This is a genomic window from Gottschalkia purinilytica (assembly GCF_001190785.1).
In the GTDB taxonomy this organism is placed as follows: Bacteria; Bacillota; Clostridia; order Tissierellales; family Gottschalkiaceae; genus Gottschalkia_A; species Gottschalkia_A purinilytica.
On sequence record NZ_LGSS01000002.1, the window covers coordinates 173,015 to 230,685 of the forward strand.

At 29.9% G+C, this 57,671-nt stretch carries 61 protein-coding genes (2 of these 61 running past the window's edge); 7 read left to right on the top strand and 54 right to left on the bottom strand.

Going from position 1 to position 57,671, the window contains the following annotated elements; translation table 11 throughout:
* The 3 genes from CLPU_RS02590 to CLPU_RS02600 all read left to right on the top strand — a co-directional run.
* On the top strand, positions 1-380 hold the 3' portion of the coding sequence (locus CLPU_RS02590; RefSeq protein ID WP_097677526.1) for a response regulator transcription factor. The gene continues 316 nt to the left of window position 1, outside the view; the window shows 380 of its 696 coding nt (coding positions 317-696); its start codon lies beyond the left edge, outside the window; the stop codon is at positions 378-380.
* Complete coding sequence (locus CLPU_RS02595) at positions 381-1,859, top strand: sensor histidine kinase (RefSeq protein WP_050354085.1); 1,479 nt, start codon at positions 381-383, stop codon at positions 1,857-1,859. It begins immediately after the preceding gene.
* Between the two features lie 158 nt (positions 1,860-2,017).
* Positions 2,018-3,010: a class I SAM-dependent methyltransferase gene (locus CLPU_RS02600; RefSeq protein ID WP_200898452.1), complete on the top strand. Its 993-nt coding sequence runs from the start codon at positions 2,018-2,020 to the stop codon at positions 3,008-3,010.
* A 669-nt stretch (positions 3,011-3,679) separates the two neighbouring features.
* On the opposite strand, the gene CLPU_RS02605 is transcribed toward CLPU_RS02600, so the two are convergent.
* The 7 genes from CLPU_RS02605 to spoIID all read right to left on the bottom strand — a co-directional run bounded on the left by CLPU_RS02605 (position 3,680) and on the right by spoIID (position 9,586).
* Positions 3,680-4,024, bottom strand: a complete 345-nt coding sequence (locus CLPU_RS02605; protein WP_050354086.1) for a rod-binding protein — start codon at positions 4,022-4,024, stop codon at positions 3,680-3,682.
* 11 nt (positions 4,025-4,035) lie between these two features.
* Entirely contained in the window at positions 4,036-4,836 is an 801-nt protein-coding gene (flgG, locus tag CLPU_RS02610; protein ID WP_050354087.1) for a flagellar basal-body rod protein FlgG, read from the bottom strand.
* A gap of 41 nt (positions 4,837-4,877) precedes the next feature.
* Complete coding sequence (locus CLPU_RS02615) at positions 4,878-5,966, bottom strand: flagellar hook-basal body complex protein (RefSeq protein ID WP_235436088.1); 1,089 nt, start codon at positions 5,964-5,966, stop codon at positions 4,878-4,880.
* A gap of 91 nt (positions 5,967-6,057) precedes the next feature.
* On the bottom strand, positions 6,058-7,062 hold the full coding sequence (gene mreB / locus CLPU_RS02620) for a rod shape-determining protein (RefSeq protein ID WP_050354088.1): 1,005 nt from the start codon (positions 7,060-7,062) through the stop codon (positions 6,058-6,060).
* Positions 7,063-7,227: 165 nt separating this feature from the next.
* Positions 7,228-7,485, bottom strand: a complete 258-nt coding sequence (spoIIID, locus tag CLPU_RS02625; RefSeq protein WP_050354089.1) for a sporulation transcriptional regulator SpoIIID — start codon at positions 7,483-7,485, stop codon at positions 7,228-7,230.
* Positions 7,486-7,607: 122 nt separating this feature from the next.
* Positions 7,608-8,465, bottom strand: coding sequence for a M23 family metallopeptidase (locus tag CLPU_RS02630; protein WP_050354090.1), 858 nt, complete (start codon positions 8,463-8,465; stop codon positions 7,608-7,610).
* A 95-nt stretch (positions 8,466-8,560) separates the two neighbouring features.
* The gene (spoIID, locus tag CLPU_RS02635; RefSeq protein ID WP_050354091.1) at positions 8,561-9,586 is read right to left on the bottom strand and encodes a stage II sporulation protein D; all 1,026 of its coding nucleotides are present in this window, start codon (positions 9,584-9,586) and stop codon (positions 8,561-8,563) included.
* Positions 9,587-9,797: 211 nt separating this feature from the next.
* Between spoIID and CLPU_RS02640 the strand changes: the two genes are divergently transcribed.
* A complete protein-coding gene (locus tag CLPU_RS02640) occupies positions 9,798-10,703 on the top strand; it encodes a polysaccharide deacetylase family protein (protein ID WP_050354092.1) in 906 nt (301 codons plus the stop codon).
* A 305-nt stretch (positions 10,704-11,008) separates the two neighbouring features.
* Entirely contained in the window at positions 11,009-11,872 is an 864-nt protein-coding gene (locus CLPU_RS02645) for a polysaccharide deacetylase family protein (protein ID WP_050354093.1), read from the top strand.
* 117 nt (positions 11,873-11,989) lie between these two features.
* On the opposite strand, the gene CLPU_RS02650 is transcribed toward CLPU_RS02645, so the two are convergent.
* The 4 genes from CLPU_RS02650 to CLPU_RS02665 all read right to left on the bottom strand — a co-directional run bounded on the left by CLPU_RS02650 (position 11,990) and on the right by CLPU_RS02665 (position 17,632).
* A complete protein-coding gene (locus tag CLPU_RS02650) occupies positions 11,990-13,774 on the bottom strand; it encodes a 5'-nucleotidase C-terminal domain-containing protein (protein WP_050354094.1) in 1,785 nt (594 codons plus the stop codon).
* A 306-nt stretch (positions 13,775-14,080) separates the two neighbouring features.
* The gene (gene murA / locus CLPU_RS02655) at positions 14,081-15,337 is read right to left on the bottom strand and encodes a UDP-N-acetylglucosamine 1-carboxyvinyltransferase (protein ID WP_050354095.1); all 1,257 of its coding nucleotides are present in this window, start codon (positions 15,335-15,337) and stop codon (positions 14,081-14,083) included.
* A 17-nt stretch (positions 15,338-15,354) separates the two neighbouring features.
* Positions 15,355-16,104 carry a YwmB family TATA-box binding protein gene (locus tag CLPU_RS02660; RefSeq protein WP_050354096.1) on the bottom strand — a complete coding sequence of 250 codons (750 nt, stop codon included), beginning with the start codon at positions 16,102-16,104 and terminating at the stop codon, positions 15,355-15,357.
* A gap of 475 nt (positions 16,105-16,579) precedes the next feature.
* The gene (locus CLPU_RS02665; RefSeq protein ID WP_050354097.1) at positions 16,580-17,632 is read right to left on the bottom strand and encodes a copper amine oxidase N-terminal domain-containing protein; all 1,053 of its coding nucleotides are present in this window, start codon (positions 17,630-17,632) and stop codon (positions 16,580-16,582) included.
* Between the two features lie 506 nt (positions 17,633-18,138).
* Between CLPU_RS02665 and CLPU_RS02670 the strand changes: the two genes are divergently transcribed.
* Positions 18,139-18,408, top strand: a complete 270-nt coding sequence (locus tag CLPU_RS02670; RefSeq protein ID WP_050354098.1) for a hypothetical protein — start codon at positions 18,139-18,141, stop codon at positions 18,406-18,408.
* Positions 18,409-18,529: 121 nt separating this feature from the next.
* On the opposite strand, the gene CLPU_RS02675 is transcribed toward CLPU_RS02670, so the two are convergent.
* The 17 genes from CLPU_RS02675 to CLPU_RS02755 form a co-directional block, all read right to left on the bottom strand.
* Positions 18,530-18,937 carry a F0F1 ATP synthase subunit epsilon gene (locus CLPU_RS02675; RefSeq protein WP_050354099.1) on the bottom strand — a complete coding sequence of 136 codons (408 nt, stop codon included), beginning with the start codon at positions 18,935-18,937 and terminating at the stop codon, positions 18,530-18,532.
* Between the two features lie 38 nt (positions 18,938-18,975).
* A complete protein-coding gene (gene atpD / locus CLPU_RS02680; protein WP_050354100.1) occupies positions 18,976-20,373 on the bottom strand; it encodes a F0F1 ATP synthase subunit beta in 1,398 nt (465 codons plus the stop codon).
* Positions 20,374-20,397: 24 nt separating this feature from the next.
* Entirely contained in the window at positions 20,398-21,258 is an 861-nt protein-coding gene (gene atpG, locus CLPU_RS02685; RefSeq protein ID WP_050354101.1) for an ATP synthase F1 subunit gamma, read from the bottom strand.
* Between the two features lie 43 nt (positions 21,259-21,301).
* Positions 21,302-22,807 carry a F0F1 ATP synthase subunit alpha gene (atpA, locus tag CLPU_RS02690; protein ID WP_050354102.1) on the bottom strand — a complete coding sequence of 502 codons (1,506 nt, stop codon included), beginning with the start codon at positions 22,805-22,807 and terminating at the stop codon, positions 21,302-21,304.
* Between the two features lie 13 nt (positions 22,808-22,820).
* The gene (locus tag CLPU_RS02695) at positions 22,821-23,372 is read right to left on the bottom strand and encodes a F0F1 ATP synthase subunit delta (RefSeq protein WP_050354103.1); all 552 of its coding nucleotides are present in this window, start codon (positions 23,370-23,372) and stop codon (positions 22,821-22,823) included.
* On the bottom strand, positions 23,360-23,872 hold the full coding sequence (locus tag CLPU_RS02700) for a F0F1 ATP synthase subunit B (RefSeq protein ID WP_050354104.1): 513 nt from the start codon (positions 23,870-23,872) through the stop codon (positions 23,360-23,362). The genes CLPU_RS02695 and CLPU_RS02700 overlap by 13 nt, the downstream gene beginning before the upstream one ends.
* Positions 23,873-23,972: 100 nt before the next feature.
* Positions 23,973-24,242 (bottom strand): ATP synthase F0 subunit C, encoded by a 270-nt coding sequence (atpE, locus tag CLPU_RS02705; RefSeq protein WP_050354105.1) that lies wholly within the window; start codon positions 24,240-24,242, stop codon positions 23,973-23,975.
* Between the two features lie 88 nt (positions 24,243-24,330).
* Complete coding sequence (gene atpB, locus CLPU_RS02710; RefSeq protein WP_050354106.1) at positions 24,331-25,017, bottom strand: F0F1 ATP synthase subunit A; 687 nt, start codon at positions 25,015-25,017, stop codon at positions 24,331-24,333.
* Between the two features lie 197 nt (positions 25,018-25,214).
* Positions 25,215-25,619, bottom strand: a complete 405-nt coding sequence (locus tag CLPU_RS02715) for an ATP synthase subunit I (RefSeq protein ID WP_050354107.1) — start codon at positions 25,617-25,619, stop codon at positions 25,215-25,217.
* A gap of 4 nt (positions 25,620-25,623) precedes the next feature.
* Positions 25,624-25,863, bottom strand: a complete 240-nt coding sequence (locus CLPU_RS02720) for an AtpZ/AtpI family protein (protein WP_050354224.1) — start codon at positions 25,861-25,863, stop codon at positions 25,624-25,626.
* Positions 25,864-26,168: 305 nt separating this feature from the next.
* Positions 26,169-27,278, bottom strand: a complete 1,110-nt coding sequence (gene wecB / locus CLPU_RS02725; RefSeq protein WP_050354225.1) for a non-hydrolyzing UDP-N-acetylglucosamine 2-epimerase — start codon at positions 27,276-27,278, stop codon at positions 26,169-26,171.
* Between the two features lie 27 nt (positions 27,279-27,305).
* Entirely contained in the window at positions 27,306-28,352 is a 1,047-nt protein-coding gene (locus tag CLPU_RS02730) for a glycosyltransferase family 4 protein (protein WP_050354108.1), read from the bottom strand.
* A 204-nt stretch (positions 28,353-28,556) separates the two neighbouring features.
* Positions 28,557-29,006, bottom strand: coding sequence for a deoxycytidylate deaminase (locus CLPU_RS02735; protein WP_050354109.1), 450 nt, complete (start codon positions 29,004-29,006; stop codon positions 28,557-28,559).
* Between the two features lie 559 nt (positions 29,007-29,565).
* Positions 29,566-30,195 carry a uracil phosphoribosyltransferase gene (gene upp / locus CLPU_RS02740; RefSeq protein WP_050354110.1) on the bottom strand — a complete coding sequence of 210 codons (630 nt, stop codon included), beginning with the start codon at positions 30,193-30,195 and terminating at the stop codon, positions 29,566-29,568.
* Positions 30,196-30,246: 51 nt separating this feature from the next.
* Positions 30,247-30,696 carry a ribose 5-phosphate isomerase B gene (gene rpiB / locus CLPU_RS02745; RefSeq protein WP_050354111.1) on the bottom strand — a complete coding sequence of 150 codons (450 nt, stop codon included), beginning with the start codon at positions 30,694-30,696 and terminating at the stop codon, positions 30,247-30,249.
* Between the two features lie 14 nt (positions 30,697-30,710).
* A complete protein-coding gene (locus CLPU_RS02750; protein ID WP_082154037.1) occupies positions 30,711-31,163 on the bottom strand; it encodes a low molecular weight protein arginine phosphatase in 453 nt (150 codons plus the stop codon).
* 11 nt (positions 31,164-31,174) lie between these two features.
* Positions 31,175-32,236: an L-threonylcarbamoyladenylate synthase gene (locus CLPU_RS02755; protein ID WP_200898463.1), complete on the bottom strand. Its 1,062-nt coding sequence runs from the start codon at positions 32,234-32,236 to the stop codon at positions 31,175-31,177.
* Between the two features lie 242 nt (positions 32,237-32,478).
* Here CLPU_RS02755 and CLPU_RS02760 point away from each other — a divergent pair, with 242 nt between their 5' ends.
* Positions 32,479-33,222, top strand: coding sequence for a ZIP family metal transporter (locus CLPU_RS02760; protein WP_050354113.1), 744 nt, complete (start codon positions 32,479-32,481; stop codon positions 33,220-33,222).
* A 22-nt stretch (positions 33,223-33,244) separates the two neighbouring features.
* On the opposite strand, the gene prfA is transcribed toward CLPU_RS02760, so the two are convergent.
* The 26 genes from prfA to CLPU_RS02890 form a co-directional block, all read right to left on the bottom strand.
* A complete protein-coding gene (prfA, locus tag CLPU_RS02765) occupies positions 33,245-34,315 on the bottom strand; it encodes a peptide chain release factor 1 (RefSeq protein ID WP_050354114.1) in 1,071 nt (356 codons plus the stop codon).
* 77 nt (positions 34,316-34,392) lie between these two features.
* Positions 34,393-34,908, bottom strand: a complete 516-nt coding sequence (locus tag CLPU_RS02770) for a chromate transporter (RefSeq protein ID WP_200898454.1) — start codon at positions 34,906-34,908, stop codon at positions 34,393-34,395.
* Positions 34,908-35,450 carry a chromate transporter gene (locus tag CLPU_RS02775; RefSeq protein ID WP_050354116.1) on the bottom strand — a complete coding sequence of 181 codons (543 nt, stop codon included), beginning with the start codon at positions 35,448-35,450 and terminating at the stop codon, positions 34,908-34,910. Before CLPU_RS02775 ends, CLPU_RS02770 begins: the two co-directional genes overlap by 1 nt.
* A 23-nt stretch (positions 35,451-35,473) precedes the next feature.
* Positions 35,474-36,361, bottom strand: a complete 888-nt coding sequence (gene prmC / locus CLPU_RS17585) for a peptide chain release factor N(5)-glutamine methyltransferase (RefSeq protein ID WP_050354117.1) — start codon at positions 36,359-36,361, stop codon at positions 35,474-35,476.
* Positions 36,355-37,320 carry a DUF1385 domain-containing protein gene (locus CLPU_RS17590; RefSeq protein WP_235436089.1) on the bottom strand — a complete coding sequence of 322 codons (966 nt, stop codon included), beginning with the start codon at positions 37,318-37,320 and terminating at the stop codon, positions 36,355-36,357. The genes prmC and CLPU_RS17590 overlap by 7 nt, the downstream gene beginning before the upstream one ends.
* 87 nt (positions 37,321-37,407) lie before the next feature.
* Positions 37,408-37,608 (bottom strand): 50S ribosomal protein L31, encoded by a 201-nt coding sequence (gene rpmE, locus CLPU_RS02790; RefSeq protein ID WP_050354119.1) that lies wholly within the window; start codon positions 37,606-37,608, stop codon positions 37,408-37,410.
* Positions 37,609-37,814: 206 nt separating this feature from the next.
* Positions 37,815-39,278, bottom strand: a complete 1,464-nt coding sequence (gene rho / locus CLPU_RS02795; protein ID WP_050354120.1) for a transcription termination factor Rho — start codon at positions 39,276-39,278, stop codon at positions 37,815-37,817.
* Positions 39,279-39,531: 253 nt separating this feature from the next.
* Positions 39,532-40,503 carry a class II fructose-bisphosphatase gene (gene glpX, locus CLPU_RS02800; protein WP_050354121.1) on the bottom strand — a complete coding sequence of 324 codons (972 nt, stop codon included), beginning with the start codon at positions 40,501-40,503 and terminating at the stop codon, positions 39,532-39,534.
* A gap of 288 nt (positions 40,504-40,791) precedes the next feature.
* Complete coding sequence (gene rbsK, locus CLPU_RS02805; RefSeq protein WP_050354122.1) at positions 40,792-41,706, bottom strand: ribokinase; 915 nt, start codon at positions 41,704-41,706, stop codon at positions 40,792-40,794.
* A complete protein-coding gene (locus CLPU_RS02810; RefSeq protein WP_050354123.1) occupies positions 41,699-42,535 on the bottom strand; it encodes an energy-coupling factor ABC transporter ATP-binding protein in 837 nt (278 codons plus the stop codon). The genes rbsK and CLPU_RS02810 overlap by 8 nt, the downstream gene beginning before the upstream one ends.
* Complete coding sequence (locus CLPU_RS02815; RefSeq protein ID WP_050354124.1) at positions 42,532-43,398, bottom strand: energy-coupling factor ABC transporter ATP-binding protein; 867 nt, start codon at positions 43,396-43,398, stop codon at positions 42,532-42,534. The genes CLPU_RS02810 and CLPU_RS02815 overlap by 4 nt, the downstream gene beginning before the upstream one ends.
* Positions 43,386-44,147 carry an energy-coupling factor transporter transmembrane component T gene (locus CLPU_RS02820; protein WP_200898455.1) on the bottom strand — a complete coding sequence of 254 codons (762 nt, stop codon included), beginning with the start codon at positions 44,145-44,147 and terminating at the stop codon, positions 43,386-43,388. Before CLPU_RS02820 ends, CLPU_RS02815 begins: the two co-directional genes overlap by 13 nt.
* 35 nt (positions 44,148-44,182) lie before the next feature.
* Positions 44,183-44,779, bottom strand: coding sequence for an ECF transporter S component (locus tag CLPU_RS02825; RefSeq protein ID WP_200898456.1), 597 nt, complete (start codon positions 44,777-44,779; stop codon positions 44,183-44,185).
* A gap of 25 nt (positions 44,780-44,804) precedes the next feature.
* Positions 44,805-45,755, bottom strand: coding sequence for a nucleoside hydrolase (locus CLPU_RS02830; RefSeq protein ID WP_050354126.1), 951 nt, complete (start codon positions 45,753-45,755; stop codon positions 44,805-44,807).
* Positions 45,748-46,782, bottom strand: a complete 1,035-nt coding sequence (locus tag CLPU_RS02835) for a LacI family DNA-binding transcriptional regulator (protein ID WP_050354127.1) — start codon at positions 46,780-46,782, stop codon at positions 45,748-45,750. Before CLPU_RS02835 ends, CLPU_RS02830 begins: the two co-directional genes overlap by 8 nt.
* A gap of 137 nt (positions 46,783-46,919) precedes the next feature.
* Positions 46,920-47,834, bottom strand: a complete 915-nt coding sequence (locus CLPU_RS02840) for a DMT family transporter (protein ID WP_050354128.1) — start codon at positions 47,832-47,834, stop codon at positions 46,920-46,922.
* Positions 47,835-48,070: 236 nt separating this feature from the next.
* Entirely contained in the window at positions 48,071-48,715 is a 645-nt protein-coding gene (gene fsa, locus CLPU_RS02845; RefSeq protein ID WP_050354129.1) for a fructose-6-phosphate aldolase, read from the bottom strand.
* Positions 48,716-48,734: 19 nt separating this feature from the next.
* Entirely contained in the window at positions 48,735-49,586 is an 852-nt protein-coding gene (locus CLPU_RS02850; RefSeq protein ID WP_050354130.1) for a class II fructose-1,6-bisphosphate aldolase, read from the bottom strand.
* Positions 49,587-49,613: 27 nt separating this feature from the next.
* Positions 49,614-50,267 carry a hypothetical protein gene (locus tag CLPU_RS02855; RefSeq protein ID WP_050354131.1) on the bottom strand — a complete coding sequence of 218 codons (654 nt, stop codon included), beginning with the start codon at positions 50,265-50,267 and terminating at the stop codon, positions 49,614-49,616.
* Between the two features lie 118 nt (positions 50,268-50,385).
* Positions 50,386-50,766, bottom strand: coding sequence for a response regulator (locus tag CLPU_RS02860; protein ID WP_050354132.1), 381 nt, complete (start codon positions 50,764-50,766; stop codon positions 50,386-50,388).
* A 153-nt stretch (positions 50,767-50,919) separates the two neighbouring features.
* Positions 50,920-52,770 (bottom strand): S-layer homology domain-containing protein, encoded by a 1,851-nt coding sequence (locus CLPU_RS02865; RefSeq protein ID WP_050354133.1) that lies wholly within the window; start codon positions 52,768-52,770, stop codon positions 50,920-50,922.
* A gap of 125 nt (positions 52,771-52,895) precedes the next feature.
* Positions 52,896-53,804 carry a copper amine oxidase N-terminal domain-containing protein gene (locus tag CLPU_RS17090; protein WP_050354134.1) on the bottom strand — a complete coding sequence of 303 codons (909 nt, stop codon included), beginning with the start codon at positions 53,802-53,804 and terminating at the stop codon, positions 52,896-52,898.
* A gap of 143 nt (positions 53,805-53,947) precedes the next feature.
* Positions 53,948-54,619: a DUF6042 family protein gene (locus tag CLPU_RS02875; protein ID WP_050354135.1), complete on the bottom strand. Its 672-nt coding sequence runs from the start codon at positions 54,617-54,619 to the stop codon at positions 53,948-53,950.
* 384 nt (positions 54,620-55,003) lie between these two features.
* Positions 55,004-55,357, bottom strand: coding sequence for a hypothetical protein (locus CLPU_RS02880; RefSeq protein WP_050354136.1), 354 nt, complete (start codon positions 55,355-55,357; stop codon positions 55,004-55,006).
* A 37-nt stretch (positions 55,358-55,394) separates the two neighbouring features.
* Positions 55,395-56,699 (bottom strand): hypothetical protein, encoded by a 1,305-nt coding sequence (locus tag CLPU_RS02885; RefSeq protein WP_050354137.1) that lies wholly within the window; start codon positions 56,697-56,699, stop codon positions 55,395-55,397.
* A gap of 91 nt (positions 56,700-56,790) precedes the next feature.
* Positions 56,791-57,671: the 3' portion of an S-layer homology domain-containing protein gene (locus tag CLPU_RS02890; protein ID WP_050354138.1), read on the bottom strand. It continues 100 nt past the right edge of the window; 881 of the gene's 981 nt are visible here — the last part of the coding sequence; its start codon lies beyond the right edge, outside the window — the gene reads right to left on this strand; the stop codon is at positions 56,791-56,793.

A 57,671-nucleotide genomic window follows, 5' to 3' on the forward strand; every position in this document is an offset into this window, starting at 1 on the left:
GCCCAAAAGAATTAATAGCAAGAATAAAAGCTATTTTAAATCGAGTAAATAATTTTAATAATAAAGTAGAAAATACAAATGATACATTAATATGTATTAAAAATCTTAAGATAAATACTCTTTCCAATGAGGTATATTTAGATGATAACGAAATAAAGTTAACTCCAAAAGAATATGACTTACTAGTCTTTTTATGTGAAAATAAAGACATTACATTTTCAAGAGAACAATTGTTAGATCGTGTGTGGGGCTATGACTTTTATGGAGACTTAAGAACAGTAGACACACATATTAAACAACTAAGAGAGAAGCTATGTAAGAAGAATAAGTTTATTCACACTATTTGGGGGAAAGGATATAAGCTTAAAGCTGGTGATTAAATGACAAGTATAAAGAAAAAGCTCTGGATGATTATAACATCATTAGTTATAATCATACTACTAACTTTTTTTATATTTAATATATTTTTCTTAGATAGATTCTATATAAACGAAAAAATAGACTCTTATTATAAGAGTGGCGCTAATTTAAATACTCTAATATCACAGAAGTATTTCGAAGATAAAGAGCTGTATGAAAATTCTCTTGGATTTATAACAGACTCATCAAATGTATATTCTGTGGATCTAAGTAAAGATGAGTCTTTTATATTTATAAAAAGAAGTGAAATAAGAAATGGGAAGCTTACATTTAATATAGCTAATAATGCTATTATAGATGGCTTATCTATACAAGATTTAGTTTTTATTAATAGAAAATTAAACAGTAATAGAAAGTTTAACTATCTTGCAAATATAAAAGATAAAAGTACAAATGACTCTTTTACAGCAATAATAGTAGGTGTTCCTTATAAAGAAAAAGGAGTAGCATTAGGATATTCTATTTTTTTCACTAATACTAAGAGTATTTCTAATACTACTTATATACTAAAAAATCAATTTGGAATAATTGCTATAATATCTCTTGTATTATCTTCTGGACTTGCATTTATTCTTGCAAGATCTTTTACTAATCCTATATTAAAAATAAAGAAAGCTACAGAATTAATATCTAAAGGTAAGTACGATCATAAAATAAATATAAAAAGCCAGGATGAAATAGGACTACTTGCAGAGTCCATAAATAAGATGAGTGAAGAATTATCTCAAATTGAAAATTTGCGAAAAGAGCTTATAGCAAATATATCTCATGAATTGAAAACTCCTTTGAGTTTAGTAAGAGCATATTCAGAAGCAATAAGAGATATTGACTATAAAGATGAACAAGCCCTTAAAGAAGATCTAGATATAATACTTGAAGAAGTAAACACATTGAATTTAATGGTAGAAGATATACTTTATCTGTCAAAAATTCAGTCTAATAATTCTAAACTTGATGTAAGTGATATAAACATATTAGATATTTTCAAATGTATAGATCATAAGCTAAGTTATTTTTTAAATGAAAAAAATTTAACTTTAAATATTCAAGCAGATGATAACATTTATATTAAAGGAGACTATGAAAAGATATTTCAATCTATTTTAAATCTTGTAGTAAATAGTATCAATCATACTGAAGATAATAAAAATATATATTTAAGGGCATCGGAATCAAAAAGCAAAGTAAGAATAGAAGTAGAAGATGAAGGTATAGGCATAAAAAAAGAAGAACTCGAAAATATCTGGGATAGATTCTATAAAGTAGATAAATCAAGAAAGAGAAATAATAATGGTACAGGACTTGGAATGTCTATTGTAAAAAGTATATTTGAAATGCATGGATTTGAATATGGTATAGAAAGTGAGTTAAATAAGGGTACAAAAATATATTTTGAATACAATAAAAAAAGAAAATCTAATCAAATAAAGGATCAATGAAGGGATAAAGCTACCTAAGAACGAAGAATATATGACACTAATAAACGTATATACTTTATTGTTCAAAGGTAGCTTAAGTAATTTATTTAAACTTTTAAAATAGGTATAATTAATTGTCCACTAGTTTTATAGACTCAACAAGAGAAAAGGAGGAGATTATGTTTACATTAGTAGACTTTTATCATATAACTGATCAACAGTTAATCTACAATCAGAACAAAAGTCTTTTTTATACTCTATCCAATGGAAGACTTGTATTGAGTCCTTCTAGAGAAACATCTGATTTGTTAAAACAAAAAACTAAAATAATCGCAGACTTCATAAAATTTGCAAAGTTAAATGGCACTCATCAACAACTACTAGCGCATATTTCAAGTAATGTTATCAAACTATTTATGAAAGTTAATCAATATTTGAATTTCAGCTATGAGGATTATCTTAATCTTCAAAAAATCTATAGTGAGGCATACGATAGAGCTTATGATCTATTTAGTCATAACAAACAAATATCTGATAAAGAAATTGATGATCTATTTAGTTCTCATTATAAAAATTTACAAACCTTCTTACTAGATTCAAATGGTACTGAAATATTTGAAAAATACAAAGAAAGTCCACATTTGTTCACAATAAAATGTGCTGAATATTCTCCTGAATTCCAAATGAAATTACTAAACATTAATTTAAATACAATTCGTCAGCCTGTCTTAGATATTGGATGTGGTTCAAATGCAAATTTAGTCAGTTTTCTTAGAAAAAACGGAATTGAAGCATTTGGAATAGATAGAAATGTAGATAAAACTAGTTACCTATATAAAGCTAATTGGCTTAAATGTAATTTCAAACCAAATACTTGGGGAACTGTAATCTCCCATATGGCTTTTTCAAATCATTTTATTCATCATCATTTAAGAGCTAATAGTCAGTTTGAATTATATGCTAAAAAATATATGGAACTACTGAAATCATTGAAGCTTGAAGGAAGCTTCATTTATGCACCGGGTCTTCCTTTTATAGAAGAATTGCTATCATCAAATGATTCATATGTCGTAGATATTAAAAATATAAATCCACAAAATCTATCAATTAATCAAGATTCACCATTTAATCTAAAAAGCTATCATACTACTAAGATAGTACGTATAAAATAAGTGTATGACTTCTTGTATAAAACTATTAAGTTAGAAAAAAGAAGGCACATATTAGATATATCTAATGTGTGCCTTCTTTTTGTAGGTATCTTTTCTTTGTTGACTTTTGGCTTTCATTGTCTTCATTTTTTTCAATTCGGAAAATATCTTAACTTTTTCTCAAATAAAATATTTACAGAAATAAGAGTATTACATAAGTTTACTTTTAAAATAGTGGGAGTAAATCGTAAATTTAACAAATAACAAGTTAGTCACATACTAATTTATTAACAGTACATTAAATTAAAAATATTTTTTTGCTATTCTTTCAAATTTTTCATAAGTATCTTATAATTTTCTTTTTCTTTAGAATTTAAACATAAAACTATGCCAACTAAGTTTATGTTTTATTTTTTATCTACCACCTCCGTATACTTCTATTTCTCAATTTTTAAATGCTTAAAACATAGTCTTTTAGTCTTTGAGTGTCCCTCTTATATTAACATTGTAGTTTTTAATTGTGATAATTTTGTGATTAATTATAGATAAAGTTTAGAACTTTGAAATTAATATTAATTTAAGCCTAATAAAAAATAAAGGAAGATGAATTGCATCTTCCTTTATTTAGTGATTATATAATTATAAGTTTTAAAACTATGAATAACTTTTCATATATGTTAGTTAGTAATATCATAAATTTTGTTTATATGCTAGTGAACTTTTCATTTGATCATACAACATTTGAGCTATTCCAAATCCATTTCCATTATTAGCTATTGCACTAGCCATTTCTTGATCATGCATATCTTCAAACATTTCAGTAGCTGTACTCTTTGGAATTAATCCATTATCTGGTACAGTAGCTCTCATACTTTTTAGCATCATATGAATAAATAAAGATTCAAAGTCCTTACAAACTTTCATTAAAGACTCATCTTTCATATTTTCAGAACTTTCATTTGCTCTCTTGATACTATTTTCTTTTGAGTTTCCAGATGGTATTATTGTTTTAGAAAAACCATTTACAACAGTCATCTAATCACCCACTATCTTCTCAAGTTATTTGCTATTTGTAACATATCATCAGCTGTTTGTATTGATTTTGAACTTATTTCATAAGCTCTTTGAGCTGTTATCATATTTACCATTTCATCTACTACTTGAACATTTGAGCCTTCAAGAAACTTATGCCTTATTTTGCTTTTCATATCTTCAGCTTCTATATCTACTGGTTGTCCAGAAGCATCTGATACATTATATAAGTTCGATCCTTCACTTAAAAGACCTTGAGGATTTACAAAATCAACAAATCTAAATCTTCCTATATCAATTATCTCTCCATCTTCATCTCTAGCTGTTATGTAACCTTGTTCATCAATATTTATGTCTGTTGCTCCTTCTGGTATAGTTAATACATCATCATCTTCACTTAATACATAGTATCCATCTGATGTAACTAATGTAGATTCTCCATCCTCAACACTTATTTTAAAACTACCGTCTCTTGTATATCTAACTTCTCCATTTGGTAGTCTTACAGCAAAAAATCCTCTACCATCTATAGCCACATCAAAATCATTTTCTGTAGATATAGTTGGTCCATTTACAAAGTCTTTAGTAGTTCCTGATACTCTAACTCCATGTCCTACTTCAATATTTACAGGTTGTCCACCTCTATCATCATTTTTATTTGCTCTTTTTATAGAGACATATAATAAATCTTTAAACTCAGCTCTTTGTTTTTTATATGATGTAGTATTTACATTAGCTAAGTTATTAGATATTACATCTATATTTAATTGTTGTGATTTCATACCACTTGCAGCTGACCATAATCCCCTAATCATAATTTTTTCCCCTTTCTTAATATCTCATTTTAATATAATTACTATACTCTTCCAAGCTCATTAACTACTTTCTCAAGAAGTTCATCTTGAGATTTAATTACTTTTTGACTAGATTCATAGTTTCTAAGTGCAGCTATCATTTGAACCATTTCTTTTATTGTATTTACATTTGAACCTTCTATATATCCATTTACTACTTCTCCATTAAAAGCCCCTTCTTCAGCTTGAGTATTTTCTGCCATCCTATACATATTGTCTCCGTGTTTTCTTAGATATTCTTTATTATTTATTTGAACTACATCTAGTCTATTAACTATATTCCCATTTACAATTATATCACCGTTAGGAGCAACACTAAAAGGGTCACCTTGTAGTACTATGGGACCATTTTGCCCTAAAACTTGTAATCCATCCTTAGTTACAAGTTGTCCATTTCGATTTAAAGTAAATGAACCGTCTCTTGTATAATATACATTTCCATCTCGTCCTTGTACTTTGAAAAAGCCTTCACCTTTTATTGCAAAATCTAAATCATTTCCTGTATTTATGTAAGAACCATCTGTAAAGTCAGTAGCTATTCTATCAAATCTCACTCCACCACTAGTAGTACCTATTACATTTGGTGCTGGGAAAGTAACTAGATTTCCAATTACTTGTCCATTTGATGAAATATTTCCATTTGCGGCTATTTGAAAGTTATTTCTGTTCGGAACTCTTATAGCTCTTCCATCTCTACCTAGTACATAGTTTTCTCCATCTGATTTTGGATTTCCATCTAAATCTCTATAATATGTTTTCAAATATCCATCCTGATCTATTATAAACTTCAGTTCTCTATTATGGCTTATTCCTGCTGGTGTTCCTACTCTAAAATATCCAGAGTTTATTGATATAGAATATACCCCATCAGCTGTAACTTCTTCTTGTCTTACACCTGTAAAGGGTTGGTGATTTTCAAAGTCGTATCTATCGTTAATTTTACTTAAGAGTATTTCTGGGAAAGACTCAGCTAATCCTATGTCTCTTTTAAATCCAGTAGTATTTACATTAGCTAAGTTATTAGATATTATGTCTGATAATTTTTCATTTAAAAGCATAGAAGTTGCTGCAGTATATAAAGAAACATTCAAACTTTTCACTCCCCTTTTTTCTTCGAATGTATAATCTTTAATATACTATCGGCATGAATATTGTAATTATTAAGTCTTTTTTGTAAAAGTATCAACCAGTTAATACACTTTTTTCTAAAAATTCAATACTAGCTAAAGACTTCCCCGTTCCTACAGCTACACATGATATAGGATCATCAGCTATTGTAACTGAAATTCCTGTTCTTTCTTCTATAAGCTTATCTAATCCATGTAGTAATGATCCCCCTCCAGTCATAACCATTCCTTTGTTTCCTATATCTGCTGCTAATTCTGGTGGAGTTTTTTCAAGTACAGAATGAACTACATCAGCTATAGCCGTTACAGGCTCTTGTAGTGCTTCTAACATTTCATCCGAAGTAACTTGAATAACCTTAGGAAGTCCTGACATTAGGTATCTTCCTCTTATTTCTCCTACAACTGTTTCCTTTCTTTTATATGCAGTACCTACATTTATTTTTAAATCCTCGGCACTTCTTTCTCCTATCATTACATTATGTTTTTTTCTTACATATCTAGCTATAGCTTCATCAAACATATTTCCTGCTATCTTTATAGAATTACTTATAACTATTCCTCCAAGGGATATAACAGCTACATCTGTAGTTCCTCCACCAATATCTATTATCATATTTCCACTTGGCTCCGTTATATCTATTCCAGCTCCTATTGCAGATGCTATAGGTTCTTCTATAAGATAAGTTTTTCTCGCTCCAGCTTGATTACTCGCTTGTATTACAGCTCTCTTTTCTACCTCTGTTACTCCACTTGGAACACATACTACTATCCTTGGTCTTATAATAGACTTTCCTGATGACTTTTCTATAAAATATTTAAGCATTCTTTGAGTAACTTCATAATCTGATATAACTCCATCTTTAAGTGGTCTTATTGCTATAATGTTACCAGGAGTTCTACCTAACATTCTTCTTGCGTCTTCTCCTACTGCAAGAAGTTTATTAGTATTTTTATCTATAGCAACTACTGATGGCTCTTGTAGAACAATACCTTTATCTTTAATATAGACTAGTACACTTGCTGTACCTAAGTCTATACCTATATCTGTTCTAAAAAACAATTCACTCAACCTCTCTTTCTACATAATATTCAATCATAGTATACCCTTTTTTAGTTCTATAATTTATGCTAAATTCCTTTTTTTATATATTAAAACAAAAAATATTATTTCTCGTCAACGAGAAATAATATTTTGTCGTAATTTTTATATTAATCATCTTTAAGTTTATTTATGAGTAGTTGTTTTGTATTTTAATTTTGTAGCTTTTCCGCCTCTTATATGTCTTTCTGCTTTATTCATATCCAGCACTGACTTTACCTTGCCTGCCATAAGAGGGTTTATTTTAGGAAGGCGTTCAGTTACATCTTTATGTACTGTGCTTTTACTTACACCAAAAATATTGGCAGTTTGTCGTACTGTAGCTTTCTCATTTATTATATACTTTGCAATTTCTAGTGCTCTCTCTTCTATATAATCTTTCACGCATTTAGCCCCCTTTGACGGTGTTTTAATAAGTATTAATGTCTTTTTTTATATTTATGCAGGTATTTACCTAAGTAGAACTGTTACAGATAAATTACACTACTTAAACTTAAGTAAGTATTTTATTTTAAAACTGGAACATATGATTTAGGGTCTACATTCTTTCCATTCTTTATAACTTCGAAATGTAAATGTGGCCCTTCTGCTACTTCAAATCCTGATCCTTCACCTATTCCGCTTATTACATCTCCCTTTTTAACACTTTGTCCTACTTTAACCATTTCATCTGTTGATAAGTTCCCGTATTTAGTCATAAGACCATTTCCATGATCTATTGTGATTACTATTCCAAGTCCATCATCCTTCTTAACTTCTTTAATAACTCCATCTAATGATGCCTTTACAGGTGTATCAACTTTTCCTTCTATGTCTATCCCTTTGTGAGTTGTCCATTGTTCTAATGTTTTAGAGTAAATAAGCTTATCAATAGCATAGTTTTTTATAACTTTTCCCATTAAAGGTGTATTCATAACTACGTTATTATTGTTATTTTCTAAGTTTGATGCCTCTACTGAACTATCTTTATGATCCGTACTATTATTTTTTGTTTGCTGATTAGATATTCCATTTTGTTGTGTATTCTTAGCTACATTATTTTTTTCTTGTGTTTTTGGATTGTTTTGAATCTCATTTTTCTTTTGTATTTCATTTTTTTTAATATTTTCTTCTGTACCTTTTAAATTCTCTTGTTGGCCTTCTTTAGATTCTTGTAAATTCAAGTCTATCTCTTCTGTTTTTTCTTCTTTAGTATTTTCAATACTTTTTCCTATTTCTAAATTGTTCTGAGAAACCCAAGCTGCTGATGCTGCTACAAAACATATACAAATAAACAACACCATATAAAATCCATCTTTTTGTATAGTCCTTTTTATTTTCTGTATTGTCTTGTTGTCTCTCAATTTTCTTCTATCGTTATCCAAACCCCTCACCTCCATAATAGTTATTATTATTATTGACACTAATAACGTTTTAATACCTGTCCATTACCAAAAAATAAAAAAATACCAAGATAATCTCAGTATTTTTTTATATCTACACCTGTATAATAGTGTTTTAGTATTTCTTTATAGTTTTTACCATTTTTGCCCATTCCATTTGCTCCCCATTGACTCATCCCAACTCCATGTCCATATCCTAATGTTTGTATTTTTATATTATCTTTTGATAGATTTATTTTAAAATTAGTAGAATTCAAGCCAAATAAATTTCTAAAAACAGTTCCATCTATTGTATTACCATCTATAACAAGCTTTTTTATTCTTCCTGTTGAAGTTTTTTCCGATACTTTTATTTTTTCTGTCACATTTTCTTTTGTTATATTTACTTTTGGATATTTTCCCTTTATTTTTTTGATAAATTCTTCAAAAGTCATTGTTATCACTGATTTAAACTTTGGAGCTTCCTCTTCATAAGGACTTGTAACTGATTTTAAGTATGGATGAGCTGCTGCAAACACTTCTTCTGATGCTTCAGTTTTTCCTCCACTAGTAGAATGAAAAAGTGGCTCACTTATAAGTTGACCATTATATGTAATAAGTTCTCCTTTAGTATCATTTACTGCTGCTTGTAATTTACCCCAATATTCCTCCATCCACTTATCTCCATGTACTTGCTTTAATTCTTCCTTTGACATCCATGCTTGACAATGTACTCCTGTACATAGTGGAGCTTGAGGATGATCAGGATGTCCATTTTTGAACTTTTCTACTCTACTTATTGCATAAGTTCTGGCTGCTACTGCCTGAGCCTTTAAAGCTTCTTCATGAAAAGCAGCAGGCATTTCCGAAGAAACCACTCCTACTACATATTCTTCAAGTCCTATTTCTTCTACTTTTTTAGTTTTTTCATTGTACACCTTAATTTTAGTAGTGTCTTTAAAATCTATATCTTTTGCTATGAAACTTCTATTCTTATTCTTACCCTTTTCTTTTTCATTAATATTAGTATCATTCTTTGCTATTTTATATCCTTGTACTAAAATCATAGGCATAAATACTGTAATAAATATTATAAAAAAAATATATATCCCTATTTTTTTCATCGCTTCCCCCTGTTACTTCTTTATCTAGTCACCATAATCTTTATAAATTATATGAGTATTTTTTAAAGTATATGACTCTAATATTGTTCGATGTAACATAAATGTCATAAAATGTACATTCAATCTTAAAACAATAAGAAATAAAAAAATATATAATATAATTATAAAAGTTGTCTACTCTCTAAATCTTTAGCTAACAAGGAGGTAACAAATGAAAAAATTCATACTAGCTTTATCACTAATAATTATTTTTTTTCAGATTAACATAACTTCTTATGCTAATGGTGAAGAAAATTTTCATAAAAAAATTTCAAAGGGTGTAACAAATAAAGTACCGGTTTTAATGTATCATCACATAATGAACTCTAAAGATATTAAAGAAATGAAATGTACTCAAAATGCTACTATAATATCTGACTCTCAATTTAAAAAAGAAATGAAGTTTTTACACGACAATGGATATTATACTGCGACTTTAGACGAATTAAGAAAATTCATAAAAGGTCAACTTAAGCTTCCCAAAAAAACAGTTGTTATTACTTTTGATGATGGATATTTAAGTAATTTAGTATATGCATATCCTATATTGAAAAAATATCATTTTAATGCAGCTATATTTATGATTGGTAATCTAATGTCTAAATCACCGATGGCCTTTGACAGAACTAAGTTACAATATATAAGCTCTGAAGAATTAGACAAATACAAAGATGTTTTTTACTATGGTAGCCACACATATGGCCTACACGATATAAAAGATGGTAAGGGGTATTTAGTAACTTCACCTAAGGCAAAGGTTATAGAAGATTTAAATAAGAGTAAAAATTTACTTAACACTGATTATTTAGCTTATCCATATGGTCAGTATAATTCTAGTATTATAGAGTGTTTAAAAGAAAAAGGATATAAAATGGCATTTACTATCCAGCAGAGATATGCTGTTAGAAATTCAAAGTTATATGAAGTACCACGATTTGCTATACTTCCAAATACTAGTATGTCTGAATTTAAAGATATTGTTTCTGGAAGAAAGGTTGTTATAAATGGAAAGTTACATACTTTACTTAGATTAACAAAACATAAATTGTCTCAAGTTGTACACTTTTTTACAAACTAATATGGTAGTTAATGACTTATCTCAAAAAGTAAAGTTAGAGGTCTTTATAGTTATGGCTCTAAATAATATGAGATTCTTTAAACTTTACTTTTTTATATTTATGTACTTAATTTTAAAAGATTCTTCAATATTATCTATAAAGCATAATTATTTTATGATTTAATAATATCTTATATGTGATTAATTGCTAAATATAGTCATATATATTATTATTTTTCTTTTAATTGATATATATGGTATTTTATTTTATAATAAATAGGTGTTATGCCCATTTATTATAAAATAAGAAAGGATTTAGTTATAAAATGAAAACAAATTTTAAGACCAAAATATTTATTCTATTAATATTATGTTTTTTAATCTTTTTTCCCCAATTAAAATCTGTTATTAAAGGAGATAAATACGTTAAATCAAAACAACTTAATGCCAATGCATCTCAATCTAAAGACTTCTCAGATAAAATACCTGTATTACTTTATCATCATATAATGGAACCTAACCATATTGAAGAAATGGGATTAACTCAGAACGGCTCTATAATATCTGATGTTCAGTTTAAAAAAGAGATGAAGTTTTTACATGATAATGGTTATTATACTGCGACTTTAGATGAATTAAGGGATTTTATAAAAGGTAAAATTGAGCTTCCTAGTAAAACAGTAGTTATAACTTTTGATGATGGATATTTAAGTAATGCTGTTTATGCTTATCCAGTTCTAAAGGAATATAATTTTAATGCTACTATATTCATGGTAGGTGCAAATTTATTTGAAGAATCACAAGAATATGACTATAAAAAATCACAACATATAAATATTAAAAATTTCAAAAAATATAGTGATGTATTTTCTTATGAAAGTCATACTTATGATTTACATAAATTAGATAATGAAAAGGGTAAATTAATAACTCTTCCTAAAGAAGATGTCTTAAATGATCTAATGAAGAATAAGCAACTTATAAATGCAAAATATTTAGCTTATCCCTATGGTCACTATAATAATGAAACTATAAATATGCTAAAAGAAACTAATCATGAAATGGCTTTTACTGTATCCCCAGGGTATGTAAACAAAGATACGAATATATATGAAGCACCTAGATTCATTATATTTCCTAATACTAGTTTTCAAGAATTCAAGGAAATAGTATCTGGCTCTAAAAAATAATTAAATTATCTTAAAATATAGATTATCTTTATCATGAAGCTTATTGTCAAAGCTATTTAGTTCACTACTATCTAAATAACTTTGACAATATAAAGATGAATTAATATTTATGTTATTTTAAGGTATCAATATTTTTTGTCCTGGAATTATCTTATTTGGATCTATAAGATTATTGTATTCTAAGAGGTTTTGCCATGTTGTTCTAAACATTTTAGCGATTTGATATAATGCATCTCCTGACTTAACTGTATACGTATCTTTATAATCTTGCTCACCAATTTTCTCTTGAGTTTTTTCAAATTTCTTTTCTTCATGTTTCATCTTAATTTTCTTTATCTTATTAATTACTTTAATTCTATTTTGAAAATCTCCAGTTACTATCTCCAATTGCTGTATATATTCTATAACTATTTCATCAAGTGCTGGAAGTTCTAATAACAATTTTTCGTCTTCAAGCATTGTATATCCATCTCCACCAGCTGCCATGAAATCATTAGTCACAACTTTATAGCTTTTATTTAAATCTATTGGAACTCCATTAACTTTGACATTAGTAACCCTATTTCCTTTACTTTTAAATAAGTTCAATGTATATGTTAGTCCTCCTACCTGTGGAAATGCTCCCTTTGATTTCGGATAATCTGACGTTCCATGTTCTAATGCCTTCACTATATTTGAACCTCTTATCTCTTTTAATACTGCATAGTTTCCAAATGGTAATACATCAATTATATTTCCTTTTGTTATTTCCCCAGCTTCAATAGATGCTCTTATTCCGCCACCATTTGTTATGGCTATATCAGCTCCTGAATATTTTATCATAGCATCTGTAATAAGATTTGAAAGATTTGTTTCTCCTGCCCTTACACTTTCCCTTTCTCCATCAAGTCTTTTATTAGACTTTCCAATTATTTGAGAAGTAATTTTTTTATTATCCTCTTCTATTTTAGATATTATGTCTAATACACTTTTATCTGGATTTAATAACTTTGCCTCTTCTTTTGTAAATAGCTTAGCTTCCTTAGATGTAACCTTATTACCTTCAAATTTTAAAGTTACAATACCTAAGTTTTTATCATAATCTCCTGTTTGAGCTATAAGGGTATTTCCCACCCATTTTCCTTTTTCAAGTGTAGTATGACTATGACCATCTATTATTAAATCTATTCCACTTACATTATCAGCTACTTTTTGACTTGTATCTATACTGCTTTCATCAAGGCCTAAGTGAGTTAATGCTACTACTACATCTACTCTTTTTTCTTTAAGTTCAGATACCATTTCTTTTGCTGACTCTATAGGATTTTTAAATGTAAGTCCCTTCACATTTTTAGGATTTGTCTTATAAGTTGTTTCTGGAGTACTTAGTCCAAAAATACCAATTTTTATACCGTCAACTTCTTTGATAACGTAAGAAGTTAAGTATTTACTTCTATCCTCTTTAATTATATTTGATGATATTAAAGGAAATTTCATTTTTTTACTAAGTTCTAATAATCTATCTTGTCCATAGTTAAAATCATGATTCCCTGGAACCATAGCATCATATCCTACTGTATTCATGACTTCTACAACACTTTCACCTTTTGATATACTGGATATTGGTTTTCCATGTAATGTATCTCCTGCATCTAGTAATAAAACATTAGGATTTGAAGATTTAAGTGCTTTAATCTTTGTAGCTATTTTTGCAAATCCCATTCCTTCACTTTCATCTTCTTTGAGCCTTGAATGTGTATCATTAGTATGTACTATAATTATCTCTTTCGTTGATTCTGACCTATCGCTACTATAATTCGTTGTTTCATTAGCAAAAGAGTTATTAATTGGTGCTAAAAAAATAGTAAACAATAATGATACTACTATAAATAGTCTTGAAACTTTTTTAAATTTAAATAGCATATTATCCCCCCTTTTTATATATTTACCATTATATGTAATTATCTATCTACTCAAAAGTCTTTTAACAAAATCATATCAATCATTTAACTTTATTAACATTTATTACTGATTTTTAGCGATTTTTAATATATTACTGAAGTTTTTAAATATATTAAATTATATAAAAATTTAATACTTTCTATGCTTTATTATTTTCATATTTATCTATTCCGTCAGTTATTAAATTTTAAATAATATATTCATGTAAACTCGTCTTTCTTTAAAATAAAAAAACTTAGATATTATATAATATCTAAGTTTTTTTATTTAATCTTCCACTCTATATATCTTTGCACCAAGCTTTGAAAACTTCTCTTCTATATCTGTATATCCTCTATCTATATGATATATATCACTTATTTCTGTTTTTCCTTCTGCTACAAGTCCTGCTAATATAAGTGCTGCACCAGCTCTTAGATCAGTAGCCTTTACAGGTGCTCCTAGTAACTTTTGAGATCCATTTACTATAGCACTTCTTCCATCAATCTTTATATCTGCACCCATTCTCTTTAGTTCATCTATATGCATAAATCTATTTTCAAAAACAGTTTCTGTCATAACACTGATTCCTTGTCCTAAACTCATAAAAGTCATGAACTGTGACTGCATATCAGTAGGGAATCCTGGATAAGGTAAAGTTTTCACATCTGTTGATTTTATATTTCCATTACCTATTACTCTTATTGTTTCTTCTTCTTCGATAACTTCTATTCCACATTCTTGAAGTTTTGCTATAACTGGTTTTATATGATTTGACACAACATTTTCTATAAGTACATCTCCACCTGTTATAGCTGCTGCTACCATAAAAGTACCTGCTTCTATTCTATCTGGTATTATTGAGTGTCGAGTTCCTGTTAATTTTTCAACACCTTTTATTCTTATAGTATTTGTTCCTGCACCTTTTATGTTAGCTCCCATATTATTCAGGAAGTTAGCAAGATCAACTATTTCAGGCTCCATAGCGGCATTCTCTATAATAGTTTCTCCTTTTGCCATTGTTGCCGCCATTATTATGTTTTCTGTAGCTCCAACACTTGGAAAATCTAGGTATATTATATCACCTATAAGTTCTTTTGCAGTAGCTTCTACATATCCCCTTCCTAGATCTATTTTCGCTCCTAGCGCTTTAAATCCTTTTAGATGCAAATCTATAGGTCTAGTTCCTATAGCACATCCTCCTGGTAATGAAATTTTTGCTTTGCCCATTCTAGCAAGCAATGGTCCCATCACCAAAAAAGAAGCTCTCATCTTACTCATTAACTCATAAGGAGCTTCCACGTTATTTATATGTGATGAATTTATTTCTAGCATATCTTTACCAATTTTCTTAACATCTGCACCTAATATTGATAATACTTCTGATATTACTTCAACATCATTAAGTGCTGGTACATCTTCTAATATACAGGTTTCTGTAGCAAGTAGTGATGCTGCCAAAATTGGAAGTGCTGAGTTCTTAGCTCCACTTATTCTAACATTCCCTTTTAACGGTGGGCTTTTTTCAACTATAATTTTAGGCACATTTTCTTCCTCCCTTTTTAGTATCCAATGGCAATTATAGGTGATCCCATTAAAATATACGTTTTGTCTTGGTGTTCATCATATCTCATTCCTATATTCAAATTCATCTTCTCATTTCCTGTATATATATATCTATATATATGAGGTGAATAAATAGATACACTTGCAATAGAAGAGTCAATAACACTTTCGACTTTTTTTCCATCTACAATACTAAGTATTTTACTTATTTTTTTCACTTTTTCACTACTATCTAATTTTCCCTTAAATGTTCCAATAATGCAACTAGTAATTTTTGCATTAGTATTATATTCACTAAAAATACTATCTAATTTACTGGTAATTTCTTTTAAATTCTCATAACTTTTAGTGTCCTCTACCTCTATAAATAGTGTAGTTTCTTCTTGATTTGATTGTTCATCTTTAAAGCTATGTACCATGATAGTAATAAGTCTCTCTTTTTCATCTTTTCCATATAATGCTATTTTCTTTTCTTGTGGTGATAGTAGTCTTTCTCTGTGCATTTCATTTATGTTCAATTTATTTCCTATATTATTTATTATACTATTTATTCCGTTAATATTCATACTTTTTTTAGAAATTGTGCCATTATAGTTTAAATTAATACTATCAAAATCTGCTTCAACCTCTTCAAACGCTTTTATCATGACATCCTCATTTTTATAATCAAACTCTCCAGCAAATGAGTAATTAATAAGCGATAATAACATAATAGTTATAATTCCAAATATTCTTCTAGCTTTCATAAATATATCTACCTCCATATATAAAAAATGAGGAAAGAGTCTGCCATATATAAAAATGTAAAGGGGGAGAAAACATTTTTAATTTGAAACTCTTTCCTCTATATTCATTATTGACAACATGGAGGTTATTTTATACATATGTTAAAAATTAACTTATAAATAATTTATCCACTATTTAATCCCTTATTAACAACTATATACTCTAAATTTTTTACATTTAATTATTTTTTAAGATAATCCAGCTTCTATAATATTTTCCCTACTTTTACTATAATTAAATCTATTTTCTCATCTTTTTCAAATAGCTAAAATTATCAAAAGAAATTCATAATACTATCTTCTAATTATTTTACTAAAACTAATATGATATTATAAAAAACTCGATTAAATAGAAATATAGTCTACCTAATCGAGTTTTTCTAGCATGAGTAAAATACATAGCCAGCTAATTATATATTAATCTGATTTTTATTAATTACTTTATTGTTTCTCCATTGTCTATTATAATTTGAGATTCAAGAACCTGAACATTATTCATGCGCATTACTTTCTCAAAAAAGTTTAGTGGAACAAAAGTTGTTCTCATGACTAACTCTGGAGCAATCCCTAATTGAATAGGGGCTGTTTTCATATAGGTATAGTTATCTTCACCTATTTTCAGAGAAATGCCTTTACCTAGCATAACACTATGTAGTTCATTATTCCAGCTAACATCTACATTTAAAGCTTCAGCAATTGCACGAAGAGGAACCATTACATTTCCATCTTTATTTTTATAAGCTGCTGGAGCTTCTATTTTCTTGTCATTAACAATTATGTCCACATTTAAAACATTAATATTTAATTTTTCCATTTCTTCTTTTGTTAAATTATGAATTGGAGATACTGCTTTTTCAAATAATACAACTATCTTATCTGGAGTTGTTTGTGCAGGTATACTTCTTGTAGTTTTATCATAAATTACTACAAGCTTTCTATTAGCTAGTTCTCCATCAAAACGTTTTTCATCTTGTGAAATAATATCTGTATCATCAGAAATATTTAATTTCAAAGAATTATCTGAACTAATTAAATCTTTATCGAAAGTATCTACTTTAACATTTTTATCTTCACTATTAACAACAATGGCTTCCGTTTCATATTGTGGTGGATAAATCATAATCATTGGTCTATTTTTATCATAAAATGCAGTGATTACAGATCCTACAGCAACTTCATCATTGTTCACAACATATGTATCATTAGATACTATAAGATTTGCTACTACTTCACCTTCATTTTCTAATAAAACGTATTTTGATCCTTTCACACCTTTAAAGTCTGTTATCTTTGTTACTTTTCCAGTAACAGAACCAGTTTCAGACTGTTTTACTACATCCAAGCTAGTACTAATAGGCATAGATTCTTTCATCTCTTTAATATAATTAGTATCTTTTAAATTTTGTATATCAACTGCAAAAGATGTAGCCGCCGAAAGTGATAAAATTATAACTGAAAGTAATCCTGTAACAGTTCTTTTTAGTTTCATAGTAATCCCTCCCTTTAAAGCTTACTTTATAATTTAATCTGTTGTTCTATCAGATCCTAATAATTATGTAGCTCTATCATTAGTAACAATCATGAAATCAAGATAGGAAAATAATATATGTTAGGCTCAATAAATATTCTATCACTTAAATAGAATATTTAAAAGATAATTATATCATTTTTGGATACTTATACCATAATGTTCTTCTAAAATGTGTTATAGATATAGTAACATTTAAAAGCAGATGCTTAACATACTATATCAGTAGTTTCTTTATGCTTTCCATTTGCCTTACTCTTATGCCTATAATCTATTTACATGCTTTCTCTTCACCTACTATTTCTTGGATTTCTCAAGTAATATGAACTTAACAAGCTCTATTATATGTTAGTCCCATCTCTTCTATAATTTCGTTTTTGGTTTTTTATGGAATATATGTTAGTGTTTAACTGAATAGTGTTTCTATAAATTCAATTTTAAATTAATTTAGAAAGGAGGTATAAGATATGAAAAAATTAGCTAGTATTTTAATAATTTTCACTCTAGTTTTAACAAGTATGAGTGTATTTGCAGGACCATTATGCTGTCAAAGAACTAATGTTATTACTGAACAAACTAAGGCTAGACTTGGTACAGACTTTTGCCGAACTTCTGGATGTCTTGTTAGTACTTACAAATATAAAACTCGTAGCTATTGTACTAATTGCAATGCTGAACATTCCAGCTCTGAAAGAACCGTTAAGGAACATTCGAAATCAAGTTGTCCTTATAGATAGTAAAATCCCCCATATGCGGGGGGGATTTACTATTTAATAATTTTTCCTAAAAGATTAAGTTCTAATTGAGTATAATACTATTTACATTAATATAAAAATAACGATAAGAATTAACTTATCGTTATTTTTTACTATATTCTGCTATACCTATTCTATTTAATGCTTTCTTAAGAGCCAATTCAGCTCTTGCAACATCTATTTCTGATTTATCTTTATTTAGTCTATTTTCTGCTCTTTCTTTTGCTCTTTTTGCTCTTTCTACATCTATCTCTTCAGGCCATTCTGCAGAGTCTGTTACTATAGTTGTTTTTTCTTTAGTAACTTCCATATATCCCCCTGCAATAGCAGCTTTTTTCTCTTCATTACCATTTTTGATTTTCACTATACCTATATCTAAAGGAGTTACTATAGGTATATGATTTTTAAGTATAGCAATATCTCCTTCTACTCCTCTAGCCACTACCATTGTCACTTCTTCTTCAAAAAATTTACGATCTGGTGTTACTATTTCCAGTGTAAATTGTGACATGTTTTACACCTCCCTTTTCGTCCTTAGGACAAAGGAATCTACTTCATATTCTTAGCTTTTTCTACTGCTTCATCTATTGTTCCAACAAATAGAAACGCTGATTCTGGTAAATCGTCATGTTTACCCTCAAGAATTTCTTTAAATCCTCTTATAGTTTCTTTAAGTGGAACGTAAGCTCCAGTCATACCTGTAAACTCTTCTGCTACGTGGAATGGTTGAGATAAGAAACGTTGTATTCTTCTTGCACGAGCAACTGTTATCTTATCTTCTTCTGATAGCTCATCCATACCTAGTATAGCTATAATATCTTGTAATTCTTTATATCTTTGAAGTATTTCTTGAACATCACGAGCTACTTTGTAATGTTCTTCACCTACTACTATTGGGTCTAGGATTCTTGATGTAGAATCTAGTGGGTCAACAGCAGGATAAATACCTAATGCAGATATTTGACGTGAAAGAACTGTAGTAGCATCCAAGTGTGTAAATGTCGTTGCAGGTGCTGGGTCAGTTAAGTCATCAGCAGGAACATAAACAGCCTGAACCGATGTTATAGAACCTTTTTTAGTTGACGTTATTCTCTCTTGTAACTGTCCCATCTCTGTAGCTAGTGTAGGTTGATAACCAACCGCACTAGGCATACGTCCAAGTAGGGCAGAAACCTCTGAACCTGCTTGAGTGAATCTGAATATATTGTCTATAAATAGAAGTACGTCTTGTCCTTCATTATCTCTAAAGTGTTCCGCCATTGTAAGACCAGTTAATGCAACTCTCATTCTGGCTCCAGGTGGCTCATTCATCTGACCAAATACTAGTGCAGTTTTATCTATAACTCCTGAATCCTTCATTTCATAATAAAGGTCATTACCTTCTCTTGTTCTCTCTCCAACTCCTGTAAACACTGATAATCCACCATGTTCTTTTGCTATATTATTTATAAGCTCTTGGATAAGAACTGTTTTTCCAACTCCTGCACCACCAAATAGACCTATCTTACCACCTTTTGCATAAGGTGCTATTAAGTCTATAACCTTTATACCTGTTTCAAATATTTCTGTAGCTGTTTCCTGTTCTTCAAATGAAGGTGCTTGTCTATGAATTGGTAACTTCATTTCTACTTTAGGATCTTCTTGATTATCTATAGCCTCTCCAAGTACATTAAATAATCTTCCTAATGTTTTATCTCCAACTGGTACCTTTATAGGTTCTCCTGTATCTACAGCTTCCATCCCTCTTACTAGTCCATCAGTTGAAGACATGGCAATACATCTTACTGTATCATCTCCAACGTGCTGAGATACTTCAGCTACAACTTTTTCGCCATTGTTTGTAATTTCAATAGCATTTAAAAGCTTTGGTAGATTTTCTTCGCTAAATCTTATATCTAACACAGGTCCGATTATTTGAACTAGTTTACCTATGTTTTCTTTAGCCATTTGCTTCACTCCTCTGCCTATAATCTATTTAAGTGCTTCCGCTCCACCTACTATTTCTGAGATTTCTTGAGTAATAGAAGCTTGACGAGCTCTATTGTATGTTAGTTCTAGTCCTTCTATAATTTCTTCAGCATTATCTGTAGCTGATTCCATAGCAGTCATTCTAGCTCCTTGTTGACTGGCTGAAGCTTCTACTAGTCCTCCATATATTGCACTTTGTATATATTTTGGTATTAAATATTCTAAAACCTCTTCTGGTGATGGTTCATATTCTGTTAGTGTTTTAGCACTATTATCATCATTTTTACTATCTTCTATTTCAGCTGGAAGAAGCTTTATAGCTGTAGGCTCTTGAGATATTGCACTTTTAAACTTAGTATAAAGAAGTATTACTTCATCTACTTCTCCCTTCTCATATAAGTTTAGTGCTATGTTTCCTGCATTTCTTGCATGAGAAAATTCAGGTTTTTCTGTCATACCTACAAATTCTCCAGCTATTTCGTATCCTCTTTTTTTGAAATACTCTCTACCTTTTAAGCCTATAGCTATTATAGAAGATGAGCTTTTATCTTTCATCTGGGACTCTGCAAGTTTTATAATATTTCCGTTATATCCTGCTGCAAGTCCTCTATCAGCAGTTATAACTATATATGCAGTCTTCTTAACTTCACGTTTTTCTAAAAAAGGATGTCTTACTCCCTTAGCATTTGCTAATACTCTTTGAACACTTGATATTACAGTTTCATAGTATGGTCTTGTTGTTTCAGCTTTCTCTCTAGCTTTTCTAAGTTTTGCTGAGGAAACAAGATGCATAGCTTTGGTTATTTGCTTAGTATTATTTATACTTCGCATCCTTCTTTTAATATCTCCCATTGCTTGAGCCATAATTTCACCCCCTGTACTGCATTTGTGTTTTAAATACTAATATTTAAGCAAAGCTTTTCTTAAATTCTTCTATACCTTTCTTAAGCTCACTTTCAGTTTCTTTTGAAAGATCACCGGTCTCTAATATAGCCTTGCCCACTTGTGGGTAATTAGTTTCCATAAAGTTTAAGAACTCAGACTCAAATTGAGATATTCTTTCAATAGATATATCTGATAAATATTTATTAGTAACAGCATATATTATCATAACTTGTTTTTCTACAGACATTGGGCTGTACTGTGGTTGCTTAAGGATTTCCATCATTCTTTCTCCTTGAGAAAGTCTTTCTTGTGTTTCTGGGTCAAGTTCTGATCCAAATTGAGCAAATGCAGCTAATTCTGTATATTGAGCTAATTCAAGCTTCAAACCACCAGAAACTTTCTTCATAGCTTTAATTTGGGCAGCACCACCAACACGAGATACTGAAAGTCCAGTATTAACAGCAGGTCTTTGTCCAGCAGCGAATAGTTCTGATTCTAAGAATATTTGTCCATCCGTAATAGATATAACGTTTGTTGGTATATATGCTGAAATATCTCCAGCTAGAGTCTCTATAATTGGAAGTGCAGTTATAGATCCTCCACCATAATCTTCGTTTACTCTAGCTGATCTCTCTAATAGTCTTGAGTGTAAATAGAATACATCCCCAGGATAAGCCTCACGTCCTGGTGGACGACGAAGTAATAATGACATTGCACGATAAGCAACGGCATGTTTTGATAAATCATCATATATTATAAGTACATCTTTTCCGTTATACATGAATTCTTCACCAATAGCTACCCCTGCATATGGTGCTATATATTGTAATGGAGCAAGCTCACTAGCTGTAGCTGACACAACTATACTATAGTCCATAGCTCCTTTTTCTTCTAGAGTATTAACTATTTGAGCTACCGTAGATCTTTTTTGTCCTATAGCAACATAAATACATATAATGTCTTGACCTTTTTGATTTATGATAGTATCTACAGCCAAAGCTGTTTTACCAGTTTGTCTATCACCTATTATAAGCTCCCTTTGTCCTCTTCCTATTGGGAACATAGAGTCTATAGATTTCATACCTGTTTGTAAAGGCTCTGATACCGATTTTCTTGCTATAACCCCAGAAGCAGTTGCTTCTATTGGTCTATATTTTTCACTAGAGATAGGTCCTTTACCATCTATAGGTTGACCTAGAGAGTTTACAACTCTACCTATAAGGCTTTCTCCTACAGGTACTTCAACTATTCTACCAGTTCTTTTTACTGTATCCCCTTCTTTGATGTTATCATCTGAACCTAAAAGAACACAACCTACATTGTCTTCTTCGAGGTTAAGGGCCATACCATATACTTCACCAGGGAACTCTAAAAGCTCACCTGCCATACAATTTTCTAAGCCATGAATTCTCGCTATACCGTCACCAACTTGGATAACAGATCCTACATCAACAACATCTAGCTTTTTATCATATTTTTTAATCTGTTCTTTTATAATTGAACTTATTTCTTCAGGTCTTAGATTCATTATCCTCTCACCTCTATTCTTGAGTTACTCTTATATTGTTAAGGTCTCTTTGGATTTGTTCTAATCTACCTTTGATACTTCCATCAATAACCTTATTTCCTAATTTGACAAGTACTCCACCTACTATGCTTTTATCAACAATATTTGAAAGAATAACTTTCTTACCTAGTTGACTAGATAGTTTGTTCTGTAGAGTAATAACTTCTTTATCATCCATAGGTATAGCCGTGATAGCCTTTGCTTCAACTATACCTTGTGCTATATTGGAAATTTTTTTGTACTCTTCACTTATATCCTTAAGATATCGTTCTCTTCCTTTATCTACTGTTATATAGCAAAGATTTAAAACCTCATTAGAAACTTTACCTTGGAATAAAGAACTTAATATATCCTTCTTTTCACTTTTTGAAAGTCTAGGATGAGTAAAAATATTATTCAATTTAGGTTCACTTTCAAAAACACTTGATATCGACTTTATTTCATCTTTAAATTGTTCTAATTTATCTAACTCAAACCCAACTTCAAAGAGTGCTTCGGCATATCTCTTAGCTATTAATTTTGCCATTTTACTTCCCCTACCTCATCGATAAACTTATTTATCATGTCTTTGTGGGCATTATTATCTAAATTCTTTTCTACTACTTTTGAAGCTGCTAACATAGCTATAGTGGCTACCTCTGATTTTAAATCATCAAGAGCTTTTTCTTTTTCTCTTTGAATATCATTTTTAGCCTTAGCCGCCATATTTTCAGCTTCTTTTCTAGCTTCTAGAATTATTTCATCTCTTAGCTGATCTCCTCTTTTCTTAGCTGCCTCTACTATATCTCTTCCTTCGCTTTTAGCATTCTCTATATTAAGTTCATATTCTTTTTTAAGACTAATAGCTTGTTCTCTTTCAGCCTTAGCCTCGTCTAAATCTTTTTGAATATTTTCTCCTCTAGCCTCTAAATGTTTTTTTACAGGATCAAACAGAAAATGTCTTAAAACTAAAAACAAAACTAGTGTAGCAGCAAGTTGCAAACCAAAGTTCAGCATATCAGGTAATATATTTACTTGAATATCCACTATTATTATCCTCCTTCCCTATATATACATTATGGAGATAAAGTCCTTTATACAAATAAGAGATGGGTAGGATTCACCCACCCCCCTATATATTTAAATTCTATAAAGCTCCTAATAGTGGTCTTACGAATAATAATATGATACCTACAACTAGTCCATATATACCTGTTGACTCTGCAACTGCTTGACCAAGGATCATTGTTTTGATAATATCCCCTTGAGCTTCTGGTTGTCTACCAACAGCTTCTGCAGCTTTACCAGCAGCATATCCCTGTCCTATTCCAGGTCCTATACCTGCCATTAGTGCTAAACCTGCACCTATTGCAGAACATCCTAATATGAAAGCTTCGTTTGAAATTCCTTGAATCATTATTATTTCCTCCCTCAAAAATTAAAATTTTAATTTATTAGAACTATATAGTTCTTTTCTTAACTAAGTTTAATAAAAATTATGATTTTTAAATGCCTTCTTCATCTGGTAAGTTGCCTCCAACAAATACCATAGTTAACATTGCAAATATAAATGTTTGTACAAGTCCTGAGAAAATATCGAAGTAAGCATGGAGTGCTGGTGTAATAAGAGGTGATATATATCTTAGAGCTTCATATACTAAGCTCATTATGATACCCCCACTTAAAATATTTCCAAATAAACGGAATGATAGAGAAATAGGATTTGATAACTCACCTACTATATTAAGTGGTAACATCACTGGATTTGGATCAAAATACCCTTTTATATATCCTCCTATACCATTAGTCTTAATTCCATAGTATTGAGTAAGAGTAAATGTAATTATAGCTAATGCTAAAGTTACATTGTAGTCTGACGTAGGTGGTGATACTCCTAGTAGGCCTGATAAGTTAGCACATGCAATATATAGTAGTAAAGTACCTATATAAGGCATAAGTCTATCTCTAGTTGGACCTGTTCCCATAGTACTCTTAACTAAAGACTGAACTAATCCGACAAATATTTCAACTACATTCAACAAACCTTTTGGTTTTTCATCAACTTTAGCTTTTTTGACTTTACTATTCACAACTAATGCGAATATTGAAAGAGCTATTACTATGATCCAAGAATTTATTACTGTGTCATGAATAAATAATTCTCTTCCAAAAGCCATGAATTTAATACCCATGCTTCAACCTCCTTTCCTAATTATTAAATATTACTTCAACTTTTAGAAAATTTATAAATCATTACCAATAACTAGAAGCTATTAGTAATTACTTACTACAAAAAAATATAAAAGTATGTCCATAATAAATCATTATTTAATTTGTGTCAATTGACAACGTTTTCTCTTTTTTTCATCAACGTCATACTTATATAACATTAAATATCATTATTCTCCCTTTTTCTAATTTTTCCTGCTAAAATGTCATAAAAAGAATCTGAAATGATGACTATTTTTACAATGAACATTGACATGATCGTTGTATATAAATTAATATAATCTGCTAAAGCAGCTATTGTGAGTACTAATCCATATATTAGATATCTAATCATGTAATTATTAATGGTATGCCTTTTAGCTGAATTCTGTGACATATTGACTGATTTTCTTACACTTATTGACATTAATCTAAAGTTTAAAATATTTATACTACCACCAAATATTAGGCCATATATATAAGACTTTGGATCTTTAAATAATAAAAGTATAAGACCTGTACCTATAAGCATAACTATAACACTTCTTTTAGTTATAGTTTCACAGTAATTTTTTCCTAAGCCCAATATATCACTTCCTTTTCTTTCTTATATCTTTGCCAGCTAACTTGAATAAGGTATGAAAAGATGTCGCTATACCAAAAACAGTAAATATAGTCAAAAATACTAGATTTATTCCTAGTTTATCATCTATAAACTTTCCTAGTAGTACTCCTCCTAATATGGGAACAATCATGGATATACCTATTTGAGAAATAAGAGCTACATTTTCGAGTATCTTCGACTTGTTATTTATTTTCAATTTTATCACTCCTATTTTTTTTTGCAAGACTATATTTGTTATAGATTTGACTGTTAGAATTAATTAAAATTTATTATATTGGATTATATTGAAAAACTTCATGTTTTTATTTAATATATTATACTAAAATTATAGATGTTTTTCATATCTTTGTACATTTAATTTGTAATCTTTTTATAAAAAAAGTAGATAAGATTTAATCTATCTACTTTTTTAAATATTTTATTATTATTGTATTAATCCTTCATGAGTATTGTATCACTAAAAGTATAATTTTATTATGTTTAATTATAGTCTATGTCAGTAAAATTTAATTATTTTGAGCTTTCAACAATAATATTCACTATCTTTTGGGCGGCTGTACCATCTCCATAAGGATTTACCGCATTTGCCATTTTGTTGTATTCATCCTTATCATTTATAAGTAGGTCTATTTCCTTAAATATATTTTCTTTTTCTAGACCTAAAAGCTTAGCTGTTCCTGCCTCTATACCTTCTGGTCTTTCCGTTTCTTTTCTTACAACTAAAACAGGCTTTCCAAGCGTAGGTGCTTCTTCTTGTATACCTCCAGAATCAGTAACTATAAAATAACATCTTTTTTGCAGATTAGCAAAAGGAAGATAATCAAGTGGGTCTATTAAATGTATTCTGTCATTTCCTTTTAATATATTATTAGCTATTTCTCTAACCTTAGGATTGAGATGAATAGGAAATACAACTTCAACATCACTATTTTTTTCAACTATTTCCTTTATTGCACTAAATATATTTTCCATAGGTTTTCCTATATTTTCTCTTCTATGAGAAGTTACTAATATAATTTTCTTACCATCATAATCAAGATTATTTAAAAGTTCATTTTCAAACTTATAATCATCTGTCACAACTTCTAAAAGAGCATCTATAGCAGTGTTTCCCGTAATATATATTTTTCTATCATCATATCCTTCTTTTATTAAGTTCTCCCTACTTTGTTCTGTAGGTGCAAAATGAAAACTAGTTAATATTCCTGTAAGTTTTCTATTTGCTTCTTCAGGATAAGGAGAATATAGATCTCCACTTCTTAGTCCCGCTTCTATATGTCCGATCTTTACACCATTATAGAAACCAGCTAATGCTCCTGCAAATACTGTAGTTGTATCACCTTGAACTAATAGGATATCTGGTTTAAAATCCTTTATTACATTTTCGAGCCCTTGAAGTGATTTTGTAGTGATATCTGATAATGTTTGTCCTGATTTAAATATATTAAGATCATAGTCTGGCGATATTTTAAATACATCTAGTACTTGGTCTAACATTTCCCTATGTTGAGCAGTAACACATAACTTATGTTCTATATTTTCATTTTCATTAAGCCTTTTTACAACAGGTGCCATTTTTATAGCTTCGGGCCTAGTCCCAAATACTGTTAACACTTTTATCTTTCTCATTGATTACTCCCCTTTATCTTATTTACTTCTATGATTCTTCCTACTATTCACTATTCCAAATCTAGTCATAGAAATAATTGCTAATACAGCTAAGAATGATATTATTAATATACCACTTCCTGGATTAACTTTAGCTATAACTATAGCTGATGCTCCAAGTATAACACTTATAATATATAATACCAGTACAGTTTGTCTTTGACTTAATCCTTTATCTAATAATCTATGATGTAAATGTCCTCTATCTGCTTCCATAATAGGTTTTTTATCTATAAGTCTTCTTAATATTGCGAATGTAGTATCAAATATAGGTAGTCCCAATGCAAGTATAGGAGTTACTATAGCTATAGTAGCAACACTCTTCATAGCTCCTTCAATAGCTATAACAGAAAGCATATACCCTAAAAATAGCGCTCCTGTATCACCCATAAATATTTTGGCAGGATTAAAATTAAAAGGTAAAAATCCAAATGCAGCTCCTGCTATTATTGCTGACATTATAATAATACTAGCTTCTCCAGTTACACTTCCATAAGTTATAAATAAAAAAGATAATGCTGCAATAGCACTAACTCCTGCTGAGAGTCCATCTAGTCCATCTATTAAATTTAATGTATTAGTTATACCTACAACCCAAAATATAGTTATAGGAATAGCAAATGATCCTAAATGTAAAAGACCATGCTGTTTGTCGAAAGGATTTGTAATCGCTTCTATTTTTACATCTCCCAGTATAAGTACAGCTGCTGCTACCACTTGTAAAACAAGCTTTAGCTTTGCAGACATAGGCTTTATATCATCTACAATACCAGTAATTGCTATTATACTTCCTCCGATAAGTATAGAAATAACCGATCTATCAAGATTTAGTAGAGCTATCATTGAAATGATAGTAGCCAGATATATGGCTATTCCACCAAGTCTTGGAATAGGAACCTTATGAACCCTTCTTTCATCTTTGGGAACATCTATCGCTCCTACTTTATAAGCAATTTTCTTAGCTAATGGAGTAAATGAAAAAGATAGAATAAGTGGTAAGAAAAAAGCTATATAGTATTTTGACATATTAACACTCCCTCTTTGTTAGTTTGGGCAAACAAACTATATCATAAGTTTTTCACACGTTTTCTGTTACAATTTCTCTCCAAAAGATTTTACTTCATATACTAGTTTTAGTCAATTAGTGTAAATTTATTAACTTCTTTTACATTTGTCTTTTTTACTGTCGTTTCAACCTTTAGTTAAAACTTTATGACAAATTATATAAGTTTATTTTTTCCAGTTAAATTTCACCAATTGTATTCCAGCTTCTTCTAAAAATTCTTTTGCCATTTCATCTGGATAGTCTTCTTCATATATTACTTTAGTAATTCCAGCATTTATTATCATCTTTGTACAAACTATACATGGTTGAGTAGTAACATATATAGTTGATCCATCTATATTTACACCACACTTTGCTGCATGAACTATTGCATTTTGCTCTGCATGAAGTCCTCTACATAATTCATGCCTCTGACCTGAAGGAACTTTTAGCTTGTCCCTTAAACATCCAGTCTCTGAACTATGTCTTATTCCTGTAGGAGCTCCATTATATCCTGTAGAAAGTATTCTATTTTCTTTTACAATGACAGCTCCTACCTGTCTTCTTAAACAGGTTGATCTTTTTTTTACAACATGAACTATTTCCATAAAGTATTCATCCCAAGTTGGTCTCATATTTTCCTCCCAGTAAAAAATATATAAATGTTAAAAAACTTTCCATTTATCTAATTTTATCTTAATTTAGCATCTTTTTAAATATTTTTTGTAAAGATGTTAACAAAAAGTAGATAGTAAAGTTAAAACCTTTTATTATTAAATCTTATCATAAATATAGTGTCTTACTATTTATAAATTAACTATTTTATTAACATCTTTTTAATAATTAGTATTTATATCGGGATATTAGCTAATATAAATATACTACTAGTCCTAAGACTAAAGACTTCTCATTGTAAAAAATTTCATAGTCCAATATACTTATTTTTTGATAATTTATTGTTCTATAAAGTTACATTTAAAAATTAGCCTTCTATATCTCCATTACAATATTTCACATTTTTACTTAGTATATTTTTTCTATTAATTTAATTTTTGTCCATGTTTATCTATATAATAAAATAACACAAAAAGATTAATAAGAATATTACATCAATGTGTAATATTCTTATTAATCTTTTTCATGCTAACCTTTTATACTTTAACAGTATTTAATTTACTAAATAATATGAGTTATTTATTTTGTTCCAAATAATCTATCCCCTGCATCTCCTAGTCCAGGAAGTATATATCCGTGATCATTAAGTTTTTCATCAAGTCCTCCTAGATATATGTCTACATCTGGATGTTCATCATGAACTACCTTTACTCCTTCTGGTGCAGCTATTAAGCACATTAGCTTTATATTAGTAGCTCCTCTTTCCTTTAGGAATGTTATTGCTGCTTTGGCTGAACCACCTGTAGCTAACATTGGGTCAAGAACTATAAGATCTCTTTCTTGTAAGTCTGTTGGAAGTTTACAATAGTATTCCACAGGTTGTAATGTTTCAGGGTCTCTATAAAGTCCTATATGTCCTACTTTAACAGTTGGAAGGAGGTTTAGCATACCTTCTACCATTCCTAATCCGGCTCTTAGTATAGGTACTATTCCTAGCTTTTTACCTGATATAACTTCAGATTTTGCTCTCGTAAGTGGAGTCTCTATTTCAATTTCTTCAAGTGGTAACTCTCTTGTTACTTCATAAGCCATAAGCATAGCCACTTCTTTTACAAGCTCTCTAAACTCTTTCGCTCCTGTGTTTATATCTCTAACGTAAGTTAACTTATGTTTTATTAGGGGATGATCCATAACTATAACTTTTCCCATACTTTTTAATCTCCTCTCATATTATCTTCTTTAGTCTATCTCAATTTTTTATTATAACATATATGTTTTTTCTATGTCTCCAATTTTATTTACTCTTCTTTCATGTCTTTCACCTTGAAATTCTGCATTAATCCAAGCATTTACTATTTCTAGTGCCAAATCTATACCTACAACCCTTGCACCTAATGATAACATATTAGCATTATTGTGTTCTCTTGACATCTTTGCTGAATAAGTGTCTCCACATAATGCACATCTTATTCCTCTAACTTTATTTGCAGCTATAGAAATACCTATTCCTGTTCCGCAACATACTATACCTCTATCACAATCTCCTTTTACAACTGCTTCCGCTACCTTTTTCCCAAAATCAGGATAATCAACTGATTCAGTAGAATTCGTTCCAAAATCTACATATTCTATTCCTTTTTCTTCTAAGAAACTTTTAATTTTTTCTTTTAGATCATATCCTCCATGATCACTACCTAGACCTATTTTCATAGTTAAACCTCCATTTATATATCCAGTTTTTCTAGCACTTTTTGAAGTGCATTTTTTATTTCATTTAAGCTTTCTTTATATACATTAACAGATTGTCCATAAGGATCAGCTATATCTCCACTCTCTCCAATATATTCCTTAAGTGTAAATATTTTTTTATCTGAGCTAGGATCAACCTGTAATATAGCTTGTTTATGACCTCTTGTCATTGCAAATATATAATCTACATCATTTATCATTTCACTAGTAAGTTGCTTTGATCTATGTTTAGATATATCTATATTTTCATCTCTCATAACTATTATGGCTTGTTCTGATGCTGGCTGATTTGGAAGTGCAAAAATTCCAGCTGATAAAACTTCTATATTATTTTCTTTTTTAGCTTTTTTCAACATATCTTTAAAAAGTCCTTCAGCCATACTACTACGGCAGGTATTTCCTGTACATACAAAAAGTATTTTTTTCAATTGTACACCTCCTAGTCTAAGTAAATTATATCTCCTCCAGCTGCCTTTTTCATTCTATTCATTATAGCTTTTCCTATGCCTTTTTCCTCAAAACCTTCTGAAAGTATTATATCTACTTCTAGCTTGTCAAATTTTCTTAGCATATCAAATAAATTTGAAGCTATAGATTCTAGATTTTCTCTATCTCCTAATACTAACGTATTATCTAGATCATATTTTTCTTTGGTCTGAGATGTTGCAAGTATTCCAACCTTCATGCCTTCTAATGTGTAATAATCTTTTAGCTCATTTATTTTTTTTGACATATCTTCAATTGTTCCATAAACTATTTTCATATTTGCTTTTGGAGAATAGTGTTTATATTTTTGTCCTGGAGACTTTGGTACTAGGTCTTTATCCTTACTTTCTAAGGCAGGATCATATTCTACTTTTGGGAAAACAGTAAGCAAATTTTCAAGCGTTACTCCACCAGGTCTTAATATAGTAGGAATATCCGTTGATATATCAAGTACAGTAGACTCTACACCAACTCCTGTAGTTCCTCCATCTATAATTATATCAATTTTCCCTAATAAATCTTCTATAACATGAGATGCATTTGTAGGACTTGGTTTTCCTGAGAGATTAGCACTAGGTGCAGCTATAGGAACTTTTGATTCATTTATAAGCTTTATAGCTATTTCATTTTTGGGCATTCTTATAGCTACTGACTGTAATCCTCCTGTAGTTTTAAGAGGTACTTTTTCATTTTTGTTGAATAAAAGGGTCAATGGGCCGGGCCAAAATTTTTCCATTAACATTAATGCTTTTTCTGGTACTTCTTCTACTAGTTCATATATTTGACTTATATCTCCTATATGAACTATTAAAGGATTATCTTGAGGTCTTCCTTTAGCTTCAAATATTTTACCTACAGCATCTTCATCTAATGCATTAGCTCCTAATCCATATACTGTTTCTGTAGGGAAGGCTACTAATCCTCCATTTTTTATAACCTCTCCAGCTTCCTTTATCGCCTTTTCTTCAATATGTCCATTATTTAATTCTATTATCTTTGTAACTTTGTTATTCATCATAGTCCCTTCTTTACCATAAAGTTATATATGTATTTTGCTATATATCTCATGAGTTTAAACTAATTAGGTTCAAAATATATAAAATATTCATAAAAATATATTCTTAGACTATAGTCAATAGTCTAGATATATATTATATTAATATATTTTCTCGGTCAAGGATTGGATTATAATGAATTTTTCAATACATTTTAGAATATCTATGTTATAGGACGAAATGACTAAAAAGAGGTGTTTATATGGAAAGTATTATTTTTACTACCGTAATAGGTTCTCTAGTTGGAATTGTAGGAACGGGTTTAGGTGGATATTTGGCTATAAAGCTTGTTAGACCAAACAATAGATTTTTAGGAATGCTATTAGGAATGACTAGCGGGTTAATGTTAGCAGTAGTTGCTTTTGATCTGTTGCCTGAGGCTCTAAGCATAGGAGGACTATGGATTGAAATATTAGGTGTATTATTAGGTGTTGCAATGATGTTTATAGTAGAAAGTAAAGTATTATCTTGTAATGCTAATAGTTTTAAAAGTACTAATAAAGGAAATTTTCTTAAGACTGGTGCTCTTATAGGGGTAGGAATAGCTTTACATAACTTTCCTGAAGGATTGGCTATTGGTTCTGGATTTATGCTAACTCCTCAACTTGGAATGACAATGGCTCTTATAATTGCATTGCATGACCTGCCTGAAGGTATTGCTATGGCACTTCCATTAAAAATGAGCGGTATGTCAAATTTCAAAATATTCTTTTTGACACTACTTACTGGTATACCCACAGGATTTGGGGCTATGATAGGTGGTCTTTTAGGAAGCATATCTGACGTATTTATAGCACTCTGTCTTGCTATTGCAGGTGGAGCTATGCTTTATATTACATGTGGTGAGCTTATACCTAATGCTAAAGCTCTTCACAAAGGAAGAGCTTCTACTATAGGTATCGGTATAGGTTTTGCTTTAGGCATATTTATCAGTAATTCAATCTAAATGATTTTTAATTTTGTTAATTTTATTCTTCAACTTGTTTCAGTTTTTCTGCTTGATCAGTAGTTATAAGTGCATCAAGCATTTCATTTATATCTCCGTCTAAGAAAGCTTCTAATTTATAAACTGTCATATTTATTCTATGATCTGTTATTCTTCCTTGTGGGAAGTTATATGTTCTTATTTTAGCACTTCTATCTCCTGTTCCTACTTGACTCTTTCTCGCCTCAGCTATTTCTGCATTTTGAGCTTCTATCATTTGGTCATAGATTCTAGCTTTAAGAATTTTAAATGCTTTTTCTTTGTTTTTTAACTGAGACTTTTCATCTTGACAAGCTACAACTATTCCTGTAGGAATATGTGTTAGTCTAACTGCCGAGTCAGTTGTATTAACACTTTGCCCACCATTACCTGATGAACGATATACGTCAACTCTCACTTCATTTGGCTTGATATCAATATCTATATCATCTACTTCTGGAAGAACTGCTACTGTAGCTGTAGATGTATGAATTCTACCACTTGATTCTGTAGCTGGAACTCTTTGAACTCTATGAACTCCACTTTCATATTTAAGTCTACTATATGCGCCTTTACCTTTTATTAAAAATACAACCTCTTTAACTCCACCAACACCTTGATCACTAGAACTCATAAGTTCAACTTTCCATCTTTGTCTCTCTGCATATCTTGTATACATTCTAAATAAGTCCCCTGCAAATATACCAGCTTCATCTCCACCGGCACCTGCACGTATTTCTACTATAACGTTTCTCTCATCATTAGGATCTTTAGGTATTAAAAGTATTTTTAGTTCTTCTATTAATTTTTCACATTTCTCTGTTGTCTCATCAATCTCAAGTTTTACCATACTTTTAAATTCTTCATCTAACTTTTCTTTCAACATTTCTTTAGCTTCTTCTAATTGTTCGTTAGTCTTCTTGTACTCTCTATATTTCATAACTACAGGTTCTAAATCCGAATGTTCTTTAACATATTTTTGCCATTCTGTTATATTTCCAATAACATCTGGGTCACTTATTTTTTCACTTAATTCTACGTATCTTTTATCTATAAATTCTAATTTATCTAACATACAATCACCTCGCATATACCATAATACAAATTTATATTATAACATTATTTACATTTTCTTGATAGATATATTTTTAGCTAATACATAATAACTCCTAGTATTCCTGCTAATAATAATGCTAATATCATATTAAATCTCTTAAAGCTTATTAAACAAAATATTAAAATAGCTATTCCAATACTTTTTATGTCTATAATCGTTTCTTTACCTATATCAATAGCAGCAGACGCTATGAGTCCTAAAACAACTGGTCTTAGTCCTTTAAACATATTTTGAACTGTTTTGGATTCTTGAAATTTTTCAAAGAAAAACGAAATTAAAAGAACTACAATAAAGGATGGAAGTATAACTGCTGTAGTTGCTACTATAGATCCTAATATTCCTGATAATTTGTGTCCTACAAATGTAGCTACATTTATAGATACTGGCCCAGGAGTAATTTGTGCTATAGCAAGCATATCTAAAAAGTCACTATGAGTTAACCATTTATTAGCTTCTATAACTTCTTGTTGTATGAAAGGGAGCATAGCATATCCTCCTCCAAAGCTAAATGCACCCACTTTGAAAAAAGATATAAATAATTTTAAAAGCATTATTCCTCCCCCTTTACCTTAGTCCTATAATACACTATAGAACTTATTGCACCTAATATTAAGACTATTATAGGATTTATATTAAATACAACTAGTGCTATAAATCCTGCAACTCCTAATATTTTCCCTTCCCTTCCTAGTTTTAATGATTTTCCCAAAGTATAAACAGAAGCAGCTATCATTGCAAATACAGCTGGTCTTATTCCTAAAAATACTTTATTTATAATTTCCAATTTTCTATATTTAAATAAAAATATTGAAACTGCTAAAATAGAAATTAAGGAAGGTAAAGATGTTCCTAACGTACAAACTATAGCACCTATTATACCGTTTACTCTATATCCTATAAATATAGAACAGTTAATGGATACTGCTCCAGGTGAGGACTGAGATATTGCAAGAGCATCTAGAAATTCTTCATTAGTAAGCCACTTATTCTCTTCAACAACCTCTTTCTGAATAAGTGGAAGCATAGCATAACCTCCTCCAATAGTAAAAATTCCTATCTTGAAAAAGGTTATAAACATTCTAAAAAGTTTCATTTGTTTGCCTCCCTTAAGCCAGACTACTTCTTATATCCTATAACTACCCTATCATGTCCAGCAAGGTCTTTTACAATTTCAGTACATTTAAAAATATCTTTTTCACTTAAAAGTTTTTCTACTTCTTTTCCTTGATCATGACCTATTTCATATGCAAGTATTCCATCATTTGACAAGTAATCTAAACTATCATCAGTTATTTTTCTATAAAAATATAGCCCATCTTCTCCACCATCAAGTGCCAATCTAGGCTCAAACTCAGAAACTTCTTTTTGAAGTCCAGATATTTCCCTTGATGGTATATATGGAGGATTTGAAACTATAATATCTATTTTATTATATAATCCTAAGTCTTTTAAAGGAAAAAATAGATCTCCTTTTAAAAATTTAATCTTGTCAGTAAGTCCCAGTCTCTCTGCATTTATACTAGCAACTTTTATAGGTATATCACTTATATCCACAGAATAAACAAATGCATTTTTAATATAATGAACTAAACTAAGTGATATAGCGCCACTTCCTGTGCCTATATCTATAATATTAATAACCTCTTTTTCTTTAAAATATCCCTCATTCACAATTTCTATAACTTTCTCTATTAAAATTTCCGTATCTGGTCTTGGAATAAGAACTCCTTCTTCAACATAGAAATCTAACCCCATAAATTCTTGTTTACCTAATATATATTGTAATGGATATCTTTCTTTTCTTTTTTCTATAAGATTTAGAAACTTATCCACATATTCTACATCTATTTTATCATTTTTATGTGTATAAATATATAATTTATCAACATTTAGAACATGGCATAATAAAAGTTGCGCATCAAGAAGGGGATTAAAATAATCCCCTTCACCTAATATATCTATACCCTTTTGAAGTAATGTATTTATTGTAAATTCTCCTACCAACGATCTTCCTCCTTGTCTGCTACTATTACTCCCTTTAAGGCCTCTATTGCTACTTCTATCTGAGAGTCATCAGGTTCTTTTGTAGTTGCCATTTTTTGAAGCATAAGACCTGGATAAGAAACTATATATGCAAATTTACCATTACTTCTTCCTATAATCTTATTTATTTCATATGATATTCCAGCTATAACAGGCAATAGTATTATTCTTAAAATAAATCTTTGTAGTGGATTCGGCCATCCAAAGAATGAAAATACTAATATACTTATAATCATAACCATGAATAAGAAACTTGTTCCGCATCTTGGGTGAAGTATAGGATGTTTTTTTACATTTTCTACCGTAAGTTCTTCTTCGTATTCATAACAGTGTATAGTCTTGTGTTCAGCCCCGTGATATTGAAACACTCTTTGTATATCTTCAAGCTTTGATACTCCCAATAGATATATTAGAAATATAGTTACTCTAATGACCCCTTCTATAAGATTAAGATAAATAGAATTATTAACTTTGCTTTTTATAAAGTTAGTTAAGAAGGTAGGTGCTAACATAAATAACCCTATAGAAATAGCTATAGATACAAGTACTGTAATATATATAGCAATATCCTCTGCTTTATCTTTAAATATTTTTTGTATAAATTTTTCAAATCTACCAGGTTCCTTATTCTTCTCTTCCTCTGTTTCGTAGAACTCTGCTGAATACATAAGTGCTTTAGTTCCTACAACCATAGATTCTATAAGTGCTACTACACCTCTTACAAAAGGTAGTTTAAAAAATTTATTTCTTGTAGTCATATTATCAATAGGGTCAACTTTTAGTTCTATTTCTCCATCTGGCTTTCTAACTGCAATAGATATATCTCTGGGTCCTCTCATCATTACTCCCTCTATAAGAGCTTGTCCACCTATTTTAGTCATATGTTTAGGTTTTCTTTCAATATCCTTTATGTTTGGCAAACGCATCTCCTCCAAATACCATTTAGAATAAAAATAAAGACTAGAAGCAACTTAGCATCTAGCCTATTTCTCTAGTTTAAATAAAAACTACTTAATTCCATACTTTTTGTTAAATTTGTCAACACGTCCACCTGCATCAACGAATTTTTGACGTCCTGTAAAGAATGGATGACATTCTGAACAGATTTCTACTCTTAACTCTTCTTTAACTGAACCAGTTTCAAATGTATTTCCACATGCACAACGTACTGTAGATTTTTTATAATCTGGATGTATCTCTTTTTTCATCGATTTCACCTCTTTCTCAAGTACTCTCTTTATATTAAAATATTCGTCTAGTTTTCAACTAATATAGTATATCATATGCTTAAATTTTTTTCAAGAATTTAATATTTATCCCATCACTAACAATTCCAACATTTCAGCTTGTATAAATTGGAAGTTAAGATTAATATAGGAAACATATGAATTAGCTGTTACTTTATAAACTTACACTAGTTATTAGATTTTTTACTTACTACTTGTAGAAATTCTTGATTGCTAGATGTATTAACAAGTTTATCTATGAAATTTTCAGTTACTTCTGAAACTTGTGAATTACTTAAAGCTCTTCTTATGAACCAAGTTACCTCAAGTTCTTCTTTAGTAAGTAGTAAATCTTCTTTTCTAGTACCTGACTTATGAATATCTATAGCAGGGAAAATTCTCTTCTCAGATAACTTTCTGTCTAAGTGTATCTCCATATTTCCCGTTCCTTTAAATTCTTCAAATATTACATCATCCATTCTACTACCTGTCTCTACAAGTGCTGTAGCTAATATAGTAAGACTTCCTCCACCCTCTATATTTCTTGCAGCTCCAAAGAATCTCTTTGGTTTGTGAAGAGCTCCTGGATCAAGTCCTCCTGACAATGTTCTACCAGTTGGTGGTATAGTAAGATTGTATGCCCTTGCAAGTCTTGTTATACTATCTAGCAGTACAACAACATCTTTTCCATGTTCTACTAGTCTTTTTGCCCTTTCTAAAACTATCTCTGCTACTTTAGCGTGATGTTTTGGTAACTCATCAAAAGTTGAGTATACAACATCTCCTTTTACTGATCGCTGCATATCTGTAACTTCCTCTGGTCTTTCATCTATTAAAAGAATTATTATTTCTATATCAGGATGATTCTCAGCTATACTATTTGCAATACTCTTAAGTAGAGTTGTTTTACCAGCTTTAGGAGGTGCTACTATCATACCCCTTTGTCCCTTACCTATAGGAGCTATTAGATCTATAACTCTTGTAGATAGCTCATGTTTCTTCGTTTCCAAAGTTATTTTTTCTTCTGGATATATTGGAGTAAGAGAGTCAAAATCAGGTCTTCTTACAGCAGTTTCAGGATCTTCTCCATTAACTTTCTTCACATATAACAAAGCTTTATATTTTTCACCTGATTTCGGTGGTCTAGTTATACCATATATCTTATCTCCTGTTCTCAAGTTAAATCTTCTAACTTGTGATGGTGAAACATAAATATCTTCACTTCCAGACAGATAATTTTCACAACGTAGGAAACCGTATCCATCTACGATCTCTAGAATACCTTCTGCAACATTGACATCTTCTGTGATCTTATCTGATAAATTATAAACTTGATCATCTATTTTCATAGATTGTTGTCTATCTCTATTTTCTGCCTTATCATTTACTTTCGATGTATTAATTTTTTCGTTATTTTTACTAGCTACTTCATTATTTCTATATTTTTGAATAAATTCTGACCTCATTTCTTTTACTGGGCCATTTTTTATTTTGATATCATTTTTATTTTCAGTGTTTTCAGCTTGTTTATTTTCTAATATCAAATCAATAAGCTCGTTTTTCTTGTATTTTGTACAACTTTTTATCCCCATATCTTTTGCAATAGTTCTCAACTCTTCTAGTTTTTTACTTTGAAGTTCACTTTGGTCCAAATCTCCACCTCCAAAAAACACCTTTTATTTATTTTTATTTAGGGATAATCTCTAAGGGAAATAGATTCGATGGGCTTAACTATACAAATAGTATCATTTTGTATAAATATAGTCAATAGGATATATTCTATCATTTATAGACAAGATTATAGACATTTTTTGATTATATATAAAAGCCATTCCACTATTTAAATATATTATAATACCAAGAAAATTAATTTTCTTGGTATTATAATAAAAAAGTTACTACGAATTAATATGCATACTCCGGTTTTTCGTCTAACTTATGGATAGCTTCTACAAATCTTACTGTTCCTGTTTCAGCTCTAGTTACCATAGAATAAGTTTTTGCCATATTATTCTCGTAATATACTACTCCTTTTAAAAGGTCCCCATCAGAAATTCCTGTAGCTGCAAAGTATATTTCGTTTCCTTTAACTAAGTCTTCCATACTTAACACACAATTAGTATCTTCTATACCCATTTTTGTACATCTTGCTTTTTCTTCTTCATTATAAGGTACTAATCTTCCTTGGAATTCTCCGCCCATACACTTAAGTGCTGCTGCTGCTATAACTCCTTCAGGTGCTCCACCAATTCCCATAAGTACGTCTACACCTGAATGATCAAAACAAGTAGCTATTGCTGCTGCAACGTCTCCATCACTAAATAGCTTTATTCTTGCTCCTACATTTCTAACTTGTGTTATAAGCTCTTCATGTCTTTCTCTATCTAAAATATTTACAGTTAACTCTGATATATCCTTGTTAAGTGCCTTTGCAACGGCTTTAAGATTGTCCTCTACTGAAGCTTCTATATTTATAACACCTTTTGCTTTTGGTCCTACTGCTATTTTATCCATATACATATCTGGAGCATGTAATAGACATCCTCTAGGAGCTATTGCAACTACTGCTATAGCATTTGACAGTCCTTTCGCCACTGCAGTAGTTCCATCTACAGGGTCTACCGCTATATCAACTTTCGGACTTGATTCATTTCCTTGTCCTATTTGTTCCCCTATATAAAGCATAGGAGCTTCGTCCATTTCACCTTCTCCTATTACTACTACTCCGTCAATGTTTAATGTATCAAACATTTTTCTCATTCCGTCCACTGCAGCTTGATCTGCTGCATTCTTATCACCTCTACCTAGGAACTTTGCTGATGATAAGGCAGCTGCTTCTGTTACTCTAACTATATTCAACGCAAGATTTCTATCCATCTTTTGACCTCCCACATATATCTATATATGATAGTATATATTATTTTAAGATAAAATGTCAAAATTATAACGAAAAAATAAGTAGTATAAACTATCCTAAATTATATAAATATTATACATAATAGAAAATCATAAGAACAGATACAAAATTTATAATTTTTTGATAAAAAATCATAATAAGTTTTTTATATTTTATCAAAAACTAAATGAGCAGTATAGAATACTGCTCATTTATCATATCTCAAAACATTTATAATGGTTAAAGATAATAATATATAATTAAATATTCTATTCCACTTCATTCAAGTAAGGAATTGAAGGTTGAGCTCCTTCTCTAGTTACTACTATAGAAGATACTTTATTTGCAAATGGTATTGCTTCTTTTAGTAAGTCATGTGTTAAGCTATCTTCTTTTCTAAGCTTAGTTGATAATGCTCCTATAAATGAATCTCCTGCAGCAGTTGTGTCAATTGCATCAACTTTAAGCGCAGGTATAATTTCACAGCCATCATTAGAAACAAGTACAGCGCCCTTTTCTCCTAATGTGATTATAACGTGTTTTACACCTTTTTCTAATAACTTAATACCAGCTAGTTTGGCACTTTCTACTGAATCTATATTTACTCCTGTTATGGAGAATGCCTCAGTTTCATTAGGAACAATTATATCAGTAAGTTTCATAAGTTCGTCTGATATCTCTTTTGCTGGTGCAGGATTTAAAAGTGTAATAACTCCATTTTCTTTAGCTATTTTAAATCCTTCTATAATAGCATCCATTGGCACTTCAAATTGAGAAATGATTACATCAGATTCTTCTATTACACTCTTATACTTTCTTACTTCATCAATATTTAATTCCATATTTGAACCAGATATTACTATTATTGAGTTATTACCTTTGCTATCTACACTTATAACTGCAGTTCCTGTAGGATTTACTTCATCTTTGAAAACATAACTATAATCTATATGATCTTTTTTTAAGTTTTCTAAAAGTATTGTTCCATGCTCATCATCGCCTACTTTACCAATCATACTTACTTTTGCACCTAATCTTGCACTTGCCACAGCTTGATTTGCACCTTTTCCTCCAGGAATCTTATTAAAATTTGTTGCAAGAACAGTTTCCCCTACTACTGGTATGTTTTTCACTGCAACTACTAGATCCATATTCAAACTTCCTAAAATTGTTACTTTATTCATTTCTTCCACCTGACCCTTTATCTATGTGTTTCTCTTCAATATAATTGATAAAGTCGTTTATATCAAGTATTTTTTCATTTATTCCTAAGTTTTTGCTTAATTGACTTATATAAGGTTGTTTAAGTCCGGCTTCTTCTAATATATCGTGTTTCCAAAATATATTTCTCTTATCATCATCATCTATAACATTTTTATGAGCCATGACTATTACTCTATCAAAGTTTCTTACAACAAACTCCATGTCATGCGTTATAGTTATAACTGTTTTACCTTTTTCTTTAAGACTTTTTATTAACCTTGCTAACATCTCCATACCTACCATATCTTGCCCTGCTGTAGGCTCATCTAATATTATTACATCTGTATTCATAGCTATTACAGAAGCTATTGTAACAAATTTTCTCATAGAAAAAGGTAAATTGTATGGATTATCTTTTAAAAAGTCTTGTATTTCAGTAACCTCTATTGCATAATCTACATTTTTTTTGATTTCTTCTTCAGATAACTTAAGATTTCTAGGCCCAAATTCTATTTCACTATATACATCATTGTGAAATATCTGATCATCAGGATTTTGGAAGACATATCCTACTTTCTTTGACATCTGAGCAGTTGTATAATCTTTAGTATTCCATCCATCTATTATTACGTCTCCCTTTGTAGGCTTAGTAAGTCCATTCATGAGCTTTACTGTTGTTGTTTTTCCTGCTCCATTTTGCCCTATTATAGCTACACTTTCACCTTTTCCAATTTCCATTGATACATTTTCCACTGCTACATATCCATTTGGATAAGCAAACACTATATCTTTCAATATTACATAGCTCATGATCTCTTATCCTCCTTTATGCCCAAAAGTTTCTTAAGTTGTGCCTCTGTCTGACTTTCTGTAATAGGAATATCTTTTATTTCTATTCCTCTTTTTCTCATTTCAAGTCCTAAAAGAGCATACTGAGGTAAAGTTGTTCCAAGTTCCATAACTTCTTCATTTGATAATATCTCTTTTGTACTTCCATCTAATACTATTTTACCTTCATCCATTAAAATAACATGATCTGCATATTCAGCTATTAATTCTATCTTATGTTCTACTAAAATTATTGTTTTGCCTTCATTTTTCATAAGTTTTATTATTTCAAATACTTCTTCTGTTCCTTGAGGATCTAATTGAGAAGTAGGTTCATCTATTACAAGGATATCTGGTTCCATCACAATTATAGAAGCTAGTGCCACTCTTTGACGTTGACCACCTGAAAGCTCTGTTGGGTTTTTATCTCTAAGGTGTCCTATATTTATTAATTCTATTACTTTTTCTACTCTAGTTCTTATTTCATCAGGATGTACTCCTAAATTTTCAAGTCCATATGCTATTTCATCAAATACAGTTTCTTTTACTCCACTTACTTGAGTAAAGGGATTTTGAAACACAAATCCTACTTTCATAGCTAGTTCTCCAATGGAATATTCACTTATATTTTTTCCATCAATAAATACTTCTCCCTTTAAATCACCTTTATGAAAGTGAGGTACAAACCCCCTTATAACATTACATAGAGTTGTTTTTCCTCCACCATTACGACCAATTATGGCACAAAACTCGCCTTTTTTTACTTTAAGGTTAACATCTTTAAGAGCATCTTTATCAGCAATAGGGTATCTGTACGTTAAATCCTTTATTTCTATAATATCCATTGTATCATTCTCCCAACTATCAGAATTATTAATACTAATAAAATTACTCTTCTTAAAATCCTATCAACTTTGCTGTCCTTTGGCTCATAAAGTCTTGTCTTTTCAACAGGTGCTGAGAATGCTCTAGACTCTAATGTAATAGCTCTCTCTTCTGTACCAGCTATAGCTGAAAGTACTAGTGGTCCTAAAGTAGGTATAAATGCCTTAGCTCTTGTTAACACTCCACCCTCTATTTCTACTCCACGTGTTTTTTGTGCATTCATAATAACTTCTGATCTTTTTTTCATTTCTGGAATTATTTGTAACGTTGAAAGAACTACATAAGCAGCTGTTGGTGGAAGTCCCATTTTTTCTAGTGATATAACAAAATCTTTAATATCAGTTATTCTGAAGAATAACATTAAACTTCCAGCAAACGCTACTATTTTTGATGTTAAACTTAATCCATACATTATTCCTTCTTTTTTTATAGATAAAAACTTCCATTGCCAAATAACATCTGTTCCTGGGTAGAAGAATGCTTGCATAGCAAAGATTACAATTACAAGTATTAACATTGTTTTAAATATAAGCTTTATATATTCATTTAGTTTGCCTGCCATTCCAGCTATTATACAATATATAATAATAGTACTGTAGGCGTATACATAACCTGGTATTAAAAATACTGAAACTATCATTAATAGGGTAAATAATAGCTTAGTTGTAGGATATAAACCAAGTATAAAGTTCTGTTCTTTATCCAACACTCGTCACCTCCAGCTTTCAGTTTGCTTAAATATAATTATTTTTTAATATATATTTCACCATAGCTAAGTTTTGATAAATATCTTGAAGACATGCTCTTAACTATACCATAAGCAATAATAGCTGAAATTATCTTATCTACTGAATCTCCTACAATTGTTGATGTAATTACTGCTTTCCAAATATTTTGACCTGCTGCAAGAAGAGTAGCTGTTATAGCTGATGTTGTATGACCTGTTCCTCCTCCAAAAGCTAAAACTGTAATTGGAGCTGCTATAACTGTAGTAACTACTGTTAAAATAATTCCTGATACTATAGATTTCCATAACTTTAAGAACATTCCTTTTTTTGATAAATACCCTGTTGTAATACCTATAGCTATTGATACAAAAGTAAATGGTAAATAAACTGGATTAAATATAGCATTAATTAAATTCGTTAAAAGTCCTGCTACAGCTCCTACCCACGGTCCACATATCATTGCAACCATTATAGTTCCTATAGTGTCAAGATATATTGGTAATCTAAGAAGTTGTGTAATTTGAAATCCAACTATATTTATTGCAATTGCAACTGGAATAAGTAATACTGCCATCATACTAAAATCTTTAGCAATTCCTTTTTTAATTTTCATCATAATACCTCCAATTTTTTTTAAATTATTCATTATATTTTTTTACTGCATTAAACAACATATCTATAAATCTCTTTCTGTCTAAATCAAATACTACTTCAGTATTTTTCACTCTATCTGTAACTCCATTATAATCAACTACTGTCGAGCCTTTTGTATATTCTCCACTTGTCTCTACTACTACATTACATTTCTTTGTAATAAATAATGTAGGATCGATCTCATAAGCTACAGCACATACGTCATGTAAGTGTGGCCCTTCTTCTTTTGTTCCATCTGATAAGAAATGAGGAGTGGTTGTACTACTATAGAAATCTAATATATCAGCTACCATAACTCCAACTTTATTTCCTATGTTTCTCATATCATTAATTTCTTTTTTAAACATTTGTGCTTTTGATGTTACATCTAGCCCACACATTACTATAGGTATTCCTGAGTTAAATACAATATTTGCTGCTTCAGGATCTACATAAATATTAAATTCTGCTGCTGGTGTTTTGTTTCCACCAAAACAAGCTCCACCCATTAATGTTATTCTCTCAATTTTATCTTTTATTTCAGGGTGAGATACTAGTAATATTCCTATATTTGTCAAAGGACCTGTTGCTATTATAGTTACTTTTTCGTCTGATTTATTTAAAATATCTACTATTGCTTCTATCGCTGAACGATTACTCTTCTTTAGAGTAGCTTCAGGTAACTCAGTACCTCCAAGTCCACTTTCACCATGTATGTCACCTGCTATTACTAGATCTTTAAGAATAGGTTTTCCAGCTCCTTGTGCTACCTCTAAATCTTTTCCTATGAAGCTCAATACTTTTAATGCATTATTTAAAGTTTTCTCTGGAGTTTGATTCCCAGCACTAGTTGTTATACACTTAACGTCTAAGCTTTCTTCTGAGAGTGCTAATACTAATGCAATTGCATCATCTAGCCCAGGATCACAATCAATAATTACTGGCTTCTTATTCATCTTTTACCTCCTCATATACTTTTGTAACATCTTTTGTACTTTCTCTTATAATTAGTTCTGTTTTAAATTTGATTATTTTTTTCTTAATTTTTTTACCTTTAATGCGAGTTATAAGCATTTTTGCAGATTCTGCTCCCATATCATATATAGGTTGTTTTACAGTTGTAAGCTCTGGCTCTAATATTTGTGATATTTGTACATCGTCAAATCCTATTACAGATATATCATCAGGAATTTTAAGTCCAAGTAATTTTGCTGCTTTATATACTCCATAAGCCATCATATCATTGAATGCAAATATTGCTGTTACATTTTGTTTTTCTAAAAGCTCAGTAGCGGCATCTGCTCCTCCTGTAATCTTATAGTTACTTTCAATTACCAAATCTTCATTAAAGTCAATACCTGCTTCCTTTAGAGCTTTTTTATATCCATTAAAACGTTCTTCAGACTCTTTTGTATTTAATGGTCCTGTTATACATCCGATTTTTTTATGACCTAGACTTATTAAGTAATTTGTAGCATCATAACCGCCTTTGAAGTTTTCTATAAATACTCCAAAGGTATTCTCATAATCTATTCTTCTATCCATTAATATTACTGGTACTCCACTTTTTATAAGTTCTAAAATATGTTCATGGCTGTGTGTAGATGCACCTGTAAATATTATTCCATCTACACGTTTTTCATTTAATAAAGAAATATATTTTTTTTCTTTATCAGGATCGTCGTCAGTGTTACATAAAATAACACTATATCCTTCTTTACTAGCTATATCTTCTACTCCTCTTGCTAAGTCCGGAAAAAATGGATTTATAATATCTGGTATGATAAGACCAATAGAGCTTGTCCTCTTAGTTACTAAGCTTCTTGCTAGAGCATTTGGTTGGTATCCTAATTCTTTAACTAAATCTAATATCCTCTTTCGTGTTTCTTCTCCAACACCTTCATACTTATTGTTAATAACTCTTGAAACAGTGGTAGTAGAAACATTTGCCAATTTAGCTATATCCTTGATTGTAACAGTCAACTCTTTCTCACTTCCTTTATACTAACTAATAAACGTAGTTTGTCAGTCAGCAGAGCAATTTAGTTAAACGTTTTAGTTAAACGTTTAACTAAATTGTAAAAAAATAATAACTTTTTGTCAATATCTTTGTTCTCTCATCAATTTTCAGCTTTATTACCATAGTATACTGTTCCCCATACTCCAACTAATATCATTATTGCTCCTACTAAATGAAACCAATAAAAGTCTTCTTTCATTATCACAACTCCAGCTATGATGGATACTATAGTTGACAGATTTGTAAACACCGCTGCCTGAGAAGCTTCTAGTTTAGATAATGTATAGTTCGTCATAAAAAAAGCTATTACTGATGCCATTATACCTAGATAGATGATAGGAATAAGTACGTCTATATTAGCTAAAGGCTTAAGATATATAGATAAATTACCTGATATAATGTGCTGAGATATCCCAATAATATTGTATGTTATAGCTCCAACCCACATCATAACGAAAGTTATTTCTACTGGACTAAACTGTGCTGAGGCTTTTCTTGAGGATATATTGAAAGCTGCTGAACATAACACCGCAAATAATAGTAATATTATACCTGTGAAGTTGCCATTTGACTCAGTATGTCCTTTCATAACATTGATGAAAACAACACCTAAAACTGAAAGACCTATAAAAACATACTGCATTGAAGTTGGTTTCTCCTTTAAAAATACTGCTCCAAATAATGCTACAAATACAGGTATAAGTGCTATCATCATTCCTGCTTCTGATGATGACGTACGATTAACTCCCAAAGCTTCAAATATATAATAAGCTAAAGGCTGAAAAAAAGCTACTAGTAAAATCATACGTATGTTTTTTCCTTTTAGTTTTACTTTTATAATTCCTAAGACTTGTAATAATGTTAAAGCCAATGCTGCCATTAAGAATCTAAACGCTATTAACTGCATGGGATCTAACGAATCTAGTCCTTTTTTAGTAAACATAAAAGAAAACCCAAATATTACTGAATGTATTATAGCAGCAATTATAGGTAAATATCTTTTTTTACTTTCCAAGTTCTCACATCCTTTTTATTATAATTTTTCAAAAATATATTACATATAGCAACTCATATATTTTTTAGTAATAATTTATGGAGTAAATTTTTTTAGGTTATGAGACAAATATATTCTATTTAAAATTTCTATATATTGCAATATAAAAACAAAAAGAAAGTCGAAATTTCGACTTTCTTTTTTATACCAAGTGAGCTATGCTAACTATTAAATTTATATTGATATATTTTAAATTCTTACTTTCCTACAGTTTCCCAGTCTTTAAGAAACTTATCTATTCCTATATCAGTCATTGGATGCTTAACCATAGCTTCAAATACCTTATATGGGACTGTAGCTATATGTGCACCTTCCCTAGCTGATTCAAGTACATGCATAGGTGTTCTTATACTTGCTGAAATTATTTCTGTATCTATATCATGTATTTCAAAAACTTCAGCTATCTCCGATATTATGTTAATACCTGCATTACCTATGTCATCCATTCTACCTACAAACGGACTAACATAAGTAGCCCCTGCTCTAGCTGCTAGCAGAGCTTGGTTGGCACAAAATACCAGTGTAACGTTAGTCTTTACTCCCTTTGACGCTAAGACCTTAACAGCTTTTAATCCTTCACTCGTCATAGGAACTTTTATAACTATATTGTCATGTATTTTAACTAATTCTTCTGCTTCTTTGACCATTTCATCTGACTTTAAACTTATAACTTCAGCACTTATTGGTCCATCTACAATAGATGTGATTTCTTTTATAACTTCTTTGAAGTCTCTGCCTTCTTTTGCTATAAGAGATGGATTAGTAGTAACGCCACATATTACTCCCCAGTCATTTATCTCTCTTATCTCATCTATATTAGCAGTATCAATAAAAAGCTTCATCATACCACTCCTTTATGGTTTATGCTCTACCATTTGATCCAAATATTATCATTTTTTCAGCTATAGCTTTTCTCATTTCTTCTTTAGCAGGTCCTAAGATTTTTCTTGGATCGTATTCATTAGGATTTCCTGTTATAACTTTAGTAACTCCTTTAGCAAAAGCCATTCTAACATCTGTATCTATATTTATCTTACTAACACCTATACTTATAGCTTTTTTAAGGCTTTCTTCAGGCACTCCTGATGATCCGTGTAATACTATAGGTATAGCTATTCTTTCTCTTATAGTTTTAAGTCTATCAAAATCAAGTTTTGGTTCTCCTTTGTATGGACCATGAGCCGTTCCTATAGCTATTGCTAAGGAATCAACACCTGTTTCTTCAACAAATTTTGCAGCTTCATCTGGATCTGTAAATGTAGCTTCTCTCTCGTCTACTGTTATATCGTCTTCAGTTCCTCCAATTTTTCCAAGTTCAGCTTCAACTGACACTCCAACTGGACTTGCTACTTCTATAACTTTTTTAGTTATAGCTATATTATCTTCTAATGCATATTTAGAACCATCTATCATAACTGACGTGAATCCATATCTTATGCATTTCATTATTTGGTTAAAATCCGTACCATGATCTAGATGAATAGCCACAGGAACAGACGCATTACGAGCTGCTATTTTAGCTAATTCTGCTATATATTCAACTCCTGCATATTTCAATCCACCTTGACTTGCTTGTAATATAACTGGTGATTTTGTTTCCTCTGCTGCCTCTATAATAGCTTGTACTATCTCCATATTATTAACATTAAAAGCTCCTACTGCATAACCATTCTTTTGAGCATCATCTAACAACTCTCTACCTGTTACTAGCATTAATATTTCCTCCTCTGATTATTGTAATTATTTATTCTTATCATTATTTTTTATAGCATCTATACATTCAAATCTATGTTGATGCATTGTTATCATGCATTTGTCAGACACGTTGCTATAATCTTCTTCATTTTCTGCATATACAACCTTTATACTTTGACAGTTAGTACACTTAACTTCTATTCTATCAGAAAATATTTCTATAGTAATATCTTGTTTTCCACAATCACAAGTTATTCTATTATTATCTTTAAGCCATTTTACTTTCTCCAGGCACCTAATCATTATATCATAGTTAGTAAAATATTCTTTTAAATCTATTTCATTTATAATATCTATAGTGTTATTTTCATAGTTTGATATATTTTTATTTACTATATCACTATTACCCATGAAACAAATTTCCATTCCTGTATCAGTACATCTAGAAATTATACCTTTTTTTATTATATATCTCAATGAATATTTAAATATATGAACTTCTTGACAATCTATACAATTTATTTCTAACCATATTGATTTCGTATCTCTAGCCTTTATTATAGCATTTGTATCACCACACGAACAATTTACCATATATCTTTTATTATTATATAAATCAAAAAATGATAAGTTCTGTACATTCAATCTACCACAAGAGCTACAAGTCACAGCAAATGCTAAATTAGTATCAACTACCACACTAAATGGCACCCCCTTACTCAATATATTTATTCTTCATAAAAATTTTAATTCCTTCTTAACAAAATTATAAAGAATTTGACAAAATAATAAAAGATATATTTAAAAGAGCTATTGCTTATAAGGCAATAGCTCTTTTTGATATAGTCGTAATTTTCTTTAGTTTATCTTTAATTGTTTCTACATCGAAGGGTTTTTTCACTATAAAGTCAGGATTTAGTCTACTGATTTCTTTCATTTTGTCATCTTCAGAATATCCAGTTAACATTATGAATTTCGTACTACTATGGAACTGTCTTATAACTTTAAGTACTTCTGTTCCTAACATGTCGTCTAAGTTCATGTCAAGCATTACTATGTTAGGATTAAATACTTTTGCAAGTTCTATTGCTTCCTTACCGCTACCTACGGTAATTACGTCATACTCATCTTTAAGTATTTCCTTTAATAGTAACCTTACTCCAGATTGATCATCTACACATAACACTCTAGATCTCATAATGTTCCCTCCCCCTGGTTTGGTAATATTTTACTTCATATTACCCACAAGGTTAATATTCTTTATATGTCATAAATTTCCTTCATTTTTTTGTAACCTTTCATGCTTTATTTATAACCTTTTATGCTTTTTGACAACTTCATGTAATGACTTTTACTTAGCATATTGAGTTATCATTATAGTTTTTGCTAATAATATAGTTCCATCAAAGTCTCCTAGTACAAACACTTTGTCGCCTTTAGATAAACTACTAATTCCTTTTTCTCTACCATCTGTATCTAGTATTTTCGTACGATTGTCTATCATTATCGTTATACTTTGTTTTTCATCGTCTTGGGAGGAAACAGTTATTCCTATTATATCTGCATTTTTGTTTATATAACTTACAACCCCATTGTAGCTATCTTTTCTGTCTATTGATTTTGCATCTATACGAGTTACTTCTTCACCTTCTATCTCAAGGTTTATATAGTATTCTAGCTTAAGATTATATATACTACTTCTTTCATTATCTACATATATTGTAGATTGTTTTGGAATATAATAAGTTACTGTTTTTTTATCTTTATTTAATATAGTTATTTCAGCTTTATTAGCTGATATTGAAATTCCTTTTATAACCCCTTCATCTTTCGACTTTACTGTTGAAGCGTATATATCAACTATAACGTTATATTCAACTTCAACATCAACTTTATCTCCTCTTCTTAGATCAGTAACACCACTTGATTTTTTATCTCTATATATTTTAGCTTTTGAATCTATTGAATACTCATATACATCTTTATATTTATCTTCTATTACTAATACAGGTTCTGGATTATACTTTATCTCTTTTATAGTTCCCTCTATATTTCTTATTTTACTTTCAGCTTTTATTTCTATTATCTTGCTATTTTTCACTTTTATCTTTGCATTATCGCCTTCTTTTATATCCCATAAATTAGCTTTTTTATTATCAAGAGTTACGCTTATATCATTGTCCATAACAAAAGTCTTTTTATCTGTCTTTCCATCTTTTTTATATTCTATTGTTAATGCACCAGGATATGCTGAAGTAACCTTAGATACTGTTCCTTCATAGTTTTCGTTTATACTTTCAGCTGATATTGAAACAGCTCTTAAATCTTTTGTAACTTTAGCTGTTACATTAAGCCCCTCTACAAGATCAGATATACCTGCGTTTTTGTTATCAAGGTTTATGATAGTTCTACCGTCAGCCTTATATGAAACTTTTATACCTCTATCATTTTCTATAGTTACATATGATTCACTGTCAAATCTTAATATACTAGTTATAGTTCCTTTTACAGTAGTAGTCTCTTTATCTACGTCATTATTTTTTAAATAGTCAAAAGCAACTGAAATTACCTTTGCTGTCATAGCTCTGTTCATAGTTGATTTTGGACTAAAGTTTCCAGAACCATCTCCTTGTTTATCTATAACTCCTTTATCTAACATAACCTCTACATAAGGAGCTGCTTGAGGCGATATAAGATGTTTATCTTTAAATGGTAGGTTAAGATTAACCTTTTTGTTAGCCTCTTCTTCTAATCCCATAACTTTAGTTAAATACACACATATTTCTTCTTTTGTAGCTGGAACTTCTTTATTTTTACTATCATAAAGTGTTTTGACCATATCTTGATTTATTATTCCTTTTGAAAGGGCTATTGCTACTCCACCTTTATACCATTCTGGAACTTTTGAACTATCAAGTACTCCTTTATATGTTTGTCTAGCTTGTTGTATTTCACTATTAGTAGCCTTAAAAAGTCTTGTTGATAGTACTATAGCTTGTACCTTAGATACGTCTTCTAGTGGTCTAAATGTACCATCGTCATATCCTGCAATTATTCCTTCTTTATTCATACTATCTATAAACTGTCTTGCCCAGTAATCATTCGAAACATCTTTAAAAGCACTTGCATATGCTCCTTGAGTAGTTATGGTAATTAACGTAGCTAGTGCTATAGAAGCTACTTTTTTATTCTTCAATTTCATGTTATCATCCTCCTTAGTTTTATGTTTTAATCATAACTATATATATTCTTTAACATTTATCATAATCCTTCCATATATGACAAAAGGTAGATACATATCTACCTTTTGTCATTTTTATGTAATATTTATTCACTTATAGTTTGATCATCTTCTGTTTCAGTTGTATCATCTTCTATTTCAGTTTCTTTATCTTCTATTTCTATAGTCTCTGTTTCTTTATCCCATTCTACTTTTAATCCTAAGTTTTCAGCTATAAATCTAAGTGGTACATAAGTACGATTATTATATGTATTAGAAGGTACATCTAATTTTACTTCTTTGCCATTTACAATAGCTACATCACTACCTAGTTTTAATATTATCTCGTTTCCATTCTTAGTTATTTTAACTTCTTTAGTTTCCTTATTCCAATTTACAGTTGCACCAAATCCTTCTGTTATAGCCCTAACTGGAATAAGTGTTCTTCCATCTTTTATAACTGGAGGAGTATCAAATTTAATATGCTTATCTTTAGATATAACATTTTCTACAGGTAATGTTTTTATATTTTTATGTAATTCTTTTAACTTCTCTGATATCTCTTGTATCTTTTTTATTTCATCTTCACTATATTTGCCCTTAGTAATATTTTTAAGTTCTTCCTTTATCTTTTTAATCTGTTCCTTTAATTCTTTTTCTGATTCTTTTGTCTCTTTCTCTTTCTGTTTTCTTTCAGCTTTTTCTTTTTCCTTTTCTGCCTTTTCTTTCTCTTTCTCTAACCTCTCCTTTTCCTTTCTTTCCTTCTTTTCTTGTTCTTTTGCTTGCTTTTCTCTTTCTTTTTCTTCTTTTTCTGCTTTTTTTCTTTCTTCTTTATTTTTATCCTTTATTTCCTTATCTTCTTTTTCTTTAACTTCCTTCTCTACTTTAGATTTTATTTCTTTATCTACATTATATTTTTCATCTTTTTTTGCTAACCCTGTAACTGTACTAGAAATAACTAGTGTTGAAACTAATAATAACGATGCTACTTTTTTTGCTCTTTTCAGAAAAACCACTCCTATACACTAAATTTATGTTTATATTACACCTTAGTACAATTATACACTTTTTTAGATATTTTGTCTTTATTTGTATATTATTTTTTCAAATTTTAGAACATAAAAAAAGCTAGTAAGGTATTAACTTACTAGCTAAACTTCTAAAGTACTAATCTCTTTTTTTCAAATACTTCTTCATTTACTGATATATATATTTTATCATTTTTCTTAAGCTTTGATATAGGCTTATCTGATTTTATCTTTATCGATCCTTCTTTGTTCACTAGATAATCCATAACTTCTCTTATCTCGGCTATTTTAACTCTTGTAGTTTTACTTATATGATCTACAGAGCATAAAAGATTGTTATTGTTATTAATTATAAGTGTAAGGATCATGTTTAATGCACTTTCATGTTTAAGCTCAAACTTTATATCTTCCAATACTTTTAGCTCTTCTTCATCAAGTTCCAAAACTTCCTCTGGTCTTTCTACAGGTATATTATACTTATAAACTGTGTTTCCTTCATCGTCTTTATCTATATTTATAAGTTTAAAGTTAACTAATAGGTCTAAGTCATCTTGTCTATTTTCTGGATATTTTAATCCTAGCTTTCCCAATACCTCTTTTTTTTGCTCTAATACCTTATCTATAGTATTTTTTTCCTCTATATCAGCATCTAATATTGTTTTAGTAGCTTCTTCTCCTACAATATTTTGTTCATTTAAGTAACCTATAAGGATATATACTTTGTATGTAGTTTCTGGCATATATCTTGTCCATAAATAGTCATTTATCTCTATAGGTATAGTGACAGATTTTTGGTCATCCATATAAATTTCCTCCTATATTCTCTACCTATCCAAACAGTATTTTCATTAAATATAATCCTATATTGGTATTTTATAGATATATATATAGGTTATAATATATAAAATAAGATGTCAATTAGGCCTAATAGCTCATAATAGACATCTTACTTCTTCCATCTTATATAAAAAATTAAAGCCTTAAAAATTTCAAACTTTCAAGGCTTTAATCATACTAGTTATAATTTTGATAGGTTAAAAGTATTTAAGAGGCACTTAGGTGCTTACACTAATTTTACTATATTTATCCTTATTTCCCAACATTCATTATACTTTACATTTACATATATTTATGTAAATTTTCTATTTCCCTGAAAATATAACTCTTTTCGTTATATATTCGGGCTTTTACTTTCTAATTATCGTTAGTTTTACATTATTTCCAATTTGCTCTATAGTAATCATAGCTTTATAGTCTTCTTTCTCAATTGTCATTCCCTCTGGACTATTTTTATTAGTTACTGACCATTCATTTTCTAATAATATCTTTTCATATTCCTTAAATACTTCTTTACGATTTTTATCTTTTATAATATATTTAGCCACACTCATTTCACTATCTTCTGGATTTTGTAAATTCTCTAAAACCATTCCTTCATAAGTTGGGATATTTGAAAATTCTTCGTTATGACTCGTTTTACATGATGTCAGTATGAAGACTGTTGTTAAGATACAAAGTGCTAATAGCAGTTTTTTCTTCATGCTAACTCCTCCGCTTATTAAAAATTAGTCTTACTAATTAGTTATTATAAACTATAGTTGCATATCTAATAAACCTCGATGTGTTAGAATCATCAAAATATATCTTTAGTTTACTTTGTTGATTAATGTCTCTTAGAGATATTTGATTAAAGTTCTCATCATATATGATTCCTTTTTTTATTAACTCATATACATTTCCATCTGTATCTTCTATAGTTCTTCTCGTAGTTTGAATACTATCTACTATTATAGTCTGTGACTTAGGTTGCTTAATCTCTAAAATCTCATTATCTTTATCTCCAACAACTAATGTAACAAATTCCCATTTCCTAATATTCTCCAAAAGAGAAGATTTTCCTGCAAAAATTAACTTTTCTCCATCTATTTCTATTTCTATATCTTTTTTATATCCACCAATATATTCATAGATTTCTCTTACTAATCCAGTATATTCTATAGTTTTTTCATTCACATCAACTTCTTTAGCTACAATTCCTACTACTCTATACATTTCGTTAGTATATATAACTCCTGTCTTTATCTTATTAAATTCATTATGAGCATCTTTCCATGATACTACTTTATAAGGTTCTGTACTATCTTTATCTTGAGCTATAAATACAAGTGTATCAGGATGTAGTTTATAGCCTTCCGCATATATATCATTCAAATTAATATTCTTTTCTATGTTAGTAGATTCTAATTTTTTAACTTCCTTTACATTGTTATTTTTATCAACTGATATTTTAATTAAATTATCTTTTTTAATGATATTGTTCCAATCTTCCTCTAATAGTTTTGCAATGTTACCATCTTTATCTTTCGGTACATCATATTCTATCATATCACCTTTACTGTTTAATACATCTAATGTATACGTATCTTCTCCTCTATTACTAAAATGTTTAGTATCTCTAGTTACCAATGCATATTCACTTGTTAATACTCTATCTCCTCTTGACCCTAATACTAATAAAACATTTTTAGCAAAATCAAAATATAAGTTGACTTCTTTTCCTTCTTCTTTCATTTGATCTAATATGTTTGTATCTAAATTTCCTAATTCATTTCCATCTAAATATTTAGCTCCTGATACTATATCATAAGTTTTACCATCAACTTTGAATCCGTCTGTATATACTCTTTCTATTTTTCCTTTTTTAGTATTTGTACTTACTACTCCAAAGTTTACGTTTCTATGATCGTTATAAAATACTAAATCTCCAGCATTTAAATCATTAGGAGTTATCAATTTGCCATCTTTAACTATAGTAAATTCTCCTATATCTAGTTGTTCTCTATTATAACTAACAATATTATTATTTTTAACTTCTTTTACCACAATATTTCCATCAAAGCTATATCCAGATGCCCATACTATTTCATCATTATCGTTAAATGCAACTTTGGCATAGTCAGTATTTTTTACAAAGTCACCATAATTTACTCATAGATCCATTTAGTCTCAGTTCAGCATCTTCAGCTATATTATATTCCTTATCTTCAGTTACAAGAATAATATCTCTTATTTTTCCTAATTGTACTGCATCAAATTTAGCTTTTTCTTCAACCTTATAATCTACTAAATAGTTTTTATTCTTAGATTTATCATATTTATACCATATTGTAGTTTTTAATCCATATACTTCTTCAAAATTAAATCCTTCTTTTACTTCTAGTGTCTTTGATCCTACAGTTATAGTATTTTTTTCTTTGTTATATGATTTTACTCTTTCTTTATTTATCTTAGATAGTCCCAGTTCATTATATAGTCTCTTACCTATCTTTTCCCAGACTATCTTATTTCCATAGACCACTCTTTCCATTATTTCAACTTCTAGTGCATTGTCTAGTAAAAGTGTAGCAACCCCTCTAGTAGTTAAATCACCATATACACCATTTGCATTATTAAGAACTCCTTCTTCTCCTGCAACTATAAGGTATCCGTATGGATAACCTCCTCTTGCTTTGACTTTTTCTTCATATCCTAATATTCTCATTACTAATGCTATAGCTTGTTCATATCTTATAGGAGAGTTAGGTTCAAACTTTCCATTTCCTACACCATAAATAAATCCATTTTTTGAAGCTATATTTATATATCCTGATGCCCAGTTATTATCTGGAACATCTGAAAATTCTGTTTTTCCTTTTGCAAGCTTGGCTGCCTCCTCTAATCCCTTTATATTTACTGCTAACACTGCAAATTCTGCCCTTGTTATAGTCTTATCTGGTCTAAATGTACCATCTTCATACCCTGTAATTATCCCTAATTTAGTCATTTTTTCTATGTGATCAATCGCCCAGTGGTTTT

Coding starts and splice junctions, on each gene's coding strand:
- CLPU_RS02595 (WP_050354085.1), top strand. CDS start 381: ATGACAAGTATAAAGAAAAAGCTCTGGATGATTATAACATCATTAGTT.
- CLPU_RS02600 (WP_200898452.1), top strand. CDS start 2,018: ATGTTTACATTAGTAGACTTTTATCATATAACTGATCAACAGTTAATC.
- CLPU_RS02605 (WP_050354086.1), bottom strand. CDS start 4,024: ATGACTGTTGTAAATGGTTTTTCTAAAACAATAATACCATCTGGAAAC.
- flgG (WP_050354087.1), bottom strand. CDS start 4,836: ATGATTAGGGGATTATGGTCAGCTGCAAGTGGTATGAAATCACAACAA.
- spoIID (WP_050354091.1), bottom strand. CDS start 9,586: ATGAAAAAAATAGGGATATATATTTTTTTTATAATATTTATTACAGTA.
- CLPU_RS02640 (WP_050354092.1), top strand. CDS start 9,798: ATGAAAAAATTCATACTAGCTTTATCACTAATAATTATTTTTTTTCAG.
- CLPU_RS02645 (WP_050354093.1), top strand. CDS start 11,009: ATGAAAACAAATTTTAAGACCAAAATATTTATTCTATTAATATTATGT.
- CLPU_RS02650 (WP_050354094.1), bottom strand. CDS start 13,774: ATGCTATTTAAATTTAAAAAAGTTTCAAGACTATTTATAGTAGTATCA.
- CLPU_RS02660 (WP_050354096.1), bottom strand. CDS start 16,104: ATGAAAGCTAGAAGAATATTTGGAATTATAACTATTATGTTATTATCG.
- CLPU_RS02665 (WP_050354097.1), bottom strand. CDS start 17,632: ATGAAACTAAAAAGAACTGTTACAGGATTACTTTCAGTTATAATTTTA.
- CLPU_RS02670 (WP_050354098.1), top strand. CDS start 18,139: ATGAAAAAATTAGCTAGTATTTTAATAATTTTCACTCTAGTTTTAACA.
- CLPU_RS02675 (WP_050354099.1), bottom strand. CDS start 18,937: ATGTCACAATTTACACTGGAAATAGTAACACCAGATCGTAAATTTTTT.
- atpD (WP_050354100.1), bottom strand. CDS start 20,373: ATGGCTAAAGAAAACATAGGTAAACTAGTTCAAATAATCGGACCTGTG.
- atpG (WP_050354101.1), bottom strand. CDS start 21,258: ATGGCTCAAGCAATGGGAGATATTAAAAGAAGGATGCGAAGTATAAAT.
- atpA (WP_050354102.1), bottom strand. CDS start 22,807: ATGAATCTAAGACCTGAAGAAATAAGTTCAATTATAAAAGAACAGATT.
- CLPU_RS02695 (WP_050354103.1), bottom strand. CDS start 23,372: ATGGCAAAATTAATAGCTAAGAGATATGCCGAAGCACTCTTTGAAGTT.
- atpE (WP_050354105.1), bottom strand. CDS start 24,242: ATGATTCAAGGAATTTCAAACGAAGCTTTCATATTAGGATGTTCTGCA.
- atpB (WP_050354106.1), bottom strand. CDS start 25,017: ATGGGTATTAAATTCATGGCTTTTGGAAGAGAATTATTTATTCATGAC.
- CLPU_RS02730 (WP_050354108.1), bottom strand. CDS start 28,352: ATGTCAAAATACTATATAGCTTTTTTCTTACCACTTATTCTATCTTTT.
- CLPU_RS02735 (WP_050354109.1), bottom strand. CDS start 29,006: ATGAGACCAACTTGGGATGAATACTTTATGGAAATAGTTCATGTTGTA.
- upp (WP_050354110.1), bottom strand. CDS start 30,195: ATGGGAAAAGTTATAGTTATGGATCATCCCCTAATAAAACATAAGTTA.
- rpiB (WP_050354111.1), bottom strand. CDS start 30,696: ATGAAAATAGGTCTAGGTAGTGATCATGGAGGATATGATCTAAAAGAA.
- CLPU_RS02755 (WP_200898463.1), bottom strand. CDS start 32,236: ATGAATAACAAAGTTACAAAGATAATAGAATTAAATAATGGACATATT.
- CLPU_RS02760 (WP_050354113.1), top strand. CDS start 32,479: ATGGAAAGTATTATTTTTACTACCGTAATAGGTTCTCTAGTTGGAATT.
- prfA (WP_050354114.1), bottom strand. CDS start 34,315: ATGTTAGATAAATTAGAATTTATAGATAAAAGATACGTAGAATTAAGT.
- CLPU_RS02770 (WP_200898454.1), bottom strand. CDS start 34,908: ATGCTTTTAAAATTATTTATATCTTTTTTCAAAGTGGGTGCATTTAGC.
- CLPU_RS02775 (WP_050354116.1), bottom strand. CDS start 35,450: ATGAAACTTTTTAGAATGTTTATAACCTTTTTCAAGATAGGAATTTTT.
- rpmE (WP_050354119.1), bottom strand. CDS start 37,608: ATGAAAAAAGAGATACATCCAGATTATAAAAAATCTACAGTACGTTGT.
- glpX (WP_050354121.1), bottom strand. CDS start 40,503: ATGGATAGAAATCTTGCGTTGAATATAGTTAGAGTAACAGAAGCAGCT.
- rbsK (WP_050354122.1), bottom strand. CDS start 41,706: ATGAATAAAGTAACAATTTTAGGAAGTTTGAATATGGATCTAGTAGTT.
- CLPU_RS02810 (WP_050354123.1), bottom strand. CDS start 42,535: ATGAGCTATGTAATATTGAAAGATATAGTGTTTGCTTATCCAAATGGA.
- CLPU_RS02815 (WP_050354124.1), bottom strand. CDS start 43,398: ATGGATATTATAGAAATAAAGGATTTAACGTACAGATACCCTATTGCT.
- CLPU_RS02825 (WP_200898456.1), bottom strand. CDS start 44,779: ATGAAAATTAAAAAAGGAATTGCTAAAGATTTTAGTATGATGGCAGTA.
- CLPU_RS02830 (WP_050354126.1), bottom strand. CDS start 45,755: ATGAATAAGAAGCCAGTAATTATTGATTGTGATCCTGGGCTAGATGAT.
- fsa (WP_050354129.1), bottom strand. CDS start 48,715: ATGAAGCTTTTTATTGATACTGCTAATATAGATGAGATAAGAGAGATA.
- CLPU_RS02850 (WP_050354130.1), bottom strand. CDS start 49,586: ATGCTAGTAACAGGTAGAGAGTTGTTAGATGATGCTCAAAAGAATGGT.
- CLPU_RS02860 (WP_050354132.1), bottom strand. CDS start 50,766: ATGAGATCTAGAGTGTTATGTGTAGATGATCAATCTGGAGTAAGGTTA.
- CLPU_RS02865 (WP_050354133.1), bottom strand. CDS start 52,770: ATGAAATTGAAGAATAAAAAAGTAGCTTCTATAGCACTAGCTACGTTA.
- CLPU_RS02875 (WP_050354135.1), bottom strand. CDS start 54,619: ATGGATGACCAAAAATCTGTCACTATACCTATAGAGATAAATGACTAT.
- CLPU_RS02880 (WP_050354136.1), bottom strand. CDS start 55,357: ATGAAGAAAAAACTGCTATTAGCACTTTGTATCTTAACAACAGTCTTC.